The organism is Streptomyces sp. CBMA156 (assembly GCF_014596515.1).
Lineage (GTDB): Bacteria > Actinomycetota > Actinomycetes > Streptomycetales > Streptomycetaceae > Kitasatospora.
This window is the reverse complement of record NZ_MSJQ01000389.1, coordinates 1-44,331: the sequence shown is the minus strand read 5'-3', so window position 1 is coordinate 44,331 and position 44,331 is coordinate 1. Positions and strand designations below refer to the sequence as shown.

Below are 44,331 nucleotides of genomic sequence, written 5' to 3'. Positions count from 1 at the left end.
GCTGGTTCGGCTCGCCGCTCGCCGCGACCGAGGCGGCGCTGGAGCTGAGGGCCGGCGGCGCGCAGAGCGTGCGCGAGGCCGTGCGCACCCGGCCCTGGGAGGAGGCCAGGCGACGCGCCGTCGAGCAGGTCGGCGCCACCGGGTGGGCGGGGCACTGGGCGCTCACCGGCGGCGAACTCGGTCCGGTCACCACACCGCTCGCCGACCGGCTGCGCAACGCCGTGCTCGACCGGCTCGCCCCCGAGGCCGACCGGGAGGACGACGTCGCCGTCGCCGAACAGGCCAGGTCCCGCCGCACCACCGTCCGGCTCGCCCTGCTGGACGCGGTGCGCGGCCAGCACGACGCTCCGTGGTTCGCCGCCTTCGAGGCCGCCGGCGCGAGCGCCGACGCCGTCGCACCGCTCGCCGAACTGGCCGGGGAAGCCGGCTGGTGGTGGCCGTACCGGGAGGTGGCCCTGCTCAGCGAACGGCCGACCGCGCTGCACCGCGACGAGGCCGGCCGGCTCGACCGGGCGGACGGGCCCGCCCTGGAGTACGCCGACGGCTTCGCCCTGCACGCCTGGCGCGGCATGCCCGTCCCACCGGAGTTCCTGGCGACCCTGGCAGAGGTGACCGTCGAGCGGATCCGCACCGAGGAGAACGCCGAGCTGCGCCGCGTCCTGCTGGAGCACTACGGCTACGAGCGCTACCTGGCCGACTCCGGCGCCGAGCCCATCCACCGGGACGAGACCGGTGTGCTCTGGCGGATCGTCCTGCCCGACGACGAGCCGGTGGTGATGGTCGAGGTGGTCAACTCCACCCCCGAGCCGGACGGCACCCACCGCACCTACTGGCTGCGCGTCCCGCCGGGCACCCGCACCGCGCGCGCCGGTGTCGCCTGGACCTTCGGCATACCCGAGACCGCCTACCACCCGCAGCGCGAGACCTGATCGCGGACGCCTCCCGGCATCCGGAGCGGGCCTCCGAGTCGCGCGTGTTGACCCTTACCCCACGTCAGGCCGCACGGTGGGGGCGCAGCAGAACGCACGGATGATCGGAGGGACGCATGAGCTGGTCGGTAGGTCAGGTCTCCGGCTTCGCCGGGGTCACGATCCGGACCCTGCACCACTACGACCGGTCCGGGCTGCTCGCGCCCAGCGAGCGCAGCCCGGCCGGCTACCGGCTCTACACCGGCGCGGACCTCGCCAGGCTCCAGCAGATCCTCTTCTACCGGGAACTCGGCTTCCCGCTCGACGAGATCGCCGACATCCTGGCGGACCCGCAGGCCAACGCGCTCGACCACCTGGTGACGAGACGGCAGGCCCTCGCCGAGCAGATCACCCGGCTGCAGAAGCTGGTCGACGTCGCCGAGCGGGCCATCGAGGTCCAGCGCACCGGGGTCGAGCTGACCCCGGAGGAGCGCTTCGAGGTCTTCGGGGACGTGGTCTTCGACCTCAGTTACGCCGCCGACGCCCACCTCAAGTGGGGTGAGCGGGACAGCCACCAGGAGGCCCTGGCCCGCGCCGCCACCCACTCCAAGGAGGACTGGCAGCAGCTGATGGCGGAGGCCGCCGAATGGCGAGGCCGGCTGCTGGACGCCTTCGACGGGGGACTGCCGGTCGACCACGTCACGGTGCTCGGCCTCGCCGAGCAGCACCGGCAGCACATCACCCGGTGGTTCACGCCCTGCCCGCCGGAGATGCACTGCCGGATCGCCGACGACTACGAGGCGGACGCCCGCGCCTTCGCCCTGGTCGTACCGCCGGCCGACCAGCGGCCGGGCCTGGCAGGCTACCTCCGCGCGGCCATCGGCGCGAACGCCGAGCGGCGCACCGCGACCGGAACCGGGGCGGGCCGATGAGGATCCTCGTGATGGCCGCGGGCTCGCATGGCGACGTCGCCCCCTACACCGGTCTCGGGGCTCATCTGCGCGGTGCGGGGCACGAGGTCGCGCTCGCGGCGCCCGAGACCTTCCGCGGGCTGGTGGCCGGCAGCGGGCTCGACTTCCGTCCGCTCCCGGCCGACCCGCGCGGTGCGGGCACCGAGCCGACGGGCGGGCGCTCCGAACTGCTCGCGCGGGCCGCGGCGTTCATCGGGCAGCTGGGTGACGGGCTCGCGGACGCCGCCGCGCCCGGAGCCGACCTGCTCCTGCTCGGCACCACCACCGCACCGCTGGGCTGGCACCTGGCGGAGGCGATGGACGTCCCCACCCTGGGGGTCTATCTGCAACCCATGCTGCCGACCCGGGAGTTCCCGCCGGTGGTCGGGGGCGGCCGCTCGCTGGGGAGCTGGGGCAACCGGGCGGCGGGGGCGCTCGGGCAGCGGGTCGTCGACCGCCTGCACACCGAGGCCGCACGCCGGCTGCGGTCGCGGCTGGGCCTTCCGGCACTCTCCCAGACCGCACGCCGACGGGCCCTGGAGCGGGCGGACTGGCCGGTGCTGCACGGCTTCAGCCCGAGCCTGGTACCGCGTCCGGCGGACTGGCGGCCGGGGCTGCGCGTGGTCGGCAACTGGTGGCCCCACGTGGCGGACGACCACTGCCTCCCGGCCGAGGTCGAGGGCTTCCTGCGGGCCGGGCCGCCGCCGGTGTTCATCGGCTTCGGCAGCATGGCGGCAGGACAGGGCGAGCGGCTGAGCGCCCTGGCGCTGGAAGCCCTGGGGCGGGCGGGCGTCCGGGGAGTGGTGCAGGCCGGTTGGGCCGGGATCGCCGGGGAGGGCGACGACGTGCTGACGATCGGCGAACTGCCGCACGCCCGGCTGTTCCCGCGCATGGCGGCCGTCGTGCACCACGCGGGGGCGGGCACGGCAGCCGCGACGCTGCGCGCGGGTGTGCCGAGCGTCCCGGTCCCGGTGATGGCCGACCAGCCGTTCTGGGCCGGCCGGCTCACCCGGGCCGGCGCGGCGACGGCTCCGGTGCGGTTCGCCGACCTGACCGCAGCGCGGCTGGCGGTGGCCATCCGTCAGGCCGTCGAGGAGCAGCGGCTGCGGGAGCGGGCACAGGAGGCGGCTCGCGCGATGGCGAAGGAGGACGGCGCGGCCCGGGTCGCGGAGGCGGTGGCGGCCATGGGTCGGTAGTGGAGGAGGACGGCGAGCGCCACGCGGTTCCCGCGCCAGGGCTCGCTCCAGTGGGCCGAGCACCACGGTGCCGCACAGAGGTGCCGCACACCGGTGCCGCCGTCGGACGGCGGAGACGGGAGGTCAGGGGGTCCTCCCGCCACTGCCAGAGGTCCGCACATCGCGGCGAGTGCCGAGGCTCCCTCTTTCCCCGTCGTGAGACCGGCGTTCGTGGCCAGGCGCAGTCGGACGTTGCTCGCACCGTCGCAGGCACGCCAACGGTCGAAGAGGTGAGCCAAGTCTCCGTCCAGGCAGAGCGACGGCACGTTCCAAGGACCCCGGCGCTTTGTCCGCCCCGGCCGCCGCCACATCAACCACGTCCACCCACGGGCCTGTTCACTGGTGCGTACCCGGCCCAGGAAGCCGGAACGCGGAAGGTCCCGACAAGTACCACAGCCGTGGGACGACGGGCTGCTCACCGCGGTTCCACGGTGAGCAGCCCGTCACGAGGGCGCGTCCGCCGGCCCGGTCACCGCTCGGCCGGGACCCCCGGTGCGGAGGCGCCGGCCGGGGCCGCGAGCGAACCGAGGAGCTGCGCGACCGGGTCGGCGCTGCCCGAGGCGCTCAGCTCCTGCACCAGCTCGCAGTTCCTGGCGACCCTGCTGGAGACCCAGTCGCGCAGCCACTCGGACAGCTGCGGGAGCGGCAGGTCGGACGGGGCCAGCCCGGTGAGCACGCACCCGGTCGCCGCCGCCCCGCCGACGTTGACGACCACGTCCGGCAGGACGGTGTGGCCGGCCTCGCGCAGCAACCGGCGGGCCGGTGCGGTGCAGCTCAGGTTTCCGCCCTCGACCACCAGGCGGGCCCGGACCGCCGGCACCGCCTCCTCGTCGACCGCGGAGGCGGACGCCGCCAGCACCAGCACGTCGGCGTCGACGTGCAGCCACGCCCGCCCGGGCCCGTGGGCCGTGACCCGGGCGGGCAGCCGGCTCCGGTCGATCGTGCCGTCGCTGCTGGTGAGCGCGGCGAGTTCGGCGACGGGCAGTCCGCGCTGGTCCTCGACGGTGCCCCGGACGTCGGCCACCGCCACCACCAGGTGGCCGTGGGCGGCGAGGTGGCCGGCCACCGCGCGCCCGACGGTGCCGAAGCCCTGGATCGCGACGCGCTGAGGGGTCCGCGCACCGGAGGCCCGCAGGGCAGACCGAGGCGGCGCTGGAGCTGAGGGCCGGCGGCGCGCAGAGCGTGCGCGAGGCCGTGCGCACCCGGCCCTGGGAGGAGGCCAGGCGACGCGCCGTCGAGCAGGTCGGCGCCACCGGGTGGGCGGGGCACTGGGCGCTCACCGGCGGCGAACTCGGTCCGGTCACCACACCGCTCGCCGACCGGCTGCGCAACGCCGTGCTCGACCGGCTCGCCCCCGAGGCCGACCGGGAGGACGACGTCGCCGTCGCCGAACAGGCCAGGTCCCGCCGCACCACCGTCCGGCTCGCCCTGCTGGACGCGGTGCGCGGCCAGCACGACGCTCCGTGGTTCGCCGCCTTCGAGGCCGCCGGCGCGAGCGCCGACGCCGTCGCACCGCTCGCCGAACTGGCCGGGGAAGCCGGCTGGTGGTGGCCGTACCGGGAGGTGGCCCTGCTCAGCGAACGGCCGACCGCGCTGCACCGCGACGAGGCCGGCCGGCTCGACCGGGCGGACGGGCCCGCCCTGGAGTACGCCGACGGCTTCGCCCTGCACGCCTGGCGCGGCATGCCCGTCCCACCGGAGTTCCTGGCGACCCTGGCAGAGGTGACCGTCGAGCGGATCCGCACCGAGGAGAACGCCGAGCTGCGCCGCGTCCTGCTGGAGCACTACGGCTACGAGCGCTACCTGGCCGACTCCGGCGCCGAGCCCATCCACCGGGACGAGACCGGTGTGCTCTGGCGGATCGTCCTGCCCGACGACGAGCCGGTGGTGATGGTCGAGGTGGTCAACTCCACCCCCGAGCCGGACGGCACCCACCGCACCTACTGGCTGCGCGTCCCGCCGGGCACCCGCACCGCGCGCGCCGGTGTCGCCTGGACCTTCGGCATACCCGAGACCGCCTACCACCCGCAGCGCGAGACCTGATCGCGGACGCCTCCCGGCATCCGGAGCGGGCCTCCGAGTCGCGCGTGTTGACCCTTACCCCACGTCAGGCCGCACGGTGGGGGCGCAGCAGAACGCACGGATGATCGGAGGGACGCATGAGCTGGTCGGTAGGTCAGGTCTCCGGCTTCGCCGGGGTCACGATCCGGACCCTGCACCACTACGACCGGTCCGGGCTGCTCGCGCCCAGCGAGCGCAGCCCGGCCGGCTACCGGCTCTACACCGGCGCGGACCTCGCCAGGCTCCAGCAGATCCTCTTCTACCGGGAACTCGGCTTCCCGCTCGACGAGATCGCCGACATCCTGGCGGACCCGCAGGCCAACGCGCTCGACCACCTGGTGACGAGACGGCAGGCCCTCGCCGAGCAGATCACCCGGCTGCAGAAGCTGGTCGACGTCGCCGAGCGGGCCATCGAGGTCCAGCGCACCGGGGTCGAGCTGACCCCGGAGGAGCGCTTCGAGGTCTTCGGGGACGTGGTCTTCGACCTCAGTTACGCCGCCGACGCCCACCTCAAGTGGGGTGAGCGGGACAGCCACCAGGAGGCCCTGGCCCGCGCCGCCACCCACTCCAAGGAGGACTGGCAGCAGCTGATGGCGGAGGCCGCCGAATGGCGAGGCCGGCTGCTGGACGCCTTCGACGGGGGACTGCCGGTCGACCACGTCACGGTGCTCGGCCTCGCCGAGCAGCACCGGCAGCACATCACCCGGTGGTTCACGCCCTGCCCGCCGGAGATGCACTGCCGGATCGCCGACGACTACGAGGCGGACGCCCGCGCCTTCGCCCTGGTCGTACCGCCGGCCGACCAGCGGCCGGGCCTGGCAGGCTACCTCCGCGCGGCCATCGGCGCGAACGCCGAGCGGCGCACCGCGACCGGAACCGGGGCGGGCCGATGAGGATCCTCGTGATGGCCGCGGGCTCGCATGGCGACGTCGCCCCCTACACCGGTCTCGGGGCTCATCTGCGCGGTGCGGGGCACGAGGTCGCGCTCGCGGCGCCCGAGACCTTCCGCGGGCTGGTGGCCGGCAGCGGGCTCGACTTCCGTCCGCTCCCGGCCGACCCGCGCGGTGCGGGCACCGAGCCGACGGGCGGGCGCTCCGAACTGCTCGCGCGGGCCGCGGCGTTCATCGGGCAGCTGGGTGACGGGCTCGCGGACGCCGCCGCGCCCGGAGCCGACCTGCTCCTGCTCGGCACCACCACCGCACCGCTGGGCTGGCACCTGGCGGAGGCGATGGACGTCCCCACCCTGGGGGTCTATCTGCAACCCATGCTGCCGACCCGGGAGTTCCCGCCGGTGGTCGGGGGCGGCCGCTCGCTGGGGAGCTGGGGCAACCGGGCGGCGGGGGCGCTCGGGCAGCGGGTCGTCGACCGCCTGCACACCGAGGCCGCACGCCGGCTGCGGTCGCGGCTGGGCCTTCCGGCACTCTCCCAGACCGCACGCCGACGGGCCCTGGAGCGGGCGGACTGGCCGGTGCTGCACGGCTTCAGCCCGAGCCTGGTACCGCGTCCGGCGGACTGGCGGCCGGGGCTGCGCGTGGTCGGCAACTGGTGGCCCCACGTGGCGGACGACCACTGCCTCCCGGCCGAGGTCGAGGGCTTCCTGCGGGCCGGGCCGCCGCCGGTGTTCATCGGCTTCGGCAGCATGGCGGCAGGACAGGGCGAGCGGCTGAGCGCCCTGGCGCTGGAAGCCCTGGGGCGGGCGGGCGTCCGGGGAGTGGTGCAGGCCGGTTGGGCCGGGATCGCCGGGGAGGGCGACGACGTGCTGACGATCGGCGAACTGCCGCACGCCCGGCTGTTCCCGCGCATGGCGGCCGTCGTGCACCACGCGGGGGCGGGCACGGCAGCCGCGACGCTGCGCGCGGGTGTGCCGAGCGTCCCGGTCCCGGTGATGGCCGACCAGCCGTTCTGGGCCGGCCGGCTCACCCGGGCCGGCGCGGCGACGGCTCCGGTGCGGTTCGCCGACCTGACCGCAGCGCGGCTGGCGGTGGCCATCCGTCAGGCCGTCGAGGAGCAGCGGCTGCGGGAGCGGGCACAGGAGGCGGCTCGCGCGATGGCGAAGGAGGACGGCGCGGCCCGGGTCGCGGAGGCGGTGGCGGCCATGGGTCGGTAGTGGAGGAGGACGGCGAGCGCCACGCGGTTCCCGCGCCAGGGCTCGCTCCAGTGGGCCGAGCACCACGGTGCCGCACAGAGGTGCCGCACACCGGTGCCGCCGTCGGACGGCGGAGACGGGAGGTCAGGGGGTCCTCCCGCCACTGCCAGAGGTCCGCACATCGCGGCGAGTGCCGAGGCTCCCTCTTTCCCCGTCGTGAGACCGGCGTTCGTGGCCAGGCGCAGTCGGACGTTGCTCGCACCGTCGCAGGCACGCCAACGGTCGAAGAGGTGAGCCAAGTCTCCGTCCAGGCAGAGCGACGGCACGTTCCAAGGACCCCGGCGCTTTGTCCGCCCCGGCCGCCGCCACATCAACCACGTCCACCCACGGGCCTGTTCACTGGTGCGTACCCGGCCCAGGAAGCCGGAACGCGGAAGGTCCCGACAAGTACCACAGCCGTGGGACGACGGGCTGCTCACCGCGGTTCCACGGTGAGCAGCCCGTCACGAGGGCGCGTCCGCCGGCCCGGTCACCGCTCGGCCGGGACCCCCGGTGCGGAGGCGCCGGCCGGGGCCGCGAGCGAACCGAGGAGCTGCGCGACCGGGTCGGCGCTGCCCGAGGCGCTCAGCTCCTGCACCAGCTCGCAGTTCCTGGCGACCCTGCTGGAGACCCAGTCGCGCAGCCACTCGGACAGCTGCGGGAGCGGCAGGTCGGACGGGGCCAGCCCGGTGAGCACGCACCCGGTCGCCGCCGCCCCGCCGACGTTGACGACCACGTCCGGCAGGACGGTGTGGCCGGCCTCGCGCAGCAACCGGCGGGCCGGTGCGGTGCAGCTCAGGTTTCCGCCCTCGACCACCAGGCGGGCCCGGACCGCCGGCACCGCCTCCTCGTCGACCGCGGAGGCGGACGCCGCCAGCACCAGCACGTCGGCGTCGACGTGCAGCCACGCCCGCCCGGGCCCGTGGGCCGTGACCCGGGCGGGCAGCCGGCTCCGGTCGATCGTGCCGTCGCTGCTGGTGAGCGCGGCGAGTTCGGCGACGGGCAGTCCGCGCTGGTCCTCGACGGTGCCCCGGACGTCGGCCACCGCCACCACCAGGTGGCCGTGGGCGGCGAGGTGGCCGGCCACCGCGCGCCCGACGGTGCCGAAGCCCTGGATCGCGACGCGCTGAGGGGTCCGCGCACCGGAGGCCCGCAGGGCACCGAGCACCGCGACGGCCACGCCGAAGCCGGTGATGTCGGCCATGTGGTCCCACAGTTCGGCCCAGCCGACGGTGAGGCGGGTGGTGCCGGGGCGGCGGGTGACGTCGTACCCGGCGGCCTCGAAGGCCAGCCGCCGGTCGGCGTAGGTGGTGCCCTGGTCGCAGCCCAGGTACACCCCGCCGTGCAGCAGTGGGGCCGCGGCGCGGCCGAACCCCCGCATCACCGACTGCCGTTCGACGGCGGCATGCGGATCGGGGGCGATGCCGGCCTTGGCGCCGCCGATGGGCAGGCCGACCAGCGCCAGCTTGTGGGTCATCGCCCTGGCGAGCCCGGTCAGCTCCTGCTCGGTCACCGTCGGGGTCATCCTGGTGCCGCCCATGGCCAGGCCGTCGACCATGGAGTCGACGACGACCCAGCCGCGGGCCCGGCACTCCGGGAGGTTCAGGGTGGTGGAGAGCATGGGCCCGGTCGCCGGGCGCGCACCGTGCGGCGCGAGCGTCCGGCTCACCGCGCACCCTCCTCCGGGACGGACCGCAGGCGCAGGCTGCGGGGGCGCATGTCGGTCCACACGCGTTCGATGTGCGCGAGGCAGTCGTCCTTCGCGCCCCGTACGCCGGCTTCGTGCCAGCCCGCCGGCGTCTCGCGGTCGGCGGACCAGATCGAGTACTGCTCCTCGTCGTTGACGACGACCTTCCACTGCTCGGGTGCTTCGCTGGTCATGCCGTTACCTCCGGATGTCGGTGCTTGGGGGTCCGCCGGGCGGCGGAGGGGTGGAGCCGGTTCGTGGCCGGCGTCGGGGCGGGTGCCGCGACGGGTGGCGAGGCGGGCGTCGAGGCGGGCGTCGAGGCCGTCCAGCCAGGCCGGCAGGCTGGGGGTGCGCAGCAGGCCCGTCCCGATGAGCACACCGGCGAAGCCCTCCTCGACGAGACGGGCGGCATCGTCGGGGGAGCGGATGGCCCCGGCGCTCACCGGGCACCGGGTGCCGCTGCTCAGCACCGCGGGCAGGAGTGACGAGCTCCGTCCGAGGTCGCCCGCGCCGCGCTCGCGGTTGGCGATGTCCTTGTTGTTCACCGCGACCACGCACTCCTCGGCGCGTGGCACGCGGCTGATCTCCTCCTCGGTGGTGACCTCGACGAACGGCGTCAGGCCCAGGCGCAGGCCGAACTCGACCAGGTGGCCCAGGGTGGCGCGCGGCAGCAGCGCGGCGGTCAGCAGGACCGCGGACGCGCCGCTCTCGCGGGCCTGGTGCAGTTGGCTGCGGCGGGTGATGAAGTCCTTCTGCAGTACGGGCAGGTCCGTCGCTTCCATGACCTCGCGCAGCAGCTCCGGGGTGCCGCCGAACCACCGCCCGGTCACCACGGACAGGCAGGGGGCGCCGACGTCCCGGTAGTCGGCGACCAGCCGGGCGGCGGACCTGCCACCGAACAGGTCGTGCCCGGCGGAGTCCTGGCGCTTGAGCTCCATGATCACCGGTCGGCTGGCGTCCAGCAGCGCCTCGATGAACGCGGCCGTCATCCGGGCCCTCCGGCCGCCCCGGCGCCGTCCGGCACCCGCCAGCCGTGCCGCACGGTCGTGATCCGGTCGGTGCTCAGCCGTCCGTCGGGGTCCCTGGCCGCGGTGTCCACGTCGATGCCCAGGAACAGGGGGTGGTCCACCACCGCCCGGTAGTCCTCCCGGTTGTCGGCCGAGACGCCGCCGGCCAGCAGGAAGGGGCGTGAGAGGCGGTCGGCGATCCCGAGGACGGCCTCGCAGTCGGCGGGTTGCCCGGTACTGCCGATCCGGCCGTCCGCGGCCACCGCGTCCAGCAGGAAGAAGTCCGTTCCCGCCCGCTCGTAGGCCGCGATCAGGGACCGCTCCGCGCGGGTGTCCGTACCGAGGTGCAGCACCTTGACCACGGTGAGGTCCGTGGTGCTCTTCAGGGCGCGGACCAGTCCCGGCGGCTGGTAGCCGTGCAGTTGGACCCACGGCACCCGCCCCGCGGCCGTCGCCGCGCGAAGCGCCTCGGCGTCGTTGAGGAAGGTCACGAGGACCGGACGCAGTCGCGCCGTTCGGTGTACGGCGTCCGCGATCAGCGTGAGATGACGGAGCGTCAGTTCGGCACGGCCACCTGGAACGCCGTGCCACAGGCCGACGAGGTCGGCTCCGGCCCGGTCGAGCGATGCCACGTCCTCGGCCGAGGCGGCTCCGCAGATCTTGACCAGCATCAGGCGTCACAGCCCCAACATGGCGGCGACGCGGTTGCGTTGGATCTCCGACGTGCCCGAGTAGATCGGGCCGGCGACCGCGTCGCGCAGGTCCTTCTCCAGCCCGTACTCGGCCAGGTAGCCGCTGCCGCCGAAGATCTGCACGGCGGCCAGCGCGGAGGAGAGGTTGCTCTCGCTGGCGAGGAGCTTGCTGACGGCGATGTCCCTCGTGACGTTCTCGCCCGCCGTCAGCCGGACCGCCGTGTCGTAGAGCCACTTCCGCGCGGTGTCCAGGCCGATGCTCATCTCCACGAGCTTGTGGGAGATCGACTGGTACGAGCCGATCGGACTGCCGAACTGGACGCGTCCCTTGGCGTACTCGACGCAGCGGTCGAGCCGGTACCGCATCTGTCCGGTGCTGATGACGAAGGAGCAGAGGATCTCCCACTTCATCACGTGGTCCAGGACCAGGAAACCGGATCCGATCCGGCCGATCACGGCGGACGCGGGGATCCTGCAGTCGTCGAAGTGCAGTTCGCTCAGCGGCGCGGTCCGCAGCCCCATGGTGGCGACGGGTGGCCCGATGACGAGGCCCGGGGTGTCCCGCTCCACGACGAAGGCGGTGATGCTGAGCGGGCCGCTGCTCGGGTGGGTGCGCGCGTACACCACGAACACGTCGGCCACCGGGCCGTTGGTGATGAAGGACTTGCCGCCCCGCAGGACGAAGCCGTCGCCCTCGCGGGTGGCCGTGGTCCTCATCGCGAGCGCGTCGGAGCCGCTCTCGGTCTCGCTGATCGCGTGCGCCCCGATCGTCTCTCCCGAGCAGATCCCCGGCAGGTGGCGCGCCTTGAGCTCCGGCGAGCCGAACCGTTGCAGTGGGACTCCGACGCCGACCAGGTGGGTGGCGACCGAGAAGTTCAGTCCGCCGTCACGGCACCCGGTGCCGAGTCGTTCGAGCACGTGCATGGTGGTGAGCAGGTCCTGGCCCAGCCCGCCCCACTGCTCGTCGAACGGCAGGCCGAGGATTCCGGACCTCTGGATCAGCTTCCACTTGTCCCACGGGAAGGCTCCTTCGGCGTCCCCTTCGAGGTGGCCGGAGCTGAGCTCCTCGCACCACTGGGCGATCCCCTCGCCCAGGGCGATCTGGTCGGCGTTCCACCTGATCATCTGTCAGTCCTGTCAGTATTCGGAGAAGTCGGCCGAGTCCAGGTCGTGGCGTTCGTCGCCGCGCAACGCGGGCGAGAACACGCACACCAGCCGGAGGTCCTCGTCCGGGCTCGCGATCAGGAAGTGGGCGTCGTTCCGGTCGAGGGCGTACAGGGTGCCCGGTTCGAGCGGGTGGGACGTGCCGTCGGTGTCCACGACCTCGCCCTTTCCCTCGATGCAGTAGCACGCCTCCAGGTGATGGCGGTACTCCAGCCGCGACTTGGTGCCGGCGCGGACGGTGGTGTCCGTCATCGTGTAGCCCAGGCCGTCGGATTCGAGAAGGAACCTGCGGCTGAGCCCGTTGCCCCAGTCCACGGTCTTCACCTCGGCAAGGTGTCGGACGATCATCGGGTGTGCCTCCTAGCGGCTTGTCGGATACGGCGAGACGTTCTGAACGAAGGTGTGGAACTCCTCGACCACGTCGGCCCCTTCGGCGAGGGCGTGCTCGATTCGGGCGACCCCGGCGCTGCCCACGACCGCGGCGTCGGCGCCGAGGCCGTGCAGCAGGTCGATGTCCGCCCTGGAGCGGACGCCGAACCCGACGGCGATCGGTACGACGGTCCTCGTCCGCAGTGCGGTCAGCGCGGCGGCCAGCTCCTGGTGGTCGGCCGTGAGCCCGCCGCCGCTGCGGCCGTAGTGGGCCACCAGGTACAGGTACGCGGTGGCGCACTCGGCGGCGGCGGCCTTCACCTCGGGCGCCGACGCGGCGTAGCAGGTGGCGACCAGGGGCAGCCCCGCCTCCCGCACCGCTTCGAGGCAGTCGGCCCGTAGCCGCGGCGGCAGGCCGTGCACCAGCAGCCCGTGGACGCCGGCGTCGGCGACCCGCCGGACGAAGCCCGGCACGGTCAGGTCCCTGACCGTGTGGCTCCAGTCGGCCAGCAGTGCCACCCGCAGGTGGCGCAGCCGGGGCAGGACCCCGCCGAGGAAGTCGAGCACCTCGTCGAGTCCGACGCCGTCGGCCAGGGCCCGCTGTGCCGACCGGCGGATGACGGGCCCGTCGGTGACCGAGTCCGGAAAGGGCACCGCCAGCTCCAGGCAGTCCACCTGGCAGTCGTCGAGCATCCGCATGACGTCGGCCAGGACGGGCAGCGGTGGATCCCCGGCGTTGAGGAACACCGCCAGGCCGGGCCGGTCCGGTGGCCGGCGGGCGAAGAACCCGCTCACCGCGCACGCGCCGGTCGGGCGCGGAGGCGGTCGACGAGGTCGCGGGCGGCGCCGCCGCGGAGGGCGTCGTCGGCCGCCTGGATCGCCTCCGGCCACCCGTCGATCAGCCCGCTCGCGACGGCCAGTGCGGCGGCGTTCAGACAGACGGTCCGCGTGGCGAGCGCCTTGCCCGCTCCGGAGAGCACGCCGAGGAAGTGGTCGACCACGTCCTCCCCTTCTGCGGCCGGCCGTAGGTCGGCGATCGTGCCGGTCGCGGTCGCGGTCGCGGTTCTGGGGCCGGAGCCGGCAGCCTCGGCCGGCAGCCGGATCGCGTCGGTGCCGTCATTGGTGAGGACGAGGTTGTCGACGGAGCCGACGAGCTCGTCGATTCCCAGCTCGTTGGAGCACAGCCAGATCCTCCGGTCGGCGACGGTGGCGGCGACCTGGCCCAGCGCCGGCAGCATCGAACGGTCCGAGACGCCGACGAGCTGGGCGGAGACCGGCACCGCGGCCAGGAAGGGGCCGACGGAGTTGATGAACCCGCCGATCATCCGCAGGTCCATCGGCACGATGCTCCGGGCCAGCAGCGCCACCTCCCGCGGGTAGACGAAGTTCCCCGGGAAGGCGATGCCGAATCGTTCCAGCTGGGCCTCGGTCCGCTCGTACGAGGCGGTCCTTCCGACGCCGAGACGGTCGAGCAGGTCATGGGAGCCGCAGGTGCTCGTGTAGGCGCGGGATCCCGTCTTGACGACGCGGACGCCCATGGCGGCGGCGAGGAAGGCCGCCGCGGTGGAGATGTTGAACGTGGCCGGCCCGCCTCCGGTGCCGACGATGTTGGCCGTGCCGTCCAGCCGCGCGGTGACGGCCGGCCGTCGTTCGTCCAGCGAGCGGAGCATCGCGACCAGCGTGTCCTGGTCGGGCATCCGGGTGGACAGCGAGGACAGCAGTGCCACCGACTCGCCGGGCCGGAGGGCGCCGTCACGCAGCTGGTCCCAGAAGGACCCCCACAGCTCCTGGTCGACGGCGCGGTCCCGGCGGATCAGCGCTCGCAGCACCTTGTGCATGACTAGGGGGCGTCCGTCCGGTGCGGCTGGGCCTGGTCGATGAACCTGCTGATCGAGCCGACGGAGCGGAAGCTGTCCGGGTCGAGGTCGAACTCCTCGACGCGCACGTCGAAGCGGTCCTCCAGCCAGGCGATCGTCTTGAGCAGACCGAGGCTGTCGATGACCCCGCCGTCCACGAGGTCGTAGTCGGAGTCCAGCTCGTTCGCGCCGACGTCGGGCAGGAACTCCTCGATGATGAACTGGGTGACTACCGCGGCGTGGTTCACGGGGCCGTTCCTTCGGTGGGCTGGGACGGGGAGCAGACGCGCTCGACGGGCGCGCGGTCGATCTTTCCGGTGGACGTCCTGGGCAGCGGGTCGTCCACGATCTGCAGGGTCGAGGGGACGGCGGTGAGCGGGAGGCGTTGTGCGCAGTGCCGGCGCAGCGCCAGCGAGTTCAGCCGGCTGTCCGGGGCGCGGCGGACCACGCTCCGCAGCAGGCGGCCGGCCACCGGGTCGGGTACGGCCACCACGGCCGCCTCGACGACCTCGGGATGGTCGAGCAGCACCTGTTCGACCTCGTGGGTGTTGACCCGGGTGCCGCGGACCTTGACCTGGTGGTCGTTCCGGCCTTCCAGGGTGATGCGGCCGTCCCGGTCCCGCCGGACGAGGTCGCCGCTGCGGAAGTAGCGCCGCGTCTCCCCGTCGTGGTGGTGGGTCGCGAACCTGTCCGCGTCCTGGGCCCGGTCCAGGTAGCCGTCGGTCTGAAAGGGCGTCGCGACGTGGAGTTCGCCGGTGCCCGGCCCGGTCACGATCCCGCCGTCGGCGCCGACGATCACCGCGTGGACGCCGGGCAGCGGACGTCCGATCGGCACCGGGCCGTCCGCCGGCTCGGTGCCGTCGACCTCGTGCAGGAAGCTGTCGTTGGTCTCGGTGCAGCCGTAGACGTTGTGGAGCCGCGCGCCGGGGAACAGGCGCGGAAGCTCGGCCAGGCAGCGGGCGGGCAGGCTGTCGCCGGTGAAGACGACGTGCTCGACGGTGTCGAGCCGCCGGCCGTTCTCCGCGGTCGCGCCGACCAGCAGTTGGTAGAACATCGGTACCGCCTGGACGAGTTGGACCGCGTGGCGGTCCACGAGGTCCAGCAGGTGGCCCGGGTGGGTGGCCCGGGCCGGATCGACCAGGACGACGCGACCGCCGTACTTGAGCGTGGTCCAGACGTCCAGCAGGCACAGGTCGAAGGTGAGCGGGGCGTAGTTGAGGACCGTCGTCCCACGACGGATGCCGAACCGCTCGCCGGCCCAGGTGGTGAAGCGGTCCACCGCCCCCGTGCTCAGTGGCACGATCTTCGGCCGCCCGGTGGAACCGGAGGTGGTGAACATGAAGGAGACGTCGCCGGGATCCGTGGCGCGCGGCGCCATCGGCTCCGCCCGCCGGTCGGGGGCCTCCGGCCCGGGGCCGGGAGCCCGGGGGCCCTCCGGCGACAGGACGTGCCGGATTCCGGCCCGCTCGGCCGACGCGTGGGAGGCTCTCCCCTCCGGCGTGGGCGCCGGCAGCAGCAGGAAGCGCCGCCCTTCCAGCAGGCAGGCGAGCACCAGGGCGATCGTCGAGGGCGACTTGGCGGCCGGGATGCCGATCGGCTCGTCCTCGTCCGGGGCGAGCCGGGCGATCCGCAGGCGCTCCCGCTCGGCCAGCCGGTGGAGTTCACGGTAGGTCGTCTCTTCCCCGTGCCATACCAGGGCCGGATCGCCGGGGTGGTCGACGGCGTGCGAGACGAATGAACCCACCAGGTTCTGCTGCTGCGTCATGACTTCTCCGAGTTCACGCAACAGGGTGGGCTCCATAGACAACGGATGAGTTCATGCAACGGGTTCACCGATCTCATTCGGGACAATGGAGGGCCGACACGAAAGGGGGCCCATCCGGCCGCCTTCCCGGCGAAAGAAGAATTATCACGTGGTGCCCGTCCACGGAAGTGGGGTGCTCGATCGGCATCATGACGGCACGTCAGAGCGGGTCCCGCGGCCGGCCGCGCAGATGCTAGCCGTCGAGCGTGTTCAATCCGCATAAGGATTACCGTGGTCTGGCGTAAAGATTGTCCTGACGCCTTCGACCCTCTTCTCCGTCTTGCGGAGTGAGACGGGAGCTGCCTAGTATCCGCCGTACTGTTCGCGAATCAGCGAATCGGCGAGGGGATTTCCGGGACGCTTATGCGGTCCCGATCGCCGTGAAAGGTGGATCCGTCATGCCTGGCTCCGATCGGAGCGCGTACGCTCCGACCCCACTGTCCTTCGCCCAGCAACGGCTGTGGTTCCTCGACCGGCTGCGGCCGGGCCGGCCGGACCACAACGTCCCGACCGCGGTCCGCCTGCGTGGCCGGCTGGACCAGGAGGCGCTCGTCCGGGCGCTGACCGAAGTCGTGCGGCGCCACGAGGTGTTGCGCGGCAGGATCGTCGACTCCGAGGACGGCCCGTGCCACGTCACGGAGCCGGTCGAGACCTTCGTGCCGACGATCACCGATCTGACGCACACCCCGGCGGAGCAGGCCTGGCAGCGGGCCCGGGAGCTGGTGGCCGCCGATCTGGCGACCCCCTTCGACCTCGGGACCGCCCCGATGCTGCGGGCCCGACTGATCCACATCGCGACCGACGAACACCTGCTGGTTCTGGTGATCCACCACATCGCCTGTGACGGCTGGTCGCTGCCGGTGCTGTGGCAGGAGTTCTCCGCCGGGTACGGCGCCGCCGCCGACGGTCGGCCGATCGCCCTGCCGGACCTGCCCGTCCAGTACGCCGACTTCGCGGCCTGGCAGCGGAGCCACCAGGCCGGAACGACATTACAAGGCCAACTCGCTTACTGGCGCGAGCACTTGTCCGACCTGACCCCGTCGGCTCTCCCGACGGACCGGACGCGCCCCGCGGTGTGGTCGGGTCGGGGCGACCAGGTCGAGATCGAGATCCCCACGGAACTCGCCGACCGGGTCCGCGCCCTGGGGCGCGCCCACGAGGTGACGCCGTTCATGACGCTGCTGGCCGCCTTCCAGGTCCTGCTCGCGCGCTGCACGGGACGGGCCGACGTGACGGTGGGCACCCCGATCTCCGGGCGGACCCGGATCGAGGTGGAGCCGCTGGTCGGCTTCTTCGTCAACACGCTCGTCCTGCGCACCGACCTGTCGGGCGACCCCGGCTTCACCGACGTGCTCGCCCGGGTGCGGCGGTGCGCGGTGGAGGCCTACGCCCACCAGGACGTCCCCTTCGAGCAGCTGGTGCAGGAGCTGCGGCCCGAACGCGATCTCGGCCAACACCCGCTGTTCACCGTCATGTTCCAGCTGGAGGATCCGCCCCCGCTCCCGTCCGGCCTTCCCGGCATGGAAGTGAGTGTCCATCAGATACCGAACGAGGTGGCGAAGTTCGACATCGAGGTCTCCCTGACGGACCTCGGCGATCGCCTCACCGGCGTCATCCGCTACGCCGCCGACCTCTTCGAGCGTGACACGGTGCGGCGGCTCGCCGAGGGCTTCACGGCGCTGCTCGGCCATCTCGTCGGCGCTCCCGAACGGCCGATATCGGCCTGGGAGACCCCTCCCGGCCTCCGTGTGAGCCCCGCCGCTCCCGCCTCTCCGGCTGCTCCCACCGTGCACCCCGCGGCCCCGCGGCCCGATGCCGACCAGGCCGGCGCTCCCGCCGCCGAGACCGAGACCGAACTCCTCGTGCTGGAGACCTGGGCCGAGGTGCTCGGAGTCACCCCGGACGGCGTGCACAGCGACTTCTTCGAGCTGGGCGGCCACTCGCTCCTCGCCTCGAAGGTCATGTCCCGACTCGGCCGGGCACTCGACCTCGAACTGCCGGTCGTCCTGCTCTTCTACCACCCGACCGTCGCCGAACTCGCCGACGGCATCGACGCGGCGCTGCTGGCGGACCTCGGCGCCGCCGAGGCGGAACCGCTTCCTGTCGGAAAGGCCCGTCACCCGTGAAGGCACAGCACAGTCGCCCCGAGCCCGGCCGGCCGACCGGTTCCACGCAGACCGGTACGCGGGCCCTGCTCGATCAACGCGTCCGCGCGGCCCGGAACAGGGCCGCCGAGGGCGAGCCGGAGGCCGCGGTCCCACCCCGCCCGGAGGGTGAGCGGGTGACGTCGTTCACCCAGGAACGCATGTGGCTGATCGAGCGGCTGTCCGACGGCCCGGCGATGTACAACGTCCACGAGGTCTTCCGGCTGCGCGGCCCGCTGGACGTGGCCGCCCTCGGCCACAGCCTCACCGAGCTGGTACGGCGCCACGAAGTGCTGCGGACCGCCTTCCCCGAGGTGGACGGGCGCCCCGTTCCCTCGGTCGAGCCGGCCCGGCCGATCGACCTGCCCGTCACGGACCTCCGGGCCGAGCCCGCGGAACGCCGGACGCGGCTGGCCCTCGACCTCGTCCACTCCGAGATCCTGCGCCCGTTCGACCTGGCAGCAGCCCCGCTGCTGCGCGCGTCGCTGCTGCGGGTTGACGAGGACGAACACGTCCTGGTGGTGGTCGTCCACCACATCGCGGTCGACGGCTGGTCGATGCCGCTGCTGTGGGACGACCTGTCGGCGATGTACCGGAGCCGGCTGGAAGGCCGCGAGCACGGGCTGCCGCCCGCGCGGATCCAGTACGCGGACTTCGCCCACTGGCAGCGGGCCTGGCTCTCCGGCGAACGCCTGCAGCGCCAACTCGACTACTGGAGCGCACAGTTGTCGGGGCTTTCGCCGCTGGACCTGCCCACCGACCGGCCGCGCGGACCGGTCCGCGCGGGCCGGGGCGAGCGGATCACCTTCACGGTGCCCGAGGAACTGGCCGAGCGGTTGCGGCTGCTGGGCCGGCGGCACGGTGCGACGATGTTCATGACGCTGCTCGCCGGGTTCCAGGCCCTGCTCGCCCGCTACAGCGGGCAGTCCGACGTGGCGGTCGGCACGCCGGTCGCAGGCCGCACCCGTCCGGAACTCGACCCGCTGGTGGGCTCGTTCATCAACACCGTGGTCCTCCGCACCGACCTCGCGGACGACCCGGGCTTCGCCGAACTGCTCGACCGGGTCCGCCGGACCGCCCTGGACGCCTACGCGCACCAGGACGTGCCGTTCGAGCGGCTGGTGCAGGAGCTGCGGCCGGCCCGCGGCCTCGACCGCAACCCGCTGTTCCAGGTGATGGTCGCCGGCCTGTCCGACCCGACCGCCTCCCTCCGCCTGCTGGGGACGGAGGTGGAACAGATGGAGGTCGACAACGGCACGGCCAAGGTCGACCTCAGCCTGGTGATAGCCGACCGGCCGAGCGGCACGGCCGGGGCTGCCGGCACGACCGGGACCGTGGCCTTCGACACCGGTCTGTTCGACCGCGCGAGCGTCGAGCGCCTGGTCGGCCACTACCTCCGGCTGCTGGACGCCGCGGCCGGCGACCCCGACCGTCCCGTCTCGCGCCTGGACCTGCTCACCGAGGCCGAGCGCGAGGTGCTGCTGGTGACCGCCAACGCCACCGACGAACCCTTCCCCACCGACGTCTGCGTGCACGAGCTGGTCGAGGAGCAGGCCCGGCTGACCCCCGACGCGGTGGCGGTCCGCTGCGGAACCGAGCGGCTGACCTACCGGGAACTCGACCGACGGGCCAACCGGCTGGCCCGACACCTGCGAGCCAGGGGGGCACGGCCGGAACGCCTGGTCGGCGTCTGCCTGCCGCGCTCGGCGGACCTGGTCGTGGCCCTGCTGGCCGTCCTCAAGTCGGGCGCCGCCTACCTGCCGCTGGACCCGGACCTCCCGGCCCAGCGCATGTCGTTCATGCTCGCCGACGCCGACGTGCCGCTGCTGCTCACCCAGCGCTCCCTGGCCGACCGGCTGCCGCGACACGGTGCCGAGACGGTGTGGCTGGACGCCGACGCCCCGCTCGTCGCGGCCCTGCCCGAGGACGGGCTGCCGCCGCTCGCGACGCCCGCCAACCTGGCGTACTCGATCTACACCTCCGGTTCGACCGGCCGTCCCAAGGCCGTGCTGGTCCCGCACGAGGGCGTGGTCAACTACCTGGTGGTCCGAGGCCGGCAGCTGGACCTCGGCGGGGCCGACGTCGTCGCCTCGGTGGCCTCGATCTCCTTCGACGTCATCGTCCCCCAGGTGCTCATGCCGCTGGCCTGGGGCGCCGGCGTGGTGATCGCCCCGTCGGAGGTCGCGGTCGACGGCCCGCGCCTGACGGAGATGATGCGCGAGTTCGGCGTCACCACGCTCATGGCCACCCCGGCCACCTGGCTCCTGCTGCTGGACGGCGGCTGGCAGGGCGGCCGGTTCCAGGCGATCTGCGTGGGCGAACCGCTCCAGCCCGCCCTGGCCCGGCGGCTCCTCGACCGGGTCTCCACGCTGTGGAACGGCTACGGCCCCACCGAGGCGTCCGTCGGCTGTGTCACCCGGCGGGTGGACGCCGACCGGGACCTGGCCCGGCCGGGAGGGTCCGTTCCGATCGGCCGGCCGCTCGGCAACCTCCGGATCTACCTGCTGGACCCGGCCGGCGCCCCGGTGCCCGTCGGCGTCCCGGGGGAGATCCACATCGGTGGGGTCGGCGTCACCCGCGGGTACGCCAACCGGCCGGGGCTGACCGCCGAGCGCTTCGTGCCCGACCCGTTCGGCGCGGCCGGCGGCCGGCTGTACCGGACCGGCGACCTGGCCCGGTACCTGCCGGACGGCAGCCTGGTCTTCCTCGGCCGCACCGACGAGCAGGTGAAGATCCGGGGGTACCGCATCGAGCTGGGCGAGATCGAGGCCGCGCTGTGCGCGCAGCCGGGTATCGCCAGGGCCGCGGTGACGGTGCGGGGCGGCGGGACGGACGCCGAACTGGCCGGCTACCTGGTGTGGCAGGACCGGCCCGGTGACCTGGCGGCCGTGCGGCGCTCCCTGCGCGAGACCCTGCCCGGGTACATGGTGCCCACGACGCTGACCGCGCTCGACCGGATCCCGTTGACCACGAACGGCAAGGTGGACCGCGCGGCCCTGCCCGCGCCCGCCCGCCACGGCCACGAGGCCGGTGCGCTCCCGCCGCGGGACCTGCCGGAACTCCTGATGACCAGGATCTGGGAGCGCGTGCTGGGCACCCCGCGGGTCGGCGTCCGGGACGACTTCTTCGCACTGGGCGGCCACTCCCTCAGGGCGGTCGAGCTCGTGGAGGCGATCCGGCGGGAGTGGGAGGTCACCGTGCCGCTGAACACGGTGTTCCGTCACCCCACCGTCGAGGGGCTGTGCGCGGAACTGCCCAACGCGTCGCGGGCCCTGCGCCGGCTGGTCGTTCCGCTGGCCGAAGGGGACCGCCGCCGGGCGCCGCTGATCCTGGTGCACCCGCAGGGCGGGGACGTGTGCTCCTTCCTGCACCTGGCCGGACAGCTGACCGGGCACCTCACCGAATCCTCTGTGGGCGCCCGGCCCGTCCACGGCCTGGAGGCCGTCGGCTACAACACCGACGAGCCGCCCCTGGCCACCGTCGAGGAGCAGGCGCAGCGCTACCTGCGGGAGCTGCGGTCCGTCCTGCCCGACGGTCCGTACCTGCTGGCCGGCTGGTCCTTCGGCGGGCTGGTCGCCTTCGAAATGGCCCGTCTGCTGGAGGAGCAGGGGAACCCCCCGGGATTCCTCGGGATCATCGACGTCGGAGCGCCCGCGTCCACCGGTGGAGCCGCCGACGGGTCGGGCGGGGACCTCCACGAGCTCGACGAGCAGGAGGCCCTCTCCCTGCTGCTCCACGACGCGCACGCCCGTGAGCGGCTTCCCGAGCGGGGGCGAAGCGAACAACTGCGGCGCATGGCACGGGTGTTCACCGTCAACGGGGCCGCCGCCCGGCGCTACCGGTCGACGGCACGGGTGAGGACGCCGATCCACCTGTTCACGAGCGCCGAGACCCACCCCGAACTCGGCGGCCCGGTCGTGGTCCCCGCCCGGTGGCAGGGCCGCACCCGGGGGGCGTTGAGCGTGGTCGAGGTCCCCGGCAACCATCACGACATGCTGTCGCCGCCGCACGTCGCAGCCTTCGCCGACGCGCTGTCGGCCATCCTGGAGGAGCTCGGATGAGCGACGGACACGAGTTGCCGCTGTCGTCGGCACAGTCCGGCATCTGGTTTGCCCACCACCTGCGCCCCGGCAGCCCCGCCTACAACACCGGTGAGTACGTGGACATCCCCGGGCCGATCGACCCGGAGCTGTTCGAGACGGCCGTGCGGCGGGTGGTGGACGAGACCGAGTCCCTGCGCGTCCGCCTCACCGACGGTGCCGAGGGCCCCCGGCAGGTCGTCACCGCGTCGCCCGACTGGTCGATGCACCACGTCGACCTCACGTCGACACCGGATCCGCTGCGGGCGGCCGAGCGCTGGATGCGGGCAGACCTGTCCACACCGGTCGGACTCACCCGGGACCCGCTGTTCCGCCAGGCCCTGTTCACCATCGCGCCGAACCGCTTCCTCTGGTACCAGCGCGTCCACCACATCGTGGTCGACGGCTTCAGCATGTCGCTCATCGCGCGCCGCGTCGCCAAGACCTACACCGGACTGGTCCAGGGCAGGGCCGGCGCAGGACCGGCCTTCGGGCCGCTGAGCCTGCTGCTGGAGCACGACGCCGCCTACCACGCGTCCGAACAGCCCGGACAGGACCGGGAGTTCTGGGCGGACCGGCTCGCCGGAAGGCCGGATCCCGTCAGCCTCGCCAGCCGCTCGGCGCCCGCCTCGGACGGCTTCCTGCGCCGTACCGGCAGCCTCGGCGCGCCCACCCTGGCCGCGCTGCGGCGGGCCGCGCGACCCGCCGGGGCGAGCTGGCCCACCGCCTTCACCGCGACGGTCGCCGCGTACCTCCACCGCCTCAGCGGCGAACGGGACATCGTGCTCAGCATGCCGGTGACCGGGCGCACCGGCTCCGCCGCGCCGGCCGTGCCCGGCATGGTGGCGAACGTGGTGCCGCTGCGGCTGCGCGTCCACCCCGAACAGGGTCTGTCCGCACTCGTGCGACAGGTGGCCGAGGAGGTCGCAGCCCTGCGCCGGCACCAGCGCCACCGCAGCGAGGACCTGCGCAGGGAGCTGGATCCGGCCAGGTCGGAGCGGGTCCTGTTCGGGCCCGTCGTCAACATCATGTCCTTCTACTACCACCTGGACTTCGCGGGCGTCCGGGCCACCGTGCACAACCTGTCCAACGGGCCGGTCGAGGACCTCTCCTTCTCCGTCTACGACCGCTCCGACGGCACCGAGCCCCGGCTCGACGTCGACGCGAACCCCGCGCTCTACTCCGAGGCCGAACTCGCCGCCCACCAGCAGCGGTTCCTCCGCTTCCTGGACGCGGTGGCCGCCGCCGACCCGGACCGGCCGATCGGCCGGCCCGACCTCCTCACCCCCGAGGAACGGCACCGGACCGTCGAGGCCGCCAACCGCACCACGCGGCCGCTGCCGCACCCGACGGTGCCGCGGGCCTTCGCGGCCGAGGTCGCGCGCACGCCCGACGCGCCCGCCGTGGTGTGCGGGGAAACCACCCTGTCCTACACGGAGTTGAACGCCCGGGCCAACCGGCTGGCCCACCGGCTCATCGCCCTCGGCGTCCGCTGCGACAGCACGGTGGCCGTGCTCATGGAACGCTCCGTCGACGTGGTGGTGTCGGTCCTGGCGATCAGCAAGGCCGGCGGTGCCTACGTGCCACTGGACACCCGGGCCCCGACGGCCCGCCTGCGCCGCGTCCTGGAGGACACCGGGGCGGCGGTGCTGCTCACCCACCAGGCGACCCGGGACCACGCGCCGTCCCTCGGCACACCGGGTGTCGTCGTCGACGCCGACCCCGGCCTCGCCGACCAGCCGGCCACCGACCCCGTCGTACCGCTGCGCCCGGACCACCTGGCCTGCGTCCTGTACACCTCGGGGTCCACGGGCACGCCGAAGGGGGTGGCCCTGAGCCACCGCAACGTCATCAGCCTGACCGCGCAGCGCTGTTGGCGTGAGGAGGACGGCCCGCGGGTCCTCGCGCACTCCCCGCACGCCTTCGACGCGTCCACCTTCGAGTGGTGGGTGCCGCTGCTCAACGGCGGCCGGGTGGTCGTGGCCCCGCCCGGCGAGCTGGCGCTCGCGGACCTCCACCGGCTCATCGTCGACCACCGGGTCGGCGCGCTCTGGTTGACGGCCGGGCTGTTCCGGGTGTTCGCCGAGGAGTCCCCCGGCACGCTGGCCGGGGTCGGCCAGGTGTGGACCGGCGGCGACATCGTGCCGGCCGACGCGGTACGGCGCGTCCTGGCCCGGTGCCCGGACTCCGTGGTGGTCGCCGGGTACGGCCCGACCGAGGCCACCACGTTCACCACGCGTCGGGTGCTCCGCCCCGGCGAGGCCGTGCCCGACGTCGTCCCCCTCGGCCGGCCGGTGGACAACCGGCGGGTGTACGTCCTGGACGAGGCGCTGTCGCCGGTGCCGCCGGGAGTGGCCGGCGTGCTGTACGTCGCCGGTGCGGGCGTGGCACGCGGGTACCTGAACGACCCCCGTCGGACGGCCTCCCAGTTCGTGCCGTGCCCGTTCGGCGAACCGGGGGAGCGGATGTACCGCACGGGCGACGTGGTCCGCTGGAACGCCGAGGGGGAGCTGGAGTTCCTCGGCCGCGCGGACGAGCAGGTCAAACTCCACGGCTTCCGCATCGAGCTGGGCGAGATCGAGGCGGTCCTGGCCGGGCACCCCGCCGTCGCCCAGGCGACCGTGGTCGCCGGCCAGGGCGCCTCGCCCGGCAGGCGTCTGATCGGCTACGTCGTCCCGGCCGGGGCCCCGGGGCTCGACCCGGCCTCGGTGCGGGAGCACGCCGCCGCGGCGCTGCCGGACTACATGGTGCCCTCGGCGATCGTCACGCTCGACGCCTTTCCCCTGACGCCCAGAGGGAAGATCGACCGGGCCGCGCTGCCCGTCCCGGACCCCGCACCGGCACCGTCCGGGCCCGGCCCGCGCACCCCGGCGGAGCGGACGATGTGTGCGCTGTTCGCCGAGGTGCTCGGCCGGCCCGAGGTGGGCGTCGACGACGGCTTCTTCGCGCTGGGCGGCAACTCCCTGCTCGCGACCCGGCTGGTCAACCGGGTGCGGGTGCGGTTCGGCCGTGACGTCACCCTCGGCGCCCTGTTCGAGGCACCCACGCCGGCGCGCCTGGTCGAAGCGCTCAAGGAAGCCCCGGACGCCGCGGCCGTACCGGTTCTCGCACCACGTACACGACTCTGAGCCACTGACGGCGATCACAGGAAGCACCTTCGGCATGGTCCACACCCTTTCCCAACCCGACGAAACCCCGGCACCACCCGCGACACCGGAAGTCCCGACGGCCCCGGCACCGGGGGTGTCCCAGGTCCGCCGGTACTACCGGCTCGTCGACGCCGGCGACGTGCCCGCACTGGTCGCCCTGTTCACCCCGGACGCCCGCTACCACCGCCCCGGATACCCGCTCATGGTCGGGCACGCCGCACTGGAACGCTTCTACCGCGACCAGCGGGTGATCCGCTCCGGTGTGCACACCCTGGCCACCGTGGTCACGACCGACGACGAGGTGGCGGTGCACGGCCTGTTCCGCGGCGTGCTGCACGACGGCGGCGAGGTCGAGCTGCGGTTCGCGGACTTCTTCCGGATGACGCCGCAGGGCCGCATCGCCGCGCGGGACACCTTCTTCCACGTGCCGGCGGTCTGAGGCGCGGCCACAGCGGCACCGGCGGCCACGGCGGCGACCGCCCTCGCGGTCGCGTGTTCAACCCCGACGGGGACACTTCAGCACAGGAAAGCGGGAAGCAGTTGACCAAGACGGTCCTCACCTCCGAGATCCCGGCGTTCGTCGGCACCGGACGGCCACCGTTCGAAGCCCGGGCGATCCACGAGCTGGTCGCCGAACAGGCGGAGCGGGCCCCGCACGCGCCCGCCGTCACCTGCGACGGACGGACCCTGACCTACCAGCAGCTCAACGACCGCGCCAACCGGCTCGCCGGGCGACTGCGGGCGGCCGGACTGGCGCAGGAGGACGTCGTCGGCGTGCTGGTGCCCCGGTCGCCGGAGCTGATCGTGGCCCTGCTCGCCGTCCTCATCGCGGGCGGGGCCTACCTCGGGCTCGAACCGGACGACCCGGCCGGCCGCCACGCGCTGCTGCTCGAGGACGCCGGCGCGGGCATGGTGATCACCGAGGAGGCCCGGCGGGGGCGGCTGCCCGGCACCGTCGTCACAGTGACGGAGGCAGGCCCGGCGCAGGAGCCGGCCACCGGGCCGGCGGCACCGGTCCGCCCCGGCGACCCGGACCGGCTCGCCTACGTCAGCTACACCTCCGGCTCCACCGGCGAGCCCAAGGGCGTCGGCGTGCCCCACCGGGCGATCGACCGGCTCGTCCGGGGCGCGGACTGGGTGGACGTCCGGGCCGAGGACGTCTTCTTCCACCTCGCGCCGGTCGCGTTCGACGCGTCCACGTTCGAGATCTGGGCCCCCCTGGTCAACGGCTGCCGACTGGTCCTCTTCCCTCCGGTCGCCATCACGCTGGAGCACGTGGCGCGCGTCATCCGGGCCGAGCGCGTGACGGTCCTGCTGCTGACCACCGGGCTCCTCCACCAGATGGTGAGCTCCCACCCGGAGGCGTTCACCGACGTGCGGCACGTCCTCACCGGGGGCGACGTGGCCTCGCCGGGCCACGTCCAGCACCTGCTGGCCCGCCACCCGGAGCTGCTCTTCACCAACGGCTACGGACCGACCGAGAACACCACGTACACGACCTGCTGGACCAGCGGCACCCTCCCGGAGCTGCGGAGCGTGCCGATCGGCCGCCCGATCAGCGGCACCAGGGTCGCCGTGCTCGACGACGGGCTCAGGCCGGTGCCCGTCGGCGAGTGCGGGGAGCTGTACGTGGCCGGGGCGGGCCTGGCCCGCGGCTACCTGGGCCGCCCGGCCGCGACCGCCGAACGGTTTCTGCCCGATCCGTTCGGCACCGAGCCGGGGGCCCGGATGTACCGGACCGGCGACCTCGTGCGCTGGCTGCCGGACGGCACGCTGGAGTTCGTCGGACGCGCGGACGACCAGGTCAAGGTCCAGGGCTACCGCGCCGAACCGCGCGCCGTCGAGGTCGAGTTGGAACGGCTCCCCGGCGTGCGGCACGCGGTCGTGCTGCCGCAGCCCGATCCGGCGGGCGGCACCCGGCTGCTGGCCTACGTCGTGCCCGCGGAATCCGGACCGGAGAGCAACGCCGACCTCGGCCGGCGGCTGCGCCACGAACTACGGGACAGGCTGCCGGACTACCTGATCCCCTGGGCGATCCTCGTCCGTCCCGAGCTGCCGGTGAACCGCAACGGCAAGATCGACCGCCGGGCCCTGCCCACCGCCACCCGGGTACCGCGCAACGTGCCCAACGAGTTCGTCCCGCCCCTCACCGAGGTGCAGACGCGACTGGCCGACCTGTGGGGCGACGTCCTCGGCATCGAACCGGTCGGTGTCGACGACGACTTCTTCGACCTCGGCGGACACTCCCTGCTGGCCACCGACCTCCTGGTCGCCACCCAGCGCGAGTTCGACGTGGACCTCCCCGCGCAGACCCTGTACATGTCGCCGACCGTCGCCGAGCTGGCGACGGCCCTCACCGCGCGGATGCGGACGTCGGGCCCGGACGGCCCGACGGACGGCCCGGTTGGGGGCCCGGCCGACGGGGCACAGGGCCCGGCCGACGGGGCACAGGGCCCGGCCGACGCGGCAGGGGTTCCGGCCCACGCGGCGGGGGAGGAGCAGCCCCGATGACGGCGGTTCCCCCGACCACGCGCTGCCCGGTCCTCGCCCCGCAGCCGGTCGACCTGATCGACCCCGACCTCTACCACGCGGGCGGGGCGCACGAGGCGTGGCGACGGCTACGCCGCGAAGCCCCGGTGAGCTGGCAGCCGGTCGGCGACATCGGCTACTGGTCGATCGTCGGCTACGCCGAGGCCAACCGGGTCCTCCGCGACCACGCCACGTTCACCTCCGAACAAGGCACCCTGCTCAACCTCCTCGGCAAGGGCGACCCCGCCGGCGGCCGCCAGATGGCCGCGACCGACCCGCCCCGGCACGCGCACCTGCGCGGCCCGCTGCAGCAGGCGCTGTCGATCAAGACGGTGGAGAACGACCGGGAGGCCATCCGCCGGGTCGTCGTCGAGCTGCTCCGGCCGCTGGCCGACGGCGGCCCGTACGACTTCGCCGCCGCCATGGCCACCCTGCCGATGGCGGTGATCGGCACCATGATGGCGCTACCGCCACAGGACTGGCCGCGGCTGGTCCGGCTCGCCCACGCCTGCATCGCCGCGGACGACCCGGAGTTCCAGCTCGCCGACGGACCCCGGGCCACCCTCGTGACCGCCCACCGCGAACTGTTCGCCTACTTCCAGGACCTCGTCACCGAGCGTCGGCGCGCACCGGGTGACGACCTGGTCAGCGTGCTGCTCACGATGGAGCTGGACGGACGCCGGCTGTCGCCGGGCGAGATCGTGTCCAACTGCTACAGCCTGCTGCTCGGTGCGACCGTCACCACCGCCCAGCCACCCGTCGCGGCGATGGCCGAACTGGCCGGGACGGGGGTCCTGGACGACTGGGCGGCCCACCCGGAGCTGCTCGGCAGCGGCGTGGAGGAGGCACTGCGATGGGCGTCGCCCACCCAGCACTTCATGCGCCACGCCACCCGCGACGTCGAGGTCCGGGGCGTGCCGATCCCCGCGGGGGACGCGGTCGTCGTCTGGCTGGCGTCGGCCAACCGCGACGAGAGCGTGTTCGCCGACCCGTACACCTTCGACATCCGACGGCGGCCCAACAAGCACATCGCCTTCGGCGTCGGCGCGCACTACTGCATCGGACACACCGTTGCACGGGTGGCCCTGCGGATCCTGTTCGCCGAACTGCTCGGCCGGTTCACCGGGTTCGAGCTCGCCGGGGCGCCGCGGCGGATGCGCTCGAACGTCATCGCGGGCTTCACGCACCTGCCGATCACCGCGCGGACCCGGTAGCAGCCGGCGCCACGGCCGCTGTCACCGCGGCTGCCTTCATTGCCGCCGAACCAGAGAAGAACCCCCACACGGAAGGTCATCAGTGGACGCTCCGACGGCCCGTACCCGCAACAAGTGGTTCCTGCGCGAGCCGTCGCCGGTGGCACCGGCGCGGCTGTTCTGCCTGCCCTACTCCGGGTGCGGTGCGAGCATGTACCGTCAGTGGCCGTCATCGGTCGACGGCGTCGAGGTCTGCCCCGTGCAGCCGCCCGGCCGGGAGAACCGGATGCGCGAGCCCGCCCACACCACCTACGAGGCGCTGGCCGACGACCTCTGCGAAGCGCTGCGCCCCTACCTGGACCGCCCCTACGCCCTGTTCGGCCACTGCGGGTCCGCGCTGGCGGCGTACGAGACCGCCGTACGGCTGGTCCAGCGAGGCTGCCCCGCCCCGACCCGGCTGTTCGTCTCCTCCGAGGTCGCGCCGCAGGACGGCCCCTACGGCCGCTTCCTCGGTATGAGCGACGACGAGCTGGCCGCCGAACTGCGCGGGCTCGTCGCGGAACTGGGCGGCACCCTGGAACCGAGCCTGCTCGCGCTCTGCCTCGGCGTCCTGCGCAACGACGTCGACATGAACAAGCGGTACCACGTCGCCGAGCCGGTCCGGCTGCCGTGCCCGGTCACCGCCATCGGCTGGACCGAGGACACGGGCATCGCGCCGTCCCTGATGGCCGGCTGGTCGGCCTGCGGCGAGACGACCTCCGAACTCCTGGAAGGGGGCCACTACCGCTTCATCGAGGCACCGGCGGAACTGCTGGCGCTCCTGGTCGCGGACCTGACGCCCACCCGCTCCCGCACGTCCTGACACCGGAGGAGAAGTGCGTCCCTCCGTACTTCTGGACGAACTGATCCGCGCCGAGGGAACGTTCGTCGCCCACTCGGCGCGCTTCCTGACCGAGGCGCGCGGTGCTGCGGCCCGCCGGGGAGGGCCGGCGGGCCGCAGCGGTGCGGGGGCTCAGGACTGCGACACCAGCTCCAGGTACGCGTCGTGCCAGAGGTCCTCGTCGCCGTCCGGCAGGAGCAGCACCCGGTCCGGCCGGAGCGCCTCGATGGCGCCCGGGTCGTGGGTGACCATCACGATCGCGCCCGGGTAGGTGCCGACCGCCGCCAGGACCTCCGTGCGGGAGGCCGGGTCGAGGTTGTTGGTCGGCTCGTCCAGCAGCAGGACGTTGGCGCCGGAGTGCACCAGGGCGGCCAGGGCGAGCCGGGTCTTCTCGCCGCCGGACAGCACCCCGGCCGGCTTGTCGGCGTCGTCGCCCCGGAAGAGGAACGCGCCGAGGACGTGCCGCAGTTCGCCGTCGGTCAGGCCGGGCGCGGCCCCGGCGAGGTTGTCGCGCACGCTGAGCGCCGGGTCGAGGGTGTCGTGCTCCTGGGCGAAGTAGCCGAGCCGCAGGCCGGCGCCGGGGACGACGCGGCCGGAGTCAGGGGCCTCCCGGCCCGCCAGGAGGCGCAGCAGGGTGGTCTTTCCGGCCCCGTTCAGTCCGAGCACGACCAGTCGGCTGCCGCGGTCCACGGCCAGGTCCAGGCCGGTCAGCACCGGCCGGCCGCCGTAGGACTTGGTGAGGCTGACCGCGCCGAGCGGCATCCGCCCACAGGGGGCCGGCTCGGGCAGCCGGATGCGGGCGGTGCGCTCGGCCCGCCGGACGGGTTCGAGGCCGGCGAGCATCCGGTCGGCCCGGCGGGCCATGCTGCGGGCGGTGGTCGCGGTGGCGACGTTGGCCCGCATCCGGTCGGCCTGGGCGTGGAGGGTGGCGGCCTTGCGCTCGGCGTTGGCCCGTTCCCTGGTGCGGCGTCGCTCGTCGGCGGCGCGCTGGGTCAGGTAGGCCTGCCAGCCGGTGTTGTGGACGTCGATCGCGGCGCGCTGCGGATCCAGGTGGAAGACCCGGTTGACGCTGTCCGCGATCAGTCCGAGGTCGTGGCTGATCAGCACCAGCCCGCCCTGGTGGGAGGTGAGGAAGCCGCGCAGCCAGGCGACGGCGTCGGCGTCCAGGTGGTTGGTCGGCTCGTCGAGCAGCAGGGTGCCGTGGTCGGCGAACAGGATGCGGGCCAGTTCGACGCGGCGGCGCTGGCCGCCGGAGAGCGTGCCGACGGGGGAGTCCATCACCCGGGTGGGCAGGCCGAGCCCGGCCGCCACCCGGGCCGCCTCGGCCTCGGCGGCGTAGCCGCCCCGGGACTGGAAGCCGGCCTCGGCCCGGACGTACGCGTCCATCGCCCGGCGTTCCTCGGCCGGGGAGCCGGCGCGGGCCATCGCCGTCTCGGCGGAGCGCAGGTCGCGGACGGCGGCGTCCAGGCCACGGGCGGACAGGACGCGGTCGGTGACGGTGGCCGACGGGTCGGCGACGCGGGAGTCCTGCGGGAGGTAGCCGACGGACCCGGTGCGGGTGACGGCCCCTGCGGCGGGCGCGAGCTGCCCGGCGAGGGTGGCGAGCAGGGTGGTCTTGCCGGCGCCGTTGCGGCCGACCAGGCCGATCCGGTCGCCGGGGGCGATGTGGAGGGTGACGTCGGACAGCAGCAGGCGGGCGCCGACGCGCACGTCGACACCACGGGTGGTGATCATGGGATAACGCTCCGAAAAAGCCTGGGGACACACGGGTGGCGTGGAAGTGAATCCGGCGGCTAGGAAATTCGGGGCGTAGACATGTCGGGCAGGCTAGCGGGCCGGCGGAGCGGGCGCATCCGAATTGACGGGCGGTGTGGAGGGTGCGCGGCAGGTCGGCACGGGTCTCCTCGGCGGCCCGTCGCGTCCGTCCCGCGCGGGGCACTCTCGGGCAGCCCGCGGCGGCTCGGTTTCGGCCACTCTGCCGGGCAGTGGCGGACAAGGCTTCCTTGTCGTGGCCATGCCGCACTCGCTTGCATGTGCGTATGGCCCGACACGATCTCGTACTCCTGACCGATCACAGCTCGACCGAAGGCAGTCGGCCCGTGCTCGCCGCCGCCACGCGGACGCTGACCGGCCGGGAACCCGTGCAACTGGACGCCCGGCACTTCATGACCGGCGGCAGCGGCCTGATCGACACCGACGACGCGGGCGGCCTCCGGCTGGTGGCGGGCGGCCGGACCGTGACCGCCGACACGGTGATCGTCTACGAGATCCCGCCGCACCGGCGCCGCGCGTTCGAGGACTGCCAGCGGCGGCTGCGCGGATGCGGGGCCCGCTCGCTCGGCACCGACGCCGAGGCGTGGCGGGCGGCCACCGAGAAGGACGCCACCGTCGCCCGCTTCGTCCGGGACGGCGTGCCGCACATGCCCAGCATCGTGCTCTCCCGGCCGAGCCAGGAGGCCGCCGCCGAGGCCTTCGAGGAACTCGGCGGCGACGTCTGGGCCCGGCCCTGCGTCGGGATGGGCGGCGACGACGTCTTCCATCTCACCGACCGCGCCCGACTCTTGGCAGCCGTGCGGTACTACGAGCGGGCGGGGGCGGACTGGCTGATCGCCCGCGACGCCCGGAACTTCCTCCCGGACGGCCGCCGCCACCAGTACCGGGTGGTGGTGCTGCACGGGCGGGTGGTCCGCGCGGTCGAGCACGTCCAGGCCGACCCGGACGCACCCTGCAACGAGAGCCGCGGCGCCGTCTCCACGGTGCTCGACTACACCGAACTGCCGGAAGGGCTCGCCGAGTCGGCCATCGCGGCGGCCGCCTCGACGGGGCTCGACCTCGCCGGGGTGGACCTCGCCGCCGAGAGCGGCGGCGTGGTCTTCGAGGTCAACGTCCATCCCGCCTTCGGCCGGCGCGGCCTGGAGCAGGTGGCGCTGCCGTACGTCGCCGCGCACCTCGGCGAGTAGCCGCCGGGAGCGCCACCCGCCCGGGCCGGACCGCCCGGACCGCCCCGCGCGCCACCGGCCCGGCCCCGCCCGGGAAGGTGCTCCCCGCGGCTCAGCTCCGCAGGACCGCCCCGAGCACCGACGGCCGGAACAACAGCGACGGCGGCGCCACCAGGGACATCACCTCGTGGAACGCCGCCGTGACCGCGGTGTCCCGGGTGCTGGCGGCCAGCACCTTGTCGAAGAAGCGGTGCTGGATCCCGACCAGGGCGCCGGAGGGCGCGCCGGTGGTGGCGTCGAAGCGGGCGTCCTCGGTGCCGGACATCATCCACGGGATGCCGGACGCCGCCGCGACGGCGGACCGTGCCGCCCGGGCCGCGGCGGCCCCGATGCCGCCGTGCCGCTTCACGGAACGGCGCAGCTCCCTGGCGCAGAACAGGGCGACGGTGACGCCCTGCCCGTACACCGGGTTGAAGGTGCTCGCGGCATCACCGACCACCACCAGGCCGTCCGGGCCGCCGCGTTCGTAGTGCCGGCGCACGCTCGCGCCGGGGAGGAAGCCGCGCACCGAGCCCGCCGGTTCGGCGTCCCGCAGCATCTCGTGCAGGAGCGGATCGCGCAGCCGGCGCAGGTGCTCGTCGAAGCCCTCCTCGCCGGCCGCCGGTTCGGCCCCGCGCATCCCGGCGAGGCTGACGATCCAGCGGTCGCCCTCGACCGGCAGCAGCACGCCCAACCGTGCCTTGTCGGGGGCCTTGGTCTGGAGGTAGGCCGCCCTTTCCCCGAGGTCGGCCCCGGCCGGGCGGTGGAACAGCCGGGAGGCGTAGGCGACGCCCGCGTCCACCCGCTCCTCGGGCACCGGCCGGCAGCCGAGTCCGGCGAGCCACTTCGGCACCGAGGTCGAGCGGCCCGCCGCGTCCACCACCAACTCGGCTGGAATGTCGCGGACTTCGCCGCGCTCCGGGCCGCGATCGCGGACCTTCACCCCGGTCACCGCGCTCGCCGAGCCGAGCAGGCCGACCACGTCCGTGCCCTCCAGGAACTCGATCGAGGGGTGGGCGCGGACCCGGTCCAGCACGAACGCGTCCAGCAGCGGCCGGGTGCAGGACAGGAACGCCATCTGCGCCGGGTACTCGGCCAGCCACCCGGCGGAGCAGAGCCACTTGACGTCCGAGGCCGCCACCCGCTGCGCACCCGCGGCCATCAGCTCCTGCTTGATGCCGGGCATCATCTCCTCCAGCAACCGGTGCCCGGCCTCCAGCACCAGGTGGGCGTGCCGCCCCTGCGGCACCCCGGCCCGGAACTCCACCCCCTCCGGGTAGCGGTCCCGCTCCACCACGACGATCCGCTCGGCGAAACCGCGCAGCGCCCACGCGGCCGCCATCCCCGCGAGCCCGCCGCCGATCACCACCGCCGTACCCCGCCCCGGGGCCCTCTCCGAAGTAGTCATGACACGTAGCGTAGTGGTGCGGTGCGCTCCGTGTGATCGCTTCGCCCAGGACGAACACCCCACCCGAAGGCGGCCGTTGACGTCCTCGCACCGCTCGGCGGGTCGGTGGCCGGGGTACGGGGCCGACGAGGAAGCCGTCGGCCGGGATCGCGGCCGGGCCGGTCCGCGGAGCGCGACGGCGGCGCGATGCCGCCGCGGGAACGGCAGGACGGCAGCGGCCCGGCGGGTGGCGGGGCGGGGGCCGGGTGCGAGGGCGGGGCGTGCGGGGGCTAGACTCGGCGGGGTTGCGCCGACACCTCTCCCGGTGCGTGAGCGCGCGGAGGCGAGGAGGTGAGAGCCGTGGAGTGCAGTAGCTCGGGTCGAAGTCGGCCCCGCCCCCGGTTGTCCCGCACCACTCGCGGCCCCCGGCACACCTCCTCCCGTACGGCTCCCGCGCGGCACTGATCTCGTCCTCCCGGCGAGGCTCCGCCGGTCGCGCCGTGCGCGTGGCGGCCGGCCGGGCGCCACCGGTCCGTCCCGTTTCCGTACGGCGGCCCGGGCATCCCCCGTGGAGGTCTCCGCCATGTCCGACTGGCGTGTGCGCGCCGTGCGCGCGAGCAAGCGTCCGTTCTCCCGTTCCGTGGACCGCCCCGCGGACACCCAGCCGGCCCCCGAACACTCGATGGACCCGCGCCCGGACCAGCCGGTCGAGCCGGTGACGCTGGAACGTTCCGTCGTGGAGGCGGCCGTCTACCGGGACGGCCGCCGGACGGACGCGCCCACCGACCTCGCCGACATCTACCGCACGCTGCCCGACCGCCCCGGCACGATGGCCTGGATCGGCCTGTTCCGGCCCGCGGAGGCCCAGCTGCTGGAGGCCGCCGACCGGTTCGACCTGCACGAGCTGGCCGTCGAGGACGCCATCGTCGCCCACCAGCGGCCGAAGCTGGAGCGCTACGGGGACACCCTGTTCGTGGTGCTGCGCGCGGCCCGCTACCTGGACGAGGCGGAGGAGGTCGACTTCGGCGAGATCCACCTGTTCGTCGGTCCGGACTTCGTGCTCACCGTCCGGCACTCCCAGGCCCCGGACCTGTCGGCGGTGCGCCGCCGGCTGGAGGCCGACCCCGAGCTGCTGGCGCTCGGCCCGGAGGCCGTGCTGTACGCGGTGCTGGACGCCGTGGTGGACGGCTACGCCCCGGTGATCGCCGGTCTCCAGCACGACATCGACGAGATCGAGACCGAGGTGTTCGGCGGTGACCCGCAGGTCTCCCGCCGCATCTACGAGCTGTCCCGCGAGGTGATCGAGCTCCAGCGGGCGACCCGTCCGCTGCTGGAGATCATGAGGAGCCTGGAGGCGGGCTTCGGCAAGTACGGCACCGACGAGGAGCTCCAGCGCTACCTGCGCGACGTCGCCGACCACGCCACCTACGCCGCGGAGCGGGTGGACGGCTTCCGGCAGATGCTCCAGAACATCCTGACCGTCAACGCGACGCTGGTGTCGCAGCGGCAGAACGAGGAGATGAAGCAGCTCGCCGAGGCGGGGCACGCGCAGAACGACGAGATCAAGAAGATCTCCTCCTGGGCGGCCATCCTCTTCGCGCCGACGCTGATCGGCACGGTGTACGGGATGAACTTCGAGGACATGCCGGAGCTGAAGTGGGCCTTCGGCTACCCGTTCGCGATCGGACTGATGGCGCTGGTGTGCACCGGGCTCTACCTGGTGTTCAAGCGCCGCGACTGGCTCTGACGGGCGGTCGGATCCGCTGGGGCCCGGTCAGCCGAGCAGCCGCCCGTACTCGGCCTCCGGATCCACCTGGCGCCGGTACTCGACGTGCAGCCGGACGTCGCCGTCGGCTCCGGCCAGGCGGGCGAGCGGGCCCTGACCGGCCGGGAGCGGTCGGGGCCGCGGCCACTGCTGGGCGAGAACGGCCAGCGCGGTGCCGTCGGAGCCGCGCACCACCCAGGTGGCGCGGCCGCCGCCGATCGACGGGAGGCGGGGCCGGGGCAGTCCGAGGGCGGTGAGGGCCGCCGGGACGTCCAGGCCGTCGGGGAGGGGGACCGTCTCGGCGTGCGGGGCGTCGGCGTCGTCGCCGGCCGCGACGCTGTCCCGGGTGAGGTGGATGCGCATGGCGGAACCATAGGCCGCGCCCGCCGACGTGGCGGCCGGGGGCTCACCCGCGTGCCGGATTGACAACGGGCCTTGCCGTACCGGCAAATGGCAGGCATGGCCGACGAAGAGTTCGAGAACGTCCTCACCACGGTGGGCCCGCGGCTGCGGGCGCTGCGCAGGGAACGCGGCACCACGCTCGCCAAACTGGCCGCCGCCACCGGCATCTCGCTCAGCACGCTGTCCCGGCTGGAGTCCGGGCAGCGCAAGCCGACCCTGGAACTGCTGCTGCCGCTGGCCCGGGAGTACCGGGTGCCGCTGGACGAACTGGTCGGCGCCCCGGCCACCGGTGACCCGCGGATCCACCCGCGCCCGGTGACCAGGAACGGCCAGACCATCGTCCCGCTCACCCGTCACCTGGGCGGGCTGCACGCCTACAAGCACATCGTGCCGCCGGGGCGGAACGCCGGCCCCGAGCTGGAGCTGAAGGTCCACGAGGGGTACGAGTGGCTGTACGTGCTGTCCGGGCGGCTGCGGCTGGTGCTCGGCACGCACGACCTGGAGCTGGCGGCCGGTGAGGCCGCCGAGTTCGACACCCGCACCCCGCACGCCTTCGGCAACGCGGGCCCGCAGCCGGTGGAGTTCCTCAGCCTGTTCGGCCCGCAGGGCGAGCGCATCCACGTCAGGGCGCGTCCGGGAACCTCTGTTCGGTAGGTTCGTTCCTGACAGGGGGTCTTCGTTCCGGCTCCCGCCAGGCCGTCGGGAGGGGCCGAGGAATGAGTGTGCAGCAGAGTGCGGAGTCCGGTGAGAGCGGTGGAGCCGGGGAACGCGAGGAGGCCGGGGACGGCCGGGTGACGGCGGGCCCTGGCGCCGTCGTGGTGGCAGGCGCGGACGCGGAGGCCGGTGCTCCCGGTAGGACGGCCGAGTCGGCCGAGAGGCCCGGGACGTCTGGGACGCCCGAGAAGGCCGAACGCCTGCGGAAGAAGCGCCCGTTCTGGCAGGAGCTGCCGATCCTGCTGGTGGTCGCGCTGGTGCTCTCGCTCGGCATCAAGACCTTCTTCGTCCAGGCCTTCTCCATCCCCTCCGGTTCGATGGAGCAGACCCTCGCGATCGGCGACCGGGTGCTGGTGGACAAGTTCACCCCGTGGTTCGGCGCCAAGCCCGAGCGCGGCGAGGTGGTGGTGTTCCGCGATCCGGGCGGCTGGCTGGAGGGCACGCCGACCGACTCCGGTGGCTCCGTCATGGGCACCGTCCAGAAGGCGCTCAGCACCGTCGGCCTGATGCCCTCGGCGGACGAGAAGGACCTGATCAAGCGGGTGATCGCGGTCGGCGGGGACACCGTCGACTGCGAGGCGGGCGCGCCGCTGAAGGTGAACGGCGTCGCGCTGGACGAGCCGTACCTGTTCCCCGGCTCGACGCCCTGCGACAACGACCCCGTCGGCACCGTCACCGTGCCCAAGGGCAAGCTGTGGGTGATGGGCGACCACCGCAACAACTCGCGGGACTCCCGCTGGCACCACAACGAGGGCGGCGACGGCTTCGTGCCGGTGGACAACGTGGTCGGCCGGGCCTTCGTGGTCGCCTGGCCGCTGTCCGACTGGTCCACCCTGCCGGTTCCCGGCACCTTCGACAAGGTGCCGGCCCCGGCGGCGGGCGCGGCGGGCGCGCCCTTCGAGGAGCCGCCGGCCCCGGAGGCGGCCGCGCTGGCCGGGATCGTGCCGTTCGCGCTGTGGCAGCGGCGGCGGTCGGTGCGCGGGGCGGCTTCCCGCGCGGCGTCGGTCCGCGAGGCCTCGGTGCGGAAGGGGCGCTGAGGCCGGTTCACCTCCGAGGCCCGAGCGGACCGCACCGGACCGGACCGGGCCGCACCGGACCGGACCAGGTCGATCGTCTTCGACGGAACTCCTCCCGCATTCCTCTACACGCCTGTAGAGTTCGCGAGGTGAGCTGCACCCCGGCCGCCCGGCCGCCCCGTGTGGGTGGCCGGGCGGCCGGGTCCGGGTCGGGAGACGGAGCCGTGATGAAGAGTCAGTGCGGGCCCGAGGACGGCGCAGGTCCGGCGGGGGCGGAGCCCGTGGACCGGGACGTCCGGTGGGTCTACCAGCCGGTGGAGGTCGATCTCGGGGACGGCGACTGGGCGCTCGGCCGGATCACCGGCTGGTGGCAGGACACCGCGGGACAGCCCTGGTGCCGGCTGCGGATCGGCCGCAGCGGACATGCCGGCGACTGGCAGCGCTTCGACCCGGCGAGGGTGCTGCTGCTGCCGCTCTCCGGGCTCTGAGCAGGCAGGTCGAACGCCCTTGGCGGAACCGTTCGACGAGCCCTATCGTCCCTGGGAGCAACCGCTGACAAGGCCATTCACCGACCGGGGACGAACGTGACTTCGGAGATCTACTTCAGCAGCAACCACCGCGACCTGTGCGAGCAGCACGGCACCGGAGCGGGCTTCCAGTTCGAGTTTTCCTGCCACCGCTGCTCGGACACCTGGCGCTCGCCGTTCGAGCCGTTCCGGACCGGGCAGATGGCCGGCTGGATAGGCAAGGGTGTCGGCGCGGCCTGGAACCTCATCGGGGGCAGCGCCAACACCATCGGCAACGCCGCGGACGGACTGGCCGGCCAGACCTGGGGCACGTCGCGGGACGCCGCCTTCCAGCGGGCCATCACCAACGCCCAGACGCACTTCAACCGCTGCGCCCGGTGCACCAACTACGTCTGCGGCCGGTGCTTCGACCCGGCCCAGGGCCTGTGCCACAGCTGTGCCCCGGACACCGCGGCCGAGGCGGTGGCGGCGCAGCACCGCGGCCTCAACGACGCGGTCACCGAACGCGCCTTCAAGTCCGGGCAGCAGTCCGGTGCCGGGTACGACGTCAGCGCGCCGCGGCAGCTGGTCTGCCCGCAGTGCCGGACGGAGACGCACGGCACGCCGTTCTGCCCCGGCTGCGGCTTCCGGCTGGCCCAGCCGGCCCAGTGCACGGGCTGCCACCAGGACGTTCCGGACGGCGCCGCGTTCTGTCCGTCCTGCGGGACGAGGCGCTGACGGCCCCTCGGGCGCGCGACGGCGGGGTGGCTCCGGAGCCACCCCGCCGTCGCGCGTACGGAGCCGCACGTCAGTGGCGCGGGACGCCGCCGGATCAGCCGTACGAGAGGTTGGCGCAGGGGTCGTCGTCGGCCGAGCGGGCGGCGCCGCTCACGCTGCTGGGCAGTGGGGCGGGGGCGGCGGCGGACCCGCTGGGAGCCGTTGTGGCGGCCGGGTTGGCGGCGGCGAAGTCGTGGCCGAGGACGACACTGACACCCCGGGCACCGGGCTGCACGGTCGCGCCGGGGAACAGCTTGGCGACCGCCTCGGCGGCGGAGCGCTCGCCCGTGCCGTACTCGACGACGGTGGTGCCGCGCGGCTTGCCGACCGCGTTGCCGACGCTCGCGACGGTGTAGCCGGCGCCCTTGACGGTCTCCGCGGCCCGGCTGCCGAGCCCGGTCTCGCCGGTGCTGTTCAGCACCGAGACCTTGACCGCGGCGGCCCCGGCGTCCGGGGTGGGGGTCGGCGTGGGCGTGGGCGTGGCCGCGGTGTCGGGAGCCGCGGAGCCGGTCTCGGCCGGGACGCTCGCGTCCTGGCCGTCGATGGTGCGGTCGGCCTTGAGGGCCGCCCACAGCTGGTCCACGTCGGGGTGCACCAGGGCGACCCGCGGGCCCTCGTAACGCCAGGGCACGGTCAGGAACTTGACGTCGTGCAGGTCCACGTCCTTGAGCGACATGGCGAAGGAGAGCAGCTTGGCGGCCGAGCCGAGACCGGGGTCGACGGTCAGGGATCCGGTGGCGGCGTCGGCGAGCGGCAGCAGCGTGGTCGGGTCCATGCCGCGGGACTTGACCTCCTTGATGAGGGAGGAGAGGAAGGCCTGCTGGCGCTTGGTGCGGCCGATGTCGGAGCCGTCGCCGATGCCGTGCCGGACCCGCACGTAGTCCAGCGCGGCCTGGCCCTCGACCTTCTGCTTGCCCTTGGGGAAGAGCAGCTTTCCCTTGCGGCCGAGGTTGGGGTTGAGGTCCCCCTCGTGGATGTCGTTCGGCAGGCAGACCTCGACGCCGCCGACCGCCTTGGTCATCGAGGCGAAGCCGTTGAAGTCCACCACGATGGTGTGGTCGACGCGCAGGTTGGTCAGCTTCTCGACGGCGTTCTGGGCGCAGGCCGGGTTGCCCTGGTCGGTGTCGCCGACCGAGAACGCGCTGTTGAACATCGCGTTGGTCTGCTCCTTGGTCCACTTGCCGTCGGGGAGCTTGCACGGCGGGATGGTGACCAGGGAGTCGCGGGGGATGGAGATCCCGACGGCGTGCTTGTGGTCGGCGTAGACGTGCAGCAGGATCGCGGTGTCCGAGCGGGCGCCGCCGTCCCCGCCGCCGCCCAGGTCGCTGTTGCCGTTGCCGCGGTTGTCCGAGCCGATCAGCAGTACGTTGACCGGGGTGCGGCCCTGGGCGTCCGGGGCCGCGGCCTCCGGGCGGTCCTTGCTGAGGGCGTCGCCGTCGAAGGTGCTGATGTTGCTGTTCAGCCGGTAGTAGAGGGCGGCGCCGCCGAGGACGGCGAGGGCCGTGCAGCCGGCGGTCGCCCAGAGCACCTTCTCCTTGGTGCTGCGCCTGGGCTTGCGCTTGGCCCGGCTCGCCGGACGGCCGTTCGCTATGCCTGCGGTGTCCTGGGAGTTCGCGGTGTCCTCGGCGTTCCGGTTCCGGCTGCTTCTCCTGCCCTCGGCCCGGCGCCGGCCCGCGCGGTGCGGCGAAATCCCGGCTTCGGGGGAACCCTTGCGGCCAGACACGTCGTCATCCTCCACAGTTGCCACGGGAGCCCCTGTCGAAGCGGTGGGCTCGCGGGGCCCGGGGCCGGGGCCGATCCGGGCAGGGCCCGTCGCTAAACTTTTACACCGCTGTAGAACGCCAGTGGAGCATACTAGGCGCGGATGAGAAAACCAGCTGGTCAGACCATGAGAATTCGGTCGGACCGGTGGGTCCGCGCTGCTCCGGACCAGTACGAGGAGCACGATGACTGATCGGATCGCACGTTCGATAGCCGGCACCCTGGTGGCGCTGCTGGCCGCCGTCGGCCTCACCGCCGTGGCGCCGGCCGCGACGGCGGTGGCCGCACCCCGGACCGTCGCGGCCGCCGCCGCGGACCAGGGCGCGTCGGGCACGGGGGTGTCAGGTACGGGGGTGTCAGGTACGGGTACGAGCACCTCGGGTACGCGGGCGCCGGGTACGCACGTTCAGGCCGCGGGCACCGCGACCGCCGACGCCGCGCACCTCGCGGCCAAGGACGAGAAGAAGAAAGGCTTCTTCGCCAAGCTGGGCAAGTTCCTGCTCGTCGTGATCATCCTGGTCATCCTGCTCTTCGTGCTGCTGATCGTCGGGATCGTCTACGCCACCAAGCGGATCTTCAGCCGCCGCAAGTAGCCCGCCACGGCCGAGTGCCGCCGATGACTGCCGCGCACGGCCGCGACCCGGGCGTTCGCCGCCGCCCTCCCCGGGCGGTGGAGCCGGAACGACCGCCCGGGACGGGCCACTCGGCGGCGATTGGCCCTGGCCGGGGCGCCGGGGCGGCCCGAGGATGAGCGCCATGAGCGACTTCCACTCCCCAGAGCCCCCGCACCCGGCCCCCCGCGCGGACCGTACGCACGACGGGCTGCGCCCCGAGAGCCGGGTCGTCCACCCGCCGGTCGCCGAGGTCACCGGCAGCCGCCCGCTGGGCGTGCCGCTGCACCAGGGCCACCTGTTCGCCTTCGACACCGGCGACGCGCTCACCCAGGCCCACGGCGGACCGGACGGCGCCTTCTTCTACAACCGCTTCGGCAACCCCACCGTCCGCTCGTGGGAGCAGGCCGTCGCCGGACTGGAGGGCGGCACCGGCGCGCTCGCCACCGCCTCCGGCATGGGCGCGATCAGCACCGCGCTGCTCGCCCTGTTGCGCGCCGGCGACCACGTCATCGCCCAGCGCAGCCTGTACGGCGGCACCGTCGGCGCGCTGACCGACCTCACCGAGCGCTGGGGCGTCGAGGTCACCTACGTGAGCGGCGACGACCCCGCCGGGGTGGCGGCGGCGCTGCGGCCCGGAACCCGGGTGCTGCTCCTGGAGACCGTCTCCAACCCCACCACCCGGGTCACCGACCTGCCCGGGCTGATCGCCGTCGCCAAGCGGGCCGGAGTGGTGAGCGTGGTGGACAACACCTTCGCGACCCCGCTGCTGTGCCGCCCGATCGAACACGGCGCGGACATCGTGATCCACTCCGCGACCAAGTACCTGGGCGGCCACTCGGACGTCCTCGGCGGGATCGCCGTGTTCGCCGACCCGGAACTGCACCGGCGGGTCTGGCGGCGCTCCCTCGAACTCGGCGCCTCTGCCGACCCGTTCGCCGCCTGGCTGGCCCTGCGCGGGATGCAGACCCTCGCCCTGCGGGTCCGCCGCCACTGCGAGACCGCGCTCGACCTGGCCGACCGGCTCGCCGCCCACCCCGCGGTCACCGCCGTCCACTACCCGGGCCTGCCCGCCCACCCCGACCACGACCGCGCCCGCCGCCTGCTCCCCGACGGCCACGGCGGCGTCCTCGCCTTCGACCTGGCCGGCGGACGCGAGGCGGCCGGGACGTTCACCGAGTCCGTCCGGCTCGCCTCGCTGGCCCCGTCCCTGGGCGACGTGCACACCCTGGTGCTGCACCCGGCCAGCACCTCCCACCGGCAGCTGTCGGACGAGGAGTTGGCGGCGGTCGGCATCGGCCCCGGCACCGTCCGGGTGTCGGTGGGCATCGAGCACCCGGAGGACATCTGGGCCGACATCGAGCGGGCGCTGGCGAAGGTGTGAGTCCGGGGGACGCGCCCCGGGGGCCGGCGGCCCGTCAGCGCTGCCGGGGACGGGCCACCAGCAGCGCGATGTCGTCCTCCGCGGCCGAGGGCGGGGCGAGGGAGTGGAGGACGGCGTCGAGCAGGTCGTCGAGTTCCCCGGTGGCGGGCAGCCGCAGGGCCGCGAGCCGTTCCAGGGAGACGTCGATGTCCTCGGCCCGGCGCTCGACCAGGCCGTCGGTGTAGAGCATCAGGGTCTGGTCGGGGAGGAGCGGGTGGACGGTCTGCTCGTAGCCGCCGAGACCGGTGCCGAGCGGCGGGCCGGTGGGGACGCGCAGCAGCCTGGTCGGCCGGCCGGGGGCGATCAGCGCGGGCGGCAGGTGTCCCGCGCTGGAGAGGGTCCAGCGGCCGCGGCCCGGGTCGGCGAGGGCCAGCAGACAGGTCGCGGGGCGGGCGGAGTCGTCGGCCGCGATGACGTCGTCCAGCCGGCGCAGGATCCGGTGCGGGGGCAGGTCCATCCCGGCCAGGTCGCGCAGCGCGGAGCGGTAGTGGCTCATGTCGACGGCGGCCTCGACGCCGTGCCCCATGACGTCGCCCATGGCGAGCAGGGTGCGCCCGAACGGCAGCCGGACCGTCTCGAACCAGTCGCCGCCGACCACCGTGCTGCTCCCGGAGGGCAGGTAACGGGAGGCGAGGGAGAGGTTCTGGTGCGGGTTGCCGGGCTCGCTGAGCAGGGCCCGCTGGAGTTCCAGGGCGATGCCCTGGGAGCGGGCGAAGCGGCGGGCGTTGTCGAGGGTGGTGGCGGTGCGGGCGGCGAGGTCGCCGAGCAGCGCGGCCTCGTCGGGGGTGAAGGCCGGGACGGCGGCGGTGCGGCCGAGGGTGAGCAGCCCGATCAGCCGGCCCCTGGCGGCCAGCGGCAGGACCAGCAGTGAGGCCGTCCCGGCCGGGCAGGAGTCCTCGGGCCCGGGTTCGGTGAGCACGGCGATGCCGCCGGCCAGGCTGCGGGCGGCGGCCGAGCCCTCCCGGTGGCGGATCGATTCACCGGGCCGGGGCAGCTCGGCGAGGGCGGCGGCCAGCGTGGGCACGGCCCGGGCGCCGGCCCGGTGCACCAGTGCGGTGACCCGGCCGGAGGGGACGTCGATCCTGACCCGAGCCACGCCGTCCGCGGGGGCCGTCACCAGTCCGGAGTCCACGGCCCAGGCGCCGAGCGCGATGGTGCC

35 protein-coding genes and 2 pseudogenes are annotated in these 44,331 nt (G+C 74.0%); 21 read left to right on the top strand and 16 right to left on the bottom strand.

From position 1 onward, the window contains the following. The 3 genes from BU198_RS34775 to BU198_RS34765 all read left to right on the top strand — a co-directional run. Positions 1-929, top strand: a 929-nt coding sequence (locus tag BU198_RS34775) for a DUF6745 domain-containing protein (protein WP_188300840.1), incomplete at its 5' end; no start/stop codon positions are given. A 116-nt stretch (positions 930-1,045) separates the two neighbouring features. After that, on the top strand, positions 1,046-1,840 hold the full coding sequence (locus BU198_RS34770) for a MerR family transcriptional regulator (RefSeq protein WP_188300838.1): 795 nt from the start codon (positions 1,046-1,048) through the stop codon (positions 1,838-1,840). Then, the gene (locus tag BU198_RS34765; RefSeq protein WP_188300837.1) at positions 1,837-3,054 is read left to right on the top strand and encodes a glycosyltransferase; all 1,218 of its coding nucleotides are present in this window, start codon (positions 1,837-1,839) and stop codon (positions 3,052-3,054) included. The genes BU198_RS34770 and BU198_RS34765 overlap by 4 nt, the downstream gene beginning before the upstream one ends. Before the next feature lie 508 nt (positions 3,055-3,562). On the opposite strand, the gene BU198_RS34760 is transcribed toward BU198_RS34765, so the two are convergent. Then, on the bottom strand, positions 3,563-4,159 hold the full coding sequence (locus tag BU198_RS34760) for a hypothetical protein (RefSeq protein ID WP_317620458.1): 597 nt from the start codon (positions 4,157-4,159) through the stop codon (positions 3,563-3,565). Between the two features lie 80 nt (positions 4,160-4,239). On the opposite strand from BU198_RS34760, the pseudogene BU198_RS34755 reads away from it, so the two are divergent. The 3 genes and pseudogenes from BU198_RS34755 to BU198_RS34745 form a co-directional block, all read left to right on the top strand. Then, positions 4,240-5,136, top strand: a pseudogene (locus BU198_RS34755) (DUF6745 domain-containing protein); the annotation flags it as partial. 116 nt (positions 5,137-5,252) lie between these two features. Beyond that, positions 5,253-6,047, top strand: a complete 795-nt coding sequence (locus tag BU198_RS34750) for a MerR family transcriptional regulator (protein WP_188300838.1) — start codon at positions 5,253-5,255, stop codon at positions 6,045-6,047. Then, positions 6,044-7,261 carry a glycosyltransferase gene (locus BU198_RS34745; RefSeq protein WP_188300837.1) on the top strand — a complete coding sequence of 406 codons (1,218 nt, stop codon included), beginning with the start codon at positions 6,044-6,046 and terminating at the stop codon, positions 7,259-7,261. Before BU198_RS34750 ends, BU198_RS34745 begins: the two co-directional genes overlap by 4 nt. A 508-nt stretch (positions 7,262-7,769) precedes the next feature. On the opposite strand, the gene BU198_RS34740 is transcribed toward BU198_RS34745, so the two are convergent. The 10 genes and pseudogenes from BU198_RS34740 to BU198_RS34695 all read right to left on the bottom strand — a co-directional run bounded on the left by BU198_RS34740 (position 7,770) and on the right by BU198_RS34695 (position 15,819). Beyond that, on the bottom strand, positions 7,770-8,948 hold the full coding sequence (locus BU198_RS34740; RefSeq protein WP_317620457.1) for a Glu/Leu/Phe/Val dehydrogenase dimerization domain-containing protein: 1,179 nt from the start codon (positions 8,946-8,948) through the stop codon (positions 7,770-7,772). Beyond that, positions 8,945-9,160, bottom strand: coding sequence for an MbtH family protein (locus BU198_RS34735; protein ID WP_188300843.1), 216 nt, complete (start codon positions 9,158-9,160; stop codon positions 8,945-8,947). Before BU198_RS34735 ends, BU198_RS34740 begins: the two co-directional genes overlap by 4 nt. A gap of 207 nt (positions 9,161-9,367) precedes the next feature. Further along, positions 9,368-9,904 (bottom strand): annotated as a pseudogene (locus BU198_RS34730) (indole-3-glycerol-phosphate synthase); the annotation flags it as partial. 47 nt (positions 9,905-9,951) lie between these two features. Next, complete coding sequence (locus tag BU198_RS34725; RefSeq protein ID WP_188300836.1) at positions 9,952-10,644, bottom strand: phosphoribosylanthranilate isomerase; 693 nt, start codon at positions 10,642-10,644, stop codon at positions 9,952-9,954. Between the two features lie 6 nt (positions 10,645-10,650). Beyond that, positions 10,651-11,790 carry an acyl-CoA dehydrogenase family protein gene (locus BU198_RS34720; RefSeq protein WP_188300835.1) on the bottom strand — a complete coding sequence of 380 codons (1,140 nt, stop codon included), beginning with the start codon at positions 11,788-11,790 and terminating at the stop codon, positions 10,651-10,653. A gap of 12 nt (positions 11,791-11,802) precedes the next feature. Next, entirely contained in the window at positions 11,803-12,177 is a 375-nt protein-coding gene (locus tag BU198_RS34715) for an ectoine synthase (protein ID WP_188300834.1), read from the bottom strand. A gap of 12 nt (positions 12,178-12,189) precedes the next feature. Beyond that, positions 12,190-12,993 (bottom strand): tryptophan synthase subunit alpha, encoded by an 804-nt coding sequence (trpA, locus tag BU198_RS34710; protein WP_188300833.1) that lies wholly within the window; start codon positions 12,991-12,993, stop codon positions 12,190-12,192. After that, positions 12,990-14,036, bottom strand: coding sequence for an anthranilate phosphoribosyltransferase (locus tag BU198_RS34705; protein ID WP_188300832.1), 1,047 nt, complete (start codon positions 14,034-14,036; stop codon positions 12,990-12,992). The genes trpA and BU198_RS34705 overlap by 4 nt, the downstream gene beginning before the upstream one ends. Before the next feature lie 2 nt (positions 14,037-14,038). Then, positions 14,039-14,302, bottom strand: coding sequence for a phosphopantetheine-binding protein (locus tag BU198_RS34700; protein WP_188300831.1), 264 nt, complete (start codon positions 14,300-14,302; stop codon positions 14,039-14,041). After that, positions 14,299-15,819 (bottom strand): AMP-binding protein, encoded by a 1,521-nt coding sequence (locus BU198_RS34695; protein WP_188300830.1) that lies wholly within the window; start codon positions 15,817-15,819, stop codon positions 14,299-14,301. The genes BU198_RS34700 and BU198_RS34695 overlap by 4 nt, the downstream gene beginning before the upstream one ends. A 437-nt stretch (positions 15,820-16,256) precedes the next feature. Between BU198_RS34695 and BU198_RS34690 the strand changes: the two genes are divergently transcribed. From BU198_RS34690 to BU198_RS34660, 7 genes are all read left to right on the top strand, one after another. After that, positions 16,257-17,984: a condensation domain-containing protein gene (locus BU198_RS34690; protein WP_188300829.1), complete on the top strand. Its 1,728-nt coding sequence runs from the start codon at positions 16,257-16,259 to the stop codon at positions 17,982-17,984. Between the two features lie 155 nt (positions 17,985-18,139). Continuing rightward, positions 18,140-22,063 carry an amino acid adenylation domain-containing protein gene (locus BU198_RS34685; protein WP_317620456.1) on the top strand — a complete coding sequence of 1,308 codons (3,924 nt, stop codon included), beginning with the start codon at positions 18,140-18,142 and terminating at the stop codon, positions 22,061-22,063. Beyond that, on the top strand, positions 22,060-25,209 hold the full coding sequence (locus BU198_RS34680) for a non-ribosomal peptide synthetase (RefSeq protein ID WP_188300827.1): 3,150 nt from the start codon (positions 22,060-22,062) through the stop codon (positions 25,207-25,209). The genes BU198_RS34685 and BU198_RS34680 overlap by 4 nt, the downstream gene beginning before the upstream one ends. A gap of 115 nt (positions 25,210-25,324) precedes the next feature. Continuing rightward, positions 25,325-25,669 (top strand): nuclear transport factor 2 family protein, encoded by a 345-nt coding sequence (locus BU198_RS34675; RefSeq protein ID WP_317620455.1) that lies wholly within the window; start codon positions 25,325-25,327, stop codon positions 25,667-25,669. 101 nt (positions 25,670-25,770) lie between these two features. After that, positions 25,771-27,741 carry a non-ribosomal peptide synthetase gene (locus BU198_RS34670; RefSeq protein ID WP_223245348.1) on the top strand — a complete coding sequence of 657 codons (1,971 nt, stop codon included), beginning with the start codon at positions 25,771-25,773 and terminating at the stop codon, positions 27,739-27,741. Beyond that, complete coding sequence (locus BU198_RS34665; RefSeq protein ID WP_188300825.1) at positions 27,738-28,973, top strand: cytochrome P450; 1,236 nt, start codon at positions 27,738-27,740, stop codon at positions 28,971-28,973. The genes BU198_RS34670 and BU198_RS34665 overlap by 4 nt, the downstream gene beginning before the upstream one ends. Before the next feature lie 82 nt (positions 28,974-29,055). Next, positions 29,056-29,814 carry a thioesterase II family protein gene (locus tag BU198_RS34660; RefSeq protein ID WP_317620454.1) on the top strand — a complete coding sequence of 253 codons (759 nt, stop codon included), beginning with the start codon at positions 29,056-29,058 and terminating at the stop codon, positions 29,812-29,814. A 150-nt stretch (positions 29,815-29,964) separates the two neighbouring features. Here the strand turns inward: BU198_RS34660 and BU198_RS34655 are convergent, their stop codons facing one another. Beyond that, positions 29,965-31,566 carry an ABC-F family ATP-binding cassette domain-containing protein gene (locus BU198_RS34655; RefSeq protein ID WP_188300824.1) on the bottom strand — a complete coding sequence of 534 codons (1,602 nt, stop codon included), beginning with the start codon at positions 31,564-31,566 and terminating at the stop codon, positions 29,965-29,967. Positions 31,567-31,871: 305 nt separating this feature from the next. On the opposite strand from BU198_RS34655, the gene BU198_RS34650 reads away from it, so the two are divergent. Continuing rightward, positions 31,872-32,792, top strand: coding sequence for a RimK family alpha-L-glutamate ligase (locus BU198_RS34650; RefSeq protein WP_188300823.1), 921 nt, complete (start codon positions 31,872-31,874; stop codon positions 32,790-32,792). 91 nt (positions 32,793-32,883) lie between these two features. Here BU198_RS34650 and BU198_RS34645 read toward each other — a convergent pair whose 3' ends face one another. After that, the gene (locus BU198_RS34645) at positions 32,884-34,218 is read right to left on the bottom strand and encodes an NAD(P)/FAD-dependent oxidoreductase (RefSeq protein ID WP_188300822.1); all 1,335 of its coding nucleotides are present in this window, start codon (positions 34,216-34,218) and stop codon (positions 32,884-32,886) included. 562 nt (positions 34,219-34,780) lie between these two features. Here BU198_RS34645 and BU198_RS34640 point away from each other — a divergent pair. Further along, complete coding sequence (locus BU198_RS34640) at positions 34,781-35,944, top strand: magnesium and cobalt transport protein CorA (protein ID WP_188300821.1); 1,164 nt, start codon at positions 34,781-34,783, stop codon at positions 35,942-35,944. Between the two features lie 27 nt (positions 35,945-35,971). Here BU198_RS34640 and BU198_RS34635 read toward each other — a convergent pair whose 3' ends face one another. Continuing rightward, complete coding sequence (locus tag BU198_RS34635) at positions 35,972-36,325, bottom strand: hypothetical protein (RefSeq protein ID WP_188300820.1); 354 nt, start codon at positions 36,323-36,325, stop codon at positions 35,972-35,974. Between the two features lie 96 nt (positions 36,326-36,421). On the opposite strand from BU198_RS34635, the gene BU198_RS34630 reads away from it, so the two are divergent. The 4 genes from BU198_RS34630 (at position 36,422) to BU198_RS34615 (ending at position 39,338) form a co-directional block, all read left to right on the top strand. Continuing rightward, positions 36,422-37,018: a helix-turn-helix domain-containing protein gene (locus BU198_RS34630; protein WP_188300819.1), complete on the top strand. Its 597-nt coding sequence runs from the start codon at positions 36,422-36,424 to the stop codon at positions 37,016-37,018. 62 nt (positions 37,019-37,080) lie between these two features. Next, positions 37,081-38,115: a signal peptidase I gene (gene lepB / locus BU198_RS34625; RefSeq protein ID WP_188300818.1), complete on the top strand. Its 1,035-nt coding sequence runs from the start codon at positions 37,081-37,083 to the stop codon at positions 38,113-38,115. A gap of 206 nt (positions 38,116-38,321) precedes the next feature. After that, on the top strand, positions 38,322-38,582 hold the full coding sequence (locus BU198_RS34620; RefSeq protein WP_188300845.1) for a hypothetical protein: 261 nt from the start codon (positions 38,322-38,324) through the stop codon (positions 38,580-38,582). A 96-nt stretch (positions 38,583-38,678) separates the two neighbouring features. Further along, the gene (locus BU198_RS34615; protein WP_188300817.1) at positions 38,679-39,338 is read left to right on the top strand and encodes a double zinc ribbon domain-containing protein; all 660 of its coding nucleotides are present in this window, start codon (positions 38,679-38,681) and stop codon (positions 39,336-39,338) included. 94 nt (positions 39,339-39,432) lie between these two features. On the opposite strand, the gene BU198_RS34610 is transcribed toward BU198_RS34615, so the two are convergent. Then, positions 39,433-41,100 carry an LCP family protein gene (locus BU198_RS34610; RefSeq protein WP_411293267.1) on the bottom strand — a complete coding sequence of 556 codons (1,668 nt, stop codon included), beginning with the start codon at positions 41,098-41,100 and terminating at the stop codon, positions 39,433-39,435. 223 nt (positions 41,101-41,323) lie between these two features. Here BU198_RS34610 and BU198_RS34605 point away from each other — a divergent pair, with 223 nt between their 5' ends. Together BU198_RS34605 and BU198_RS34600 are read left to right on the top strand one after the other, a co-directional pair. After that, a complete protein-coding gene (locus BU198_RS34605; RefSeq protein WP_188300816.1) occupies positions 41,324-41,731 on the top strand; it encodes a hypothetical protein in 408 nt (135 codons plus the stop codon). A gap of 163 nt (positions 41,732-41,894) precedes the next feature. Next, positions 41,895-43,133, top strand: a complete 1,239-nt coding sequence (locus BU198_RS34600; RefSeq protein WP_188300815.1) for a trans-sulfuration enzyme family protein — start codon at positions 41,895-41,897, stop codon at positions 43,131-43,133. A gap of 34 nt (positions 43,134-43,167) precedes the next feature. Here the strand turns inward: BU198_RS34600 and BU198_RS34595 are convergent. Beyond that, the coding region (locus BU198_RS34595) for a PP2C family protein-serine/threonine phosphatase (protein ID WP_188300814.1) at positions 43,168-44,331 on the bottom strand (1,164 nt) is incomplete at its 5' end.

Excerpts from the sequence above, each read along its gene's own strand:
- BU198_RS34770 (WP_188300838.1), top strand. The coding sequence starts at position 1,046 with ATGAGCTGGTCGGTAGGTCAGGTCTCCGGCTTCGCCGGGGTCACGATC.
- BU198_RS34635 (WP_188300820.1), bottom strand. The coding sequence starts at position 36,325 with ATGCGCATCCACCTCACCCGGGACAGCGTCGCGGCCGGCGACGACGCC.
- BU198_RS34665 (WP_188300825.1), top strand. The coding sequence starts at position 27,738 with ATGACGGCGGTTCCCCCGACCACGCGCTGCCCGGTCCTCGCCCCGCAG.
- BU198_RS34680 (WP_188300827.1), top strand. The coding sequence starts at position 22,060 with ATGAGCGACGGACACGAGTTGCCGCTGTCGTCGGCACAGTCCGGCATC.
- BU198_RS34695 (WP_188300830.1), bottom strand. The coding sequence starts at position 15,819 with ATGACGCAGCAGCAGAACCTGGTGGGTTCATTCGTCTCGCACGCCGTC.
- BU198_RS34745 (WP_188300837.1), top strand. The coding sequence starts at position 6,044 with ATGAGGATCCTCGTGATGGCCGCGGGCTCGCATGGCGACGTCGCCCCC.
- BU198_RS34600 (WP_188300815.1), top strand. The coding sequence starts at position 41,895 with ATGAGCGACTTCCACTCCCCAGAGCCCCCGCACCCGGCCCCCCGCGCG.
- BU198_RS34640 (WP_188300821.1), top strand. The coding sequence starts at position 34,781 with ATGTCCGACTGGCGTGTGCGCGCCGTGCGCGCGAGCAAGCGTCCGTTC.
- BU198_RS34715 (WP_188300834.1), bottom strand. The coding sequence starts at position 12,177 with ATGATCGTCCGACACCTTGCCGAGGTGAAGACCGTGGACTGGGGCAAC.
- BU198_RS34765 (WP_188300837.1), top strand. The coding sequence starts at position 1,837 with ATGAGGATCCTCGTGATGGCCGCGGGCTCGCATGGCGACGTCGCCCCC.
- BU198_RS34650 (WP_188300823.1), top strand. The coding sequence starts at position 31,872 with ATGGCCCGACACGATCTCGTACTCCTGACCGATCACAGCTCGACCGAA.
- BU198_RS34690 (WP_188300829.1), top strand. The coding sequence starts at position 16,257 with ATGCCTGGCTCCGATCGGAGCGCGTACGCTCCGACCCCACTGTCCTTC.
- BU198_RS34725 (WP_188300836.1), bottom strand. The coding sequence starts at position 10,644 with ATGCTGGTCAAGATCTGCGGAGCCGCCTCGGCCGAGGACGTGGCATCG.
- BU198_RS34705 (WP_188300832.1), bottom strand. The coding sequence starts at position 14,036 with ATGCACAAGGTGCTGCGAGCGCTGATCCGCCGGGACCGCGCCGTCGAC.
- BU198_RS34605 (WP_188300816.1), top strand. The coding sequence starts at position 41,324 with ATGACTGATCGGATCGCACGTTCGATAGCCGGCACCCTGGTGGCGCTG.
- BU198_RS34645 (WP_188300822.1), bottom strand. The coding sequence starts at position 34,218 with ATGACTACTTCGGAGAGGGCCCCGGGGCGGGGTACGGCGGTGGTGATC.
- BU198_RS34735 (WP_188300843.1), bottom strand. The coding sequence starts at position 9,160 with ATGACCAGCGAAGCACCCGAGCAGTGGAAGGTCGTCGTCAACGACGAG.
- BU198_RS34630 (WP_188300819.1), top strand. The coding sequence starts at position 36,422 with ATGGCCGACGAAGAGTTCGAGAACGTCCTCACCACGGTGGGCCCGCGG.
- BU198_RS34720 (WP_188300835.1), bottom strand. The coding sequence starts at position 11,790 with ATGATCAGGTGGAACGCCGACCAGATCGCCCTGGGCGAGGGGATCGCC.
- BU198_RS34750 (WP_188300838.1), top strand. The coding sequence starts at position 5,253 with ATGAGCTGGTCGGTAGGTCAGGTCTCCGGCTTCGCCGGGGTCACGATC.
- BU198_RS34620 (WP_188300845.1), top strand. The coding sequence starts at position 38,322 with ATGAAGAGTCAGTGCGGGCCCGAGGACGGCGCAGGTCCGGCGGGGGCG.
- BU198_RS34655 (WP_188300824.1), bottom strand. The coding sequence starts at position 31,566 with ATGATCACCACCCGTGGTGTCGACGTGCGCGTCGGCGCCCGCCTGCTG.
- lepB (WP_188300818.1), top strand. The coding sequence starts at position 37,081 with ATGAGTGTGCAGCAGAGTGCGGAGTCCGGTGAGAGCGGTGGAGCCGGG.